Source organism: Ralstonia pickettii, assembly GCF_016466415.2.
Classification (GTDB): Bacteria; Pseudomonadota; Gammaproteobacteria; order Burkholderiales; family Burkholderiaceae; genus Ralstonia; species Ralstonia pickettii.
The window spans coordinates 509,933-567,091 of record NZ_CP066772.2 but is presented as its reverse complement, the minus strand read 5'-3'; the positions used below and the strand labels follow the sequence as shown (position 1 = coordinate 567,091).

51 protein-coding genes and 1 tRNA gene (2 of these 52 only partly in view) are annotated in these 57,159 nt (G+C 64.5%); 16 read left to right on the top strand and 36 right to left on the bottom strand.

Features of this window, described 5'->3' with window-relative positions; all coding sequences use genetic code 11:
• Nucleotides 1-289 carry the 5' portion of a methyl-accepting chemotaxis protein gene (locus RP6297_RS18785; protein ID WP_009240261.1) on the bottom strand. Its footprint begins 1,343 nt before the window's first position, so only the first 289 of its 1,632 coding nucleotides appear in the window; the start codon lies at nucleotides 287-289; its stop codon lies off the left edge, out of view.
• A 443-nt stretch (nucleotides 290-732) separates the two neighbouring features.
• Here RP6297_RS18785 and RP6297_RS18780 point away from each other — a divergent pair, with 443 nt between their 5' ends.
• The gene (locus RP6297_RS18780) at nucleotides 733-978 is read left to right on the top strand and encodes a hypothetical protein (RefSeq protein WP_009277035.1); all 246 of its coding nucleotides are present in this window, start codon (nucleotides 733-735) and stop codon (nucleotides 976-978) included.
• Between the two features lie 490 nt (nucleotides 979-1,468).
• Here RP6297_RS18780 and RP6297_RS18775 read toward each other — a convergent pair whose 3' ends face one another.
• Together RP6297_RS18775 and RP6297_RS18770 are read right to left on the bottom strand one after the other, a co-directional pair.
• Complete coding sequence (locus RP6297_RS18775; RefSeq protein WP_009277036.1) at nucleotides 1,469-2,260, bottom strand: phosphate/phosphite/phosphonate ABC transporter substrate-binding protein; 792 nt, start codon at nucleotides 2,258-2,260, stop codon at nucleotides 1,469-1,471.
• A 22-nt stretch (nucleotides 2,261-2,282) separates the two neighbouring features.
• A complete protein-coding gene (locus RP6297_RS18770) occupies nucleotides 2,283-3,290 on the bottom strand; it encodes a fatty acid desaturase (RefSeq protein WP_009240259.1) in 1,008 nt (335 codons plus the stop codon).
• A 579-nt stretch (nucleotides 3,291-3,869) separates the two neighbouring features.
• Between RP6297_RS18770 and RP6297_RS18765 the strand changes: the two genes are divergently transcribed.
• A complete protein-coding gene (locus tag RP6297_RS18765) occupies nucleotides 3,870-4,283 on the top strand; it encodes a hypothetical protein (RefSeq protein WP_009240258.1) in 414 nt (137 codons plus the stop codon).
• A gap of 203 nt (nucleotides 4,284-4,486) precedes the next feature.
• Entirely contained in the window at nucleotides 4,487-5,410 is a 924-nt protein-coding gene (locus tag RP6297_RS18760) for a cation diffusion facilitator family transporter (RefSeq protein WP_004632317.1), read from the top strand.
• Here the strand turns inward: RP6297_RS18760 and RP6297_RS18755 are convergent.
• Entirely contained in the window at nucleotides 5,407-7,014 is a 1,608-nt protein-coding gene (locus tag RP6297_RS18755) for a sensor histidine kinase (protein ID WP_009240257.1), read from the bottom strand. The genes RP6297_RS18760 and RP6297_RS18755 overlap by 4 nt on opposite strands.
• Before the next feature lie 76 nt (nucleotides 7,015-7,090).
• Between RP6297_RS18755 and RP6297_RS18750 the strand changes: the two genes are divergently transcribed.
• The gene (locus tag RP6297_RS18750) at nucleotides 7,091-7,696 is read left to right on the top strand and encodes a response regulator transcription factor (protein WP_009240256.1); all 606 of its coding nucleotides are present in this window, start codon (nucleotides 7,091-7,093) and stop codon (nucleotides 7,694-7,696) included.
• Between the two features lie 29 nt (nucleotides 7,697-7,725).
• Here RP6297_RS18750 and RP6297_RS18745 read toward each other — a convergent pair whose 3' ends face one another.
• Together RP6297_RS18745 and RP6297_RS18740 are read right to left on the bottom strand one after the other, a co-directional pair.
• The gene (locus tag RP6297_RS18745; RefSeq protein WP_004632322.1) at nucleotides 7,726-10,893 is read right to left on the bottom strand and encodes an efflux RND transporter permease subunit; all 3,168 of its coding nucleotides are present in this window, start codon (nucleotides 10,891-10,893) and stop codon (nucleotides 7,726-7,728) included.
• Between the two features lie 12 nt (nucleotides 10,894-10,905).
• A complete protein-coding gene (locus tag RP6297_RS18740) occupies nucleotides 10,906-12,138 on the bottom strand; it encodes an efflux RND transporter periplasmic adaptor subunit (protein WP_009240255.1) in 1,233 nt (410 codons plus the stop codon).
• Nucleotides 12,139-12,274: 136 nt separating this feature from the next.
• On the opposite strand from RP6297_RS18740, the gene RP6297_RS18735 reads away from it, so the two are divergent.
• Nucleotides 12,275-13,801, top strand: a complete 1,527-nt coding sequence (locus RP6297_RS18735) for an efflux transporter outer membrane subunit (RefSeq protein ID WP_009240254.1) — start codon at nucleotides 12,275-12,277, stop codon at nucleotides 13,799-13,801.
• A 220-nt stretch (nucleotides 13,802-14,021) separates the two neighbouring features.
• Here RP6297_RS18735 and RP6297_RS18730 read toward each other — a convergent pair whose 3' ends face one another.
• From RP6297_RS18730 to RP6297_RS18685, 10 genes are all read right to left on the bottom strand, one after another.
• Nucleotides 14,022-15,155 carry a hypothetical protein gene (locus RP6297_RS18730; protein WP_009240253.1) on the bottom strand — a complete coding sequence of 378 codons (1,134 nt, stop codon included), beginning with the start codon at nucleotides 15,153-15,155 and terminating at the stop codon, nucleotides 14,022-14,024.
• A gap of 626 nt (nucleotides 15,156-15,781) precedes the next feature.
• Nucleotides 15,782-16,174 (bottom strand): RidA family protein, encoded by a 393-nt coding sequence (locus RP6297_RS18725; protein ID WP_009240252.1) that lies wholly within the window; start codon nucleotides 16,172-16,174, stop codon nucleotides 15,782-15,784.
• 19 nt (nucleotides 16,175-16,193) lie between these two features.
• On the bottom strand, nucleotides 16,194-16,619 hold the full coding sequence (locus RP6297_RS18720) for an acyl-CoA thioesterase (RefSeq protein WP_009240251.1): 426 nt from the start codon (nucleotides 16,617-16,619) through the stop codon (nucleotides 16,194-16,196).
• On the bottom strand, nucleotides 16,616-18,232 hold the full coding sequence (locus RP6297_RS18715; protein ID WP_009240250.1) for an AMP-binding protein: 1,617 nt from the start codon (nucleotides 18,230-18,232) through the stop codon (nucleotides 16,616-16,618). The genes RP6297_RS18720 and RP6297_RS18715 overlap by 4 nt, the downstream gene beginning before the upstream one ends.
• 37 nt (nucleotides 18,233-18,269) lie before the next feature.
• On the bottom strand, nucleotides 18,270-19,445 hold the full coding sequence (locus tag RP6297_RS18710) for an acyl-CoA dehydrogenase family protein (protein ID WP_009240249.1): 1,176 nt from the start codon (nucleotides 19,443-19,445) through the stop codon (nucleotides 18,270-18,272).
• Between the two features lies 1 nt (nucleotide 19,446).
• Nucleotides 19,447-20,307: an enoyl-CoA hydratase family protein gene (locus RP6297_RS18705; protein ID WP_009240248.1), complete on the bottom strand. Its 861-nt coding sequence runs from the start codon at nucleotides 20,305-20,307 to the stop codon at nucleotides 19,447-19,449.
• 17 nt (nucleotides 20,308-20,324) lie between these two features.
• Nucleotides 20,325-20,909, bottom strand: coding sequence for a MarR family winged helix-turn-helix transcriptional regulator (locus RP6297_RS18700; protein WP_009240247.1), 585 nt, complete (start codon nucleotides 20,907-20,909; stop codon nucleotides 20,325-20,327).
• Nucleotides 20,906-21,688, bottom strand: a complete 783-nt coding sequence (locus RP6297_RS18695; RefSeq protein WP_009240246.1) for an SDR family NAD(P)-dependent oxidoreductase — start codon at nucleotides 21,686-21,688, stop codon at nucleotides 20,906-20,908. Before RP6297_RS18695 ends, RP6297_RS18700 begins: the two co-directional genes overlap by 4 nt.
• Nucleotide 21,689: 1 nt before the next feature.
• Nucleotides 21,690-24,053: a bifunctional salicylyl-CoA 5-hydroxylase/oxidoreductase gene (locus tag RP6297_RS18690; protein WP_009240245.1), complete on the bottom strand. Its 2,364-nt coding sequence runs from the start codon at nucleotides 24,051-24,053 to the stop codon at nucleotides 21,690-21,692.
• A 136-nt stretch (nucleotides 24,054-24,189) separates the two neighbouring features.
• On the bottom strand, nucleotides 24,190-25,002 hold the full coding sequence (locus RP6297_RS18685; RefSeq protein WP_009240244.1) for a dienelactone hydrolase family protein: 813 nt from the start codon (nucleotides 25,000-25,002) through the stop codon (nucleotides 24,190-24,192).
• A 97-nt stretch (nucleotides 25,003-25,099) separates the two neighbouring features.
• Between RP6297_RS18685 and RP6297_RS18680 the strand changes: the two genes are divergently transcribed.
• Nucleotides 25,100-26,071, top strand: coding sequence for a GlxA family transcriptional regulator (locus RP6297_RS18680; RefSeq protein WP_009240243.1), 972 nt, complete (start codon nucleotides 25,100-25,102; stop codon nucleotides 26,069-26,071).
• 116 nt (nucleotides 26,072-26,187) lie between these two features.
• A complete protein-coding gene (locus RP6297_RS18675) occupies nucleotides 26,188-26,880 on the top strand; it encodes a DUF2076 domain-containing protein (protein WP_009240242.1) in 693 nt (230 codons plus the stop codon).
• A 39-nt stretch (nucleotides 26,881-26,919) separates the two neighbouring features.
• Here the strand turns inward: RP6297_RS18675 and RP6297_RS18670 are convergent, their stop codons facing one another.
• Entirely contained in the window at nucleotides 26,920-27,825 is a 906-nt protein-coding gene (locus RP6297_RS18670; protein WP_009240241.1) for a LysR family transcriptional regulator, read from the bottom strand.
• 118 nt (nucleotides 27,826-27,943) lie between these two features.
• Between RP6297_RS18670 and RP6297_RS18665 the strand changes: the two genes are divergently transcribed.
• On the top strand, nucleotides 27,944-28,537 hold the full coding sequence (locus RP6297_RS18665; RefSeq protein WP_009240240.1) for a flavodoxin family protein: 594 nt from the start codon (nucleotides 27,944-27,946) through the stop codon (nucleotides 28,535-28,537).
• 128 nt (nucleotides 28,538-28,665) lie between these two features.
• Here the strand turns inward: RP6297_RS18665 and RP6297_RS22830 are convergent, their stop codons facing one another.
• The gene (locus RP6297_RS22830; RefSeq protein ID WP_080725258.1) at nucleotides 28,666-28,920 is read right to left on the bottom strand and encodes a hypothetical protein; all 255 of its coding nucleotides are present in this window, start codon (nucleotides 28,918-28,920) and stop codon (nucleotides 28,666-28,668) included.
• Nucleotides 28,921-29,414: 494 nt separating this feature from the next.
• The gene (locus RP6297_RS18660; protein WP_009240239.1) at nucleotides 29,415-31,802 is read right to left on the bottom strand and encodes a hybrid sensor histidine kinase/response regulator; all 2,388 of its coding nucleotides are present in this window, start codon (nucleotides 31,800-31,802) and stop codon (nucleotides 29,415-29,417) included.
• A gap of 265 nt (nucleotides 31,803-32,067) precedes the next feature.
• Between RP6297_RS18660 and RP6297_RS18655 the strand changes: the two genes are divergently transcribed.
• Nucleotides 32,068-33,189: a sensor histidine kinase gene (locus RP6297_RS18655; protein WP_009240238.1), complete on the top strand. Its 1,122-nt coding sequence runs from the start codon at nucleotides 32,068-32,070 to the stop codon at nucleotides 33,187-33,189.
• Nucleotides 33,190-33,271: 82 nt separating this feature from the next.
• Here the strand turns inward: RP6297_RS18655 and mctP are convergent, their stop codons facing one another.
• Nucleotides 33,272-34,780, bottom strand: a complete 1,509-nt coding sequence (gene mctP, locus RP6297_RS18650; protein WP_009240237.1) for a monocarboxylate uptake permease MctP — start codon at nucleotides 34,778-34,780, stop codon at nucleotides 33,272-33,274.
• A complete protein-coding gene (locus tag RP6297_RS18645) occupies nucleotides 34,780-34,959 on the bottom strand; it encodes a DUF3311 domain-containing protein (RefSeq protein WP_009240236.1) in 180 nt (59 codons plus the stop codon). The genes mctP and RP6297_RS18645 overlap by 1 nt, the downstream gene beginning before the upstream one ends.
• Nucleotides 34,960-35,280: 321 nt before the next feature.
• On the opposite strand from RP6297_RS18645, the gene RP6297_RS18640 reads away from it, so the two are divergent.
• Entirely contained in the window at nucleotides 35,281-35,760 is a 480-nt protein-coding gene (locus tag RP6297_RS18640; protein ID WP_139181123.1) for a hypothetical protein, read from the top strand.
• 180 nt (nucleotides 35,761-35,940) lie between these two features.
• A complete protein-coding gene (locus RP6297_RS18635) occupies nucleotides 35,941-36,189 on the top strand; it encodes an ArsR family transcriptional regulator (protein WP_223293316.1) in 249 nt (82 codons plus the stop codon).
• Between the two features lie 9 nt (nucleotides 36,190-36,198).
• Here RP6297_RS18635 and blaOXA read toward each other — a convergent pair whose 3' ends face one another.
• Nucleotides 36,199-37,026: an OXA-22 family class D beta-lactamase gene (blaOXA, locus tag RP6297_RS18630; RefSeq protein ID WP_009240234.1), complete on the bottom strand. Its 828-nt coding sequence runs from the start codon at nucleotides 37,024-37,026 to the stop codon at nucleotides 36,199-36,201.
• 170 nt (nucleotides 37,027-37,196) lie between these two features.
• On the opposite strand from blaOXA, the gene RP6297_RS18625 reads away from it, so the two are divergent.
• Nucleotides 37,197-37,281: transfer RNA gene (locus RP6297_RS18625), tRNA-Leu, on the top strand.
• Nucleotides 37,282-37,638: 357 nt separating this feature from the next.
• On the opposite strand, the gene RP6297_RS18620 is transcribed toward RP6297_RS18625, so the two are convergent.
• The 4 genes from RP6297_RS18620 to pip all read right to left on the bottom strand — a co-directional run bounded on the left by RP6297_RS18620 (nucleotide 37,639) and on the right by pip (nucleotide 41,432).
• Nucleotides 37,639-38,787: a DSD1 family PLP-dependent enzyme gene (locus RP6297_RS18620; protein WP_009240233.1), complete on the bottom strand. Its 1,149-nt coding sequence runs from the start codon at nucleotides 38,785-38,787 to the stop codon at nucleotides 37,639-37,641.
• 10 nt (nucleotides 38,788-38,797) lie between these two features.
• Nucleotides 38,798-39,466: an HAD-IA family hydrolase gene (locus tag RP6297_RS18615; RefSeq protein ID WP_009240232.1), complete on the bottom strand. Its 669-nt coding sequence runs from the start codon at nucleotides 39,464-39,466 to the stop codon at nucleotides 38,798-38,800.
• 103 nt (nucleotides 39,467-39,569) lie between these two features.
• A complete protein-coding gene (locus RP6297_RS18610) occupies nucleotides 39,570-40,475 on the bottom strand; it encodes a LysR family transcriptional regulator (RefSeq protein WP_009240231.1) in 906 nt (301 codons plus the stop codon).
• Nucleotides 40,476-40,478: 3 nt separating this feature from the next.
• The gene (pip, locus tag RP6297_RS18605) at nucleotides 40,479-41,432 is read right to left on the bottom strand and encodes a prolyl aminopeptidase (RefSeq protein ID WP_009240230.1); all 954 of its coding nucleotides are present in this window, start codon (nucleotides 41,430-41,432) and stop codon (nucleotides 40,479-40,481) included.
• Between the two features lie 119 nt (nucleotides 41,433-41,551).
• On the opposite strand from pip, the gene RP6297_RS18600 reads away from it, so the two are divergent.
• From RP6297_RS18600 to RP6297_RS18590, 3 genes are all read left to right on the top strand, one after another.
• On the top strand, nucleotides 41,552-42,181 hold the full coding sequence (locus RP6297_RS18600) for a TetR/AcrR family transcriptional regulator (RefSeq protein WP_009240229.1): 630 nt from the start codon (nucleotides 41,552-41,554) through the stop codon (nucleotides 42,179-42,181).
• Nucleotides 42,181-44,709, top strand: a complete 2,529-nt coding sequence (locus tag RP6297_RS18595; protein WP_009240228.1) for a PEP/pyruvate-binding domain-containing protein — start codon at nucleotides 42,181-42,183, stop codon at nucleotides 44,707-44,709. The genes RP6297_RS18600 and RP6297_RS18595 overlap by 1 nt, the downstream gene beginning before the upstream one ends.
• A gap of 123 nt (nucleotides 44,710-44,832) precedes the next feature.
• Entirely contained in the window at nucleotides 44,833-44,979 is a 147-nt protein-coding gene (locus RP6297_RS18590; protein WP_004632373.1) for a hypothetical protein, read from the top strand.
• A gap of 116 nt (nucleotides 44,980-45,095) precedes the next feature.
• Here the strand turns inward: RP6297_RS18590 and RP6297_RS18585 are convergent, their stop codons facing one another.
• From RP6297_RS18585 to RP6297_RS18575, 3 genes are all read right to left on the bottom strand, one after another.
• Nucleotides 45,096-46,499 (bottom strand): ClcB-like voltage-gated chloride channel protein, encoded by a 1,404-nt coding sequence (locus RP6297_RS18585; protein ID WP_009240227.1) that lies wholly within the window; start codon nucleotides 46,497-46,499, stop codon nucleotides 45,096-45,098.
• A 52-nt stretch (nucleotides 46,500-46,551) separates the two neighbouring features.
• Nucleotides 46,552-46,869: a YciI family protein gene (locus RP6297_RS18580; RefSeq protein WP_009240226.1), complete on the bottom strand. Its 318-nt coding sequence runs from the start codon at nucleotides 46,867-46,869 to the stop codon at nucleotides 46,552-46,554.
• A 127-nt stretch (nucleotides 46,870-46,996) separates the two neighbouring features.
• Nucleotides 46,997-47,995, bottom strand: coding sequence for a quinone oxidoreductase family protein (locus tag RP6297_RS18575; protein ID WP_009240225.1), 999 nt, complete (start codon nucleotides 47,993-47,995; stop codon nucleotides 46,997-46,999).
• 205 nt (nucleotides 47,996-48,200) lie between these two features.
• On the opposite strand from RP6297_RS18575, the gene RP6297_RS18570 reads away from it, so the two are divergent.
• Entirely contained in the window at nucleotides 48,201-49,073 is an 873-nt protein-coding gene (locus RP6297_RS18570; RefSeq protein WP_171924793.1) for a LysR family transcriptional regulator, read from the top strand.
• A 108-nt stretch (nucleotides 49,074-49,181) separates the two neighbouring features.
• On the opposite strand, the gene RP6297_RS18565 is transcribed toward RP6297_RS18570, so the two are convergent.
• The 7 genes from RP6297_RS18565 to RP6297_RS18535 form a co-directional block, all read right to left on the bottom strand.
• Complete coding sequence (locus RP6297_RS18565; RefSeq protein ID WP_009240223.1) at nucleotides 49,182-49,916, bottom strand: ABC transporter ATP-binding protein; 735 nt, start codon at nucleotides 49,914-49,916, stop codon at nucleotides 49,182-49,184.
• Nucleotides 49,913-50,710, bottom strand: coding sequence for an ABC transporter ATP-binding protein (locus RP6297_RS18560; RefSeq protein ID WP_009240222.1), 798 nt, complete (start codon nucleotides 50,708-50,710; stop codon nucleotides 49,913-49,915). The genes RP6297_RS18565 and RP6297_RS18560 overlap by 4 nt, the downstream gene beginning before the upstream one ends.
• A 7-nt stretch (nucleotides 50,711-50,717) precedes the next feature.
• Nucleotides 50,718-51,626 (bottom strand): branched-chain amino acid ABC transporter permease, encoded by a 909-nt coding sequence (locus RP6297_RS18555; RefSeq protein ID WP_009240221.1) that lies wholly within the window; start codon nucleotides 51,624-51,626, stop codon nucleotides 50,718-50,720.
• Between the two features lie 10 nt (nucleotides 51,627-51,636).
• Entirely contained in the window at nucleotides 51,637-52,518 is an 882-nt protein-coding gene (locus RP6297_RS18550; protein WP_009240220.1) for a branched-chain amino acid ABC transporter permease, read from the bottom strand.
• A gap of 130 nt (nucleotides 52,519-52,648) precedes the next feature.
• Entirely contained in the window at nucleotides 52,649-53,809 is a 1,161-nt protein-coding gene (locus RP6297_RS18545) for an ABC transporter substrate-binding protein (protein WP_009240219.1), read from the bottom strand.
• 446 nt (nucleotides 53,810-54,255) lie between these two features.
• Nucleotides 54,256-56,937, bottom strand: a complete 2,682-nt coding sequence (locus RP6297_RS18540) for a PAS domain-containing protein (RefSeq protein ID WP_009277043.1) — start codon at nucleotides 56,935-56,937, stop codon at nucleotides 54,256-54,258.
• A gap of 108 nt (nucleotides 56,938-57,045) precedes the next feature.
• A protein-coding gene (locus RP6297_RS18535; RefSeq protein WP_009240217.1) for a surface-adhesin E family protein crosses the window boundary here: on the bottom strand, nucleotides 57,046-57,159 show its final stretch. The gene runs 327 nt beyond the window's last position; the window shows 114 of its 441 coding nt (coding positions 328-441); its start codon lies off the right edge, out of view — the gene reads right to left on this strand; its stop codon occupies nucleotides 57,046-57,048.

Below are 57,159 nucleotides of genomic sequence, written 5' to 3'. Positions count from 1 at the left end.
GTCCGTTGGCCTGGCGGATGGCTGCGTAGTCGTTCATGTACTTCGCTTTCTGGTCGGCCGACGTGGCCAGCAGCAGATTGCTGAGAATGCCGTTGGCCTTGTAACCGTTGTTCTTGATCTGGTTGCTCAGCGCGATCAGCGAATAGCGCTCGCTGACGATCCGGCCCATCTTCGTGTTGTTGTCGTCCAGCCGTTGGATGCCCACCGCGGCAGTCCCGATCAGCAGCGCCACCACAAGCGCGAACGCTGCACCAAGGCGCACCCCGATCTTCATATCCGAGATTCTCATTTGCTTCATTCCTGTTTCAGCGGCGTCAGAGAGAGACGTCATGCCCTGGGCAACGCCATCGCCGTGGCCATCTGGCGATGCAATCAGGTGCATGCGTTGAAGCAGGAGCATCTTGAAGACATGTGCGGCTGTCGTTGACCGATCTTCAAAGCCGTCGCGCCGCAAGATTGCCCAGGCTGCTTTGATGGGAAATGACGGCACGGCAGGAGGAATCTTGAATGCGATGCCAGGGCAGCGGCGCGCTTCAAACCTGTGCTCTCGGCGGAAGGGGTCCGTGCTGATCGTGAGCTGCGTGACGCCAGTATTGGCTTGGCGGCACATCCGAGCAAAACCAAGAGGATGAACGCGCACCAAATCTGCGCTTTTGTGAATCGTGGCGGCGCAAAAACTTTCGATATGAAATTATTTTAATTCTCGTATGCGGATGGAAATCGAGTTACCCGGTGTGTGGTCACGCGCGCCGCCCGGCTGACGATGCACCACGCTGGCAACGCGCCGACATCATCGGACCGGCCTCAGGTGTCCTGCTGGCTGTGATGTCGGCTGCGTTGATGTTCTACCGGATCCGCATGCGCAAGGTTCAACCTGCCCTGGCCGCGATCTATTCCCAGGTCAACGAACACGGAAATCCGCTGACCGAGCGCGGCCCTCGCGCCAAGCGCGCCGGCAATGCTGGGGCGCGCGGGTAAATCCGTGCGATGTCATTCTTGAACAGTTAAGGAGATTGGAACGCCGATAGAGCGGCTGTGACGGCGGCTAACACGTCCCGCGTCTGCGGATCGACATCGCGGCCCCGAGCGATATCGAAACGTAGGCATCAATCGCATCCACCAATCGATCTCAAACATTCGATCTCGACAGTCTGAGAGCGACACGCCACCGTCAGACATTGGCGCATGGCCCTCAAACACTCGACGTTGGCCCGTTGAGGCTGACGTTCCACCGCCCGAGGCTTGAAGCCGGCAGTCAGAGGTCGAAATTTTCGAGCGTGGACTGTGGAGGGCGAGTGTTCGAGGCTCGCACTCCGGCCACAGAGGTTCGAACATGACTGTTGGAGGCCCACGTTCGGACCAGAAAGGCCCGTCATCGGCTGTTTCTGGCGCGCGCACGACTCTTCGATGCCGGTGCGCAATGCGCGACCGCTTTCCACCGGCTCGGCCTGGACACGTTCGGGAAATCTCAGCCCAGTTCCCCGTACCCGCGCATGCGCGCCTCGCGTGCCATCACGGCGATGGGCCGGTAGTGCGCCATCGTGGTCGGCACGATGTCTTCCAGGCGGAGCCTGGAGCGCAGGCCGGCGTCATCGTGCAAGGCTTCGCACATCGCCTTCCTCACTCGCTTTACCAGGGCGTCGTCTGCCCGGCGCGCGGCGATGAAGGGCAGGCCGGCCACATGCCGTGTCGAGCCGATCTGCCGTAGCCCCGCAACCAGGTCTGGCCTGTGCTCTGCGGCAAACGCCAGCGTCACGCAGTCGATGGCGGCAACGTCGGCCTCGTCGTCGGCAACCGCCGCCAGCGACCTGAGGTGCGACCCCGTATGCACGACCGCCCCGAAGAACCGCGCGCCGCGCACCAGTGGCGCGACGGCGTGCCGCAGTGCGTTCATGCCGCTGTGCGAGTCGGGGCTGTTGCAGGCCACCCGCGCGCCCCGGCATGCGGCCAGGGTGGTGGGGCCATCTTTCGCGCGGACTACGATCGCACTGCTATAGGCTTCCTGGTGGCAGCCGGGCGCAACAAAGCGTGGGGTGCCGATCAGCTGTACCCGCGATGCCAACCCGCGAATCAACGGGTAGCCGCAGGTTTGCGACAGCAACACATCGTCGCGCCGCCAGAAGGCGTGCAGCGCGTCGGGGCTCTCGCCCGGGTCCACGGGGTCCAGCATCACGGGCGACGTGCCACGGCCCAGCGCCTGGGCTGTCCGCTCGATCAGCGTGGCCCAGTCGTCCCGCAACGACGCAGAGACGTTGTACATCGGTAGAGCTGCCACCCAGCGCTCACGCTTCGCCATATTCGCGATATTCCCCATAGGAATGCGGCGCATACACGTGCCGATCGGAAGGACCATGGAACAGCGGATGCGCTACCGGCGCCGCCACACGCAGCGCGTAGCGGATCAGCCATTCCCGATAACCTCGCACATGGAAGCCGCCGTTGCGCACGAGGTAGTCCTCGGCGCGGCGCCGGTACACCCATGCCAATGCAAACCACGGTACGGAAGGCAGGTCGTGGTGCACCAGATGGTAGTTGTTGTTGAGAAACAGCAACCGCCACATCAAGCCGGCGTCGTTGATGACGCTGCGGGTGGCGTGGGAATCCGCCGGGCGATGCTCCTGGAAAGAGCGGATCGCCGCCAACGACAGCGCCGGATAAGCCACGCCCAGCAGCATGAGCCAGGCAGGCAGGCCACAGGCCGTCTGCAGCCAGACGAGAAGCACCACGACCGCAAGCAGGTGGGCCGCCCACATGGGCGCATCGCGCCAGTCGCCCGAGCGCAGCTTTGCGCAAGCATCCGCTGCAATGGTGAGAATCGAGGACGCGGGTTGCAGCAACATCCGCCCGGCCAGCGTATTGCGCGCGGCATACAGCTTGCGCATTGCCGGACTGGCCGCATGCCAATCGACGGCGTAGAGGAAGTAGCTCTCCGGATCGGTGTCCGGGTGCGTCAGTTCAGCCTCGTGGTGCCGCAGATGCAGGCGCCGGTACAGGCCATATGGCAGCCAGATGCCCAGCGGCGCGGCGCCGAGCAAGGCATTGAGCCACGGCAAGCGTGTCGGGTGACCATGCAGCAGCTCGTGCTGCAACGACAGGTACCACGTAGTGCATAACGTCAGCAGCACACACGCCAGCAGCAAACCGAGTTGCCGCACATGCGTGGCAACGCCAAACCAGGTTGCATAGACCGTGGCAATCAGCAGCCACGTCGGCAGCTCCGTGCGCCACAGCCAGTGACGGGCGGCCCGCGCCAGTTCCGTGCGCTGTCGGTCGTCAAGATAAATGGCCATGCGTGCATGCTTGCGTGGTGGAACGAAAGCACAGCATACGGGCCGACCCCGCACGACCGGAACGAAGGATTGCCGATAACGATATGTGGCAGCAATCGCCAGCGCACATGGCGTTTTAACGGCAGACAAAAAAGGCTGTACCAAAATCGTCGATAAAGCGTTGATTTGATTGAGCCGCTCCCACCTTGGCGGAAAGGAAAGTCTGTACCAAGGAGACTCGTCGACGGACAAACAAGAGACACAAATTCCGGCCAACCGCATGGCGCCTCGTTGGCCGGACTATTCAACGCAAATGCCACTATGGAATGGAAACCCCCATGCGCTGGAAGTTGCGCGCAGACCCATTGACTTGTCACGTGTGACAAGGTGAAGCCTTTCTCAGTGATGCATGCGCACTATCGCTCACTCGCGGAAGCGGCTGGACTTACGCGGCCCAGTCGCTTCATACCGGGGCTAAACGGCTCGGCGCCAACATTTCAGCGACCATCGCCCCGAGCCTCTATATAGGCCCAGGGGTTCGGCGCCTTGCCTGACGCAGGGTCTTGGTTGCGGCCGGCGGGCATTACGGCGGGTGTCAGCGTGGCCGTGCCGACAGGTAAGACGTCGAACAACTTGAGCTATGACCCGACGACGCGGCAGTTCAACACTGTAAGGACGGCCAATGTCACCACGGTGCACTGGAGATTCGCGCTGGAGTACAGCACGCTGTATTTGACGGATCGATTTGCGTCAGGCGTGCTCCCCAAGGAGGATCCCCTCCGCCAATGGATTCCCTTGATTGAGTTCGCGTTCGACTCACCACGGGGGCAACGCACGCGCGCCACCGTCAACCCAGGGATCCCCTATGTCAGCGATACGTGGCAGGTCGCCGCGGAACCGGGCCTTCCTACAACCCACGGTTCGACGCGAGGTGTCGGCGCAAATATTCAGGTGTTGTTCTTCCTGGATGATTTCCTGCCGTCACTATTCGGCAAGCCGATCCTGGCGCATTAGCGAATTGTCTTGATGCACATGCGAGCCCTGGCATTGCAGTTGTGCCAACCAATGCAACAGCGAATGCGAACGCCTCTCATGCGGATTCTTTTCTGCGGCTCCCGGTTATTTCCCACACGGCCCGCTCTCCCCCTATGATCGCGGACAAATTCAGGCGCTCGCCCTCAAGGTGATCTGTCCTCGTCCATCAGACAAACAAGACCATGCAACAGCCAACCGAGATTGATCTCGACAGCGAAACGCCCGCCATGAAGCGCGCGGCGAAACGCAGCACGCTCGTCAGCGTGGGTGTCAATTTGGCCCTAACGGCTGCGCAGCTGGTTGCCGGCGTTCTTGCCCATTCACAAGCGTTGATCGCCGACGCGATCCACTCGCTTTCCGACCTGGTTTCGGATTTCGTCGTTCTCTTTGCTGGACACCATAGCCAGAAGGAACCGGATGCGGAACATCACTATGGTCACCTTCGATTCGAGACAGCAGCATCCCTGGTATTGGGCTTGCTGCTACTCACCGTAGGCGTCGGAATGCTCTGGGGTGCGGTGACCAAGCTGGAGCATCCGGAGTCGATCTCACATGTGAAATTGGTCGGCTTGTGGGTCGCACTGGGCGCACTGGTGAGCAAAGAACTGTTGTTCCGGTACATGCTGGCCGTTGCGGAGCGCGTACGCTCCAGCATGCTGATAGCGAACGCATGGCACGCCCGCTCCGACGCAGCCTCCTCATTGGTGGTTGCACTCGGCATCGTCGGCAATTTGCTTGGATTCCACCTGCTCGATCCAGTGGCCGCATTCGTTGTCGGGTTAATGGTGGCGAGAATGGGCTGGCAGTTTGGCTCGAATGCCCTGCACGACCTCATGGACAGAGCCGTCGATCAAGAGACAGCCAGCGAAATTCGGGAAGTGATACTCGGCACGCCAGGCGTGCTTGGCGTTCATGACGTGCGGACACGCAAAATGGGCGACATGATCCTGGTTGACGCGCACTTGGAGATCGAAAGCACCGCAACCGTGAAGGTCGGTCACGACATCGCGCTCGAAGCGAGGCGACGCGTTATGCAAAGACGTGATGTTCTCAATGTCATGACCCACGTCGATCCCGTAAACGGGCTCCCAGCCGGTACAAGCTAGCCTTTGAGTCGCGGTAAGAACACGTTGAATGTTGAGCCTTTGCCTTCTTCGCTGGTCACGGTGATCGTCCCTCGGTGCAATTCCACGACCAGCTTCACCAAATAAAGCCCGACACCTGCCCCGACCGTCCCCGCAACGTTGCCCCCACGCACGTAGCGCTCGAACAAGCGCTCGATATCGCGCTCTGGTATGCCCAGGCCCCGGTCTTCCACTGTCACTGATACACCGTCGCCGTCGCTGCGCATACGCACGCTGACCGGTGCGCCTGGCGGCGAGTATTTAACGGCGTTGCCGACAAGATTGCTGAAGGCCTGGAACAGAAGCCGGGCATCGCCGAAGAATGTGTTCGGCTCATCAGTCTCTACGCACAACTCGATCCGTGCGCTCGGCGTGCCTTCCAAGTGCATTTCGCAAACCTCGGTCAGAAGCGCTGCAAGCGGGAAATCGGTGCGCCGCATCGCTGCGGGCGTCGTGGAATCCAGCCAGTGCGAAGAGTCGAGCAGGTGATCCATCAGGTGCGTCATGCGCTGCACGGCAGCCCGGATTTTCTCGCAGCGCTCTTCCAGCACCTCAGGCGGCAACGCGTCACGCATGCGGATCAGGCGCTGAGCCTGGCCGTCAATCACGCCCAGCGGCGTGCGGAATTCATGCGATGCCATTGAGACGAAATTGCGTTGCAACTCGGCCATGCGGCGCTCTTTGTCGAGCGTCTCCTGCAATACGGCGGCTTGGGCGATCAATGCATCCTTGCTGCGACCCAATTCGATTGTGTTTTCGCGAAAACGCGCCACGGCTTGCGCGATGTCACCAATCTCGTCGTGGCGGTCCACGCCTGGGATGTCGATCTGGGTATCGTTGTTGGCAACGCGGTGCATGCGATCCACCAGCGCGGCAATCGGGCGCGACACGGCGTAGACAAGATAAATCACGGCCAACACGACCAGGCACGCCGCCACCACGATCGCCCCAACTATGAGTTGCCGCGCATTGTGATAGGCCTGCGCCTCTCGCTCGGTTTCTGCCGTGGCGCCAGCGACACTGCGTTCGGTCATCACACCCAAGGTGTCGTTGGCCGAGTCGAAAGCATGCTTGGAGTCCGTGTGATAGAGCCGCGTAGCACCCGCTACGTCGCCTGCCTTGGCAGAAATCATCAGCCGTCGCGCAAGCTCGCGATACGTGTTCCATTGGGTGACAAACTGGCTGTAAAGCTCGCGCTCGGGGCTGTCGTGCTCGATCTTGTCGTAGCGGGCCTGGGACGTGGCAATCGCTTTGTCGAGCATGGCGACCTGTTCGTCTGCGGCTCGCAGATCGGCACGTGATGAAGCGATTAGAAAATCGCCTTCGGCCGCGCGATAATCCGAGATGTAGTTATTGAGGTCGCCCAGAATCCGGCTGTTTTGAAGCCAGCGCCCGCTGATCTGCGCAGATACGCTGTGGAAACTGGCCAATTGGTCGATACTGAAAGCGCCGACGCCGACCACCAGCAGCAAAAAGATCACGAACACCAGCGTCAACCGGACGCGGATGGGACGCAGGATCGAAGGAGATTCGATTCCAAAGCGCCGCCCGTCTGGCGCGGCTGGGGCCCTGTTTGGCGATTGCATAGGTAATGTCCTGCGCAGTTTCCCTGACAACGTCGTGAGCGGAGCATCAGTCACCATACCACCAGGCGGAATCCCCATGAAGCCAGCCAGCCCGAAGATCCTCTGCATTGAAGACGACGTTGAAACCGGCGAGCTGATCACCGAAGAACTGGCCGAACACGGTTACACCGTGATCACGGCGCATGATGGTGAGTCCGGGCTGGCGATGATCCTGCGCGAAGCCCCGGACCTGGTGCTGTGCGACGTAGGCATGCCGGGCATGACCGGATTCGAGTTGCTGGAGCAGTTGCGCACGCTCGCACCACGTTATGCCGAAATTCCGTTCGTCTTTCTGACGGCGATGGCGCAACGCGAGTCCGAACTGCGTGGGCGTCGCCTGGGTGCTGATGACTATGTGACCAAACCGGTCGACTTCGAAATCCTGATTAGCATTGTGCAAACACGGCTCGCCAGACGGCCGCGCACGCACACCGCGCATCCGCCCGTACAACTGAGCGAGCGCGAGGCCGAGGTGCTGGCATGGTCTGCGCGCGGCAAGACATCGGGTGAGATTGCCACGATTCTTGGGCTCTCCAAGCGCACGGTCGATTTCCATATGGACAATGCGCGCGAAAAGCTGGGCGTCGCCACGCGCATCGAAGCCGTGGTCAGGGCTTCCAGCTCGGGCATCATCAAACCGTAGGGGCCGCCGCACGAAGCGGCGGCCATCACTCAGACCGGCGCTTCCTCAAGGGTCGGCTCTTCAGGCGGCGGCTCCTTGCCGAGGAATACCATCCGCAGGGCCGGCACGATCACCAGCAGCATCAACGGGCCCACCAGCATGCCGCCCACAACCACGGTGGCCAGTGGCCGCTGCACCTGGCTGCCGATGCCCGTGGAAATAGCCGCCGGGAACAGGCCGATACACGCTGACAGCGCGGTCATCAGCATGGGCCGCATCCGCTGTTGCGCCGCATGGAACATGGCTTCCGTGGGCTGGAGGTCGCGCTCTCGGCGCAAGTCGTTGTAGTAGGTGATCATCAGAATGCCGTCCATCACGGACACCCCAAACAACGAGACAAAGCCGATTGCCGCCGAGACGCTGAAGTCCAACCCCGTCAGGAACAGGGCCGCGACCCCACCGGTAATCGCAAACGGAATACCGGCCAGCGCCATCAGGCTATCGCGCAGCGAATTGAACAACCCATAGAGCAGCACCAGAATCAACAGAATGCTGATCGGCACCATGACCGCGAGCCGCTGCTTGGCCTGTTCGAGTTCTTCAAACTCACCTGCCCACTCGATGCGGTAGCCCTGCGGCAACTTGACGTGCTGGGCGATGCGCTGCTGCGCTTCTTCGACCGTGCCGCCCAGGTCGCGCCCGCGCACGCTGAACTTGACCGGAATATAGCGGGCGTTCTTCTCGTGATAGATGTACGACGCCCCCGTATCCAGCGTGATGTCAGCCAGCGCCGAGAGTGGAATGTAGGCGTTGCCGCCGTTCGCGTTCGAGTAGGCGACGCGGATGTTGCGCACCGCATCGATCGTGGCGCGGTACTCCGGGGCCAGCCGCACCGTCAGTGCGAACTGCCGATCGCCTTCCAGGATGGTGGTGGCCTGGGAACCCGACAGCGCCGCTTGGACCACGGTATTCACATCCCCCGTGTTCAGTCCATAGCGCGCGGCCGCCTCACGGTTGATGCGCACGTTCAGGTTCGGTTGACCCAGCACACGGAAGATGCCCAGGTCGGTGATGCCTTTGACGCGGCTCATCTCGCTTTGCACCTGATCGGCCAGCCGCTCCAGCACCTGCAGATCCGGGCCGATGATCTTGACCGAATTCGCCCCCTTCACGCCAGACAATCCCTCTTCCACGTTGTCCTGGATGTACTGCGAGAAATTCAGGCCGACCCCGGTGAACTCACTGGTGAACTCTTTCTGCACCTGCGCGATCAGCTTCTCCTTGGTCATCCCCGCCGACCATTGGTCGAAAGGTTTAAGCGGCACGAAGAACTCGGCGTTGTAGAAGCCGGCGGCATCACTACCGTCGTCGGGGCGACCATGGGCCGACACCACCGTGCGCACCTCGGGGTGTTTGAGGAGGATTTGACGCATGCGCGAGACCGGTACCACGCCCGATTCCAGCGACGCCGTTTGCGGCATGGTGAGCCGAATCCACAGGTTGCCTTCTTCAAGCGCGGGCAGGAACTCCGTGCCCAGCAGCGGCATGAGCGCCGCGGTTGCCGCCAACACGACCGCGCCGATCGTCACGGCAATGCGCCGGTTGGATAGGGACCACTTCAGCGCAGGCTGGTAGAGCCTGTGCAGTGCGCGCACGAGCCAGGTTTCCTTCTCTTCAATCTTCTTGGGCAGCAGGTACGAGCACAGCGCCGGCGTGACCGTGAAAGTGGCGATGAGCGCGCCCGCCAACGCGTAGCCATAGGTACGCGCCATCGGCCCGAAGATCTGGCCCTCCACCCCCTGCATGGTGAACAGCGGAACGAACGCCGCGACGGTGATCAAGGCGGAGAAGAACACGGCGCGATCCACCTGCAGCGCACTGACGAAAATCATGCGCAAGCGCTCCGGCACACGGAGGCCGAGCACCTTCGCGTCGCGACTCATCAGCAGGCGCGTCTGCTCCGCCGCCGGCATCTGGAAGTTGCGGAAGATGTTCTCGACCAGGATGACGGAGGAATCGACGATGATCCCGAAGTCCACCGCGCCCACTGAGAGCAGGTTGGCCGATTCGCCGGTCAGCAAGAGGATCAGGATGCTGAAGAACAGCGCAAACGGAATGTTCGCGCTGACAATGATGGCGCTGCGCAAATCACCCAGAAAGATCCATTGGATGAAGAACACCAGCAGGCAGCCAAACAGCAGCGCATGCATGACCGTGTGCGTGGTGACGGAGACGAGCTCCGAGCGGTCGTAGTAACGCTCGACCTTCACGCCTGCCGGCAGCGTGCCATCGGTGTTGATCTTGTCCAGCTCTGCCTTGACGCGCGCCACCACGTCGTTGGTCTGCATGGTGCGGTTCATCACCACGATGGCGGTGACGACGTCGCTTTCGTTGTCACGGCCGGCAATGCCTAGACGGGGCGCGAAACCGATCTTCGTCTTCGCCACATCCTTGACCTGCACGGGCACTCCATTGGTCTGCGTAAGAACGATCTTGTCGATGTCCTTCACGTCTTGGATCAGACCCACGCCGCGGATGTTGACCGACTGCTGCCCAAAGTTGATCGTGCGTCCGCCGACGTTGATGTTGGCATTGCCGAGCGCCGTCATCATCTGCGGCAGGGTGACGCCATAGGCTTCCAGCTTCTTTGGGTCGACCTCGACGTCATACTCCTTGGTCGTGCCTCCCCAGCTGACGACCTGGGCCACACCCGGTACGGTCTTCAGGCGGCGCTGCAGCACCCAATCCTGCAGGGTGCGCAGGTTGGTCAAACCAAAGTGCGGCGGCCCCTTCAACTGATAGCGCACCACTTCGCCGACCAGGCTGGACGCCTGAATCTGCGGTTGCACGTTGTTGGGCAGGCTGACGTTCTGCTGGAGGGCAAGTGCGGCCTGCGTGTAAGCAAAGTAGTAGTCGATCCCATATTTGAAGGTCACGCGCACGAACGACAGACCGTAGAACGAGGTAGAACGAATGTTCTCCACGCCTGGCGTCGCCGCCAGGCCGATCTCCATCGGCACGGTGTAGTACCGCTCCATTTCTTCGGCCGACAGGCCGGGCGTCTGTGCCGTGATCTCAAGGATGACGGGTGCGGGGTTGGGGTACGCCTCGATGTTGAGCTTGGAATACGCAAACAGCCCTGCCGCCACGAATGCCAGCAGAAACAACAGGATCAGCGGCCGTCGCAGCAGCGATAGCTTGAGAATTGATTTGAGCACGGTGAACTCCCCTCAGTCGGCGCCGTTGAAATTGCCGGCAGCCGCCGTGCTCAGGTACAGCGCGCCTTCGTTGGCGGCCAGTTCGCCCGCGCTCAGGCCTTCGAGCACTTGCACAAAGCCATCCTGTTCCAGGCCAAGCTTGATCACGCGCCGCACAAAGCGCTTGCGGTCCGTCGTGACCCATGCGGTCATGGTGCCGTCGCCTTCACGCACCACGCCGTCCATCGCCAACGCTGGTGATTGGATGGGCGCGCCGGTGGTGATGTCGAATGACGTGAACATGCCGGGGCGCAGTTCGTGCTTCGGATCGTCGATTTCCGAACGCACCAGGATGCGGTGCGTGTTGGCGTCGACCGATGCGCCCACGGTGGTGATCTTGCCGTTGAAGATCCGGCCCGGAAATGCCATGACGTGAATTTTGACCGGCTGGCCAACGTGCAGCAGCGGCGCGTCGGCTTCCGGCACGAATGCCTGCATCCACATGGTGGACACGTCAGCCACCGTGAATGGCGCCGTGCCGTTGCCCGGCTGCAAGAGCAAGCCCGGCTGTGCGCTGCGCGCAGTCACCTGGCCCGAGATCGGGCTCACCACCGTCAGCAGCGAATCGGTCTTGCGCGTCTCCACGATCTGGTCCATCTGTGCGGGCGTCTTGCCGAACACGGTCAGGGCTTCACGCGCAGCTTTGTAGGCGGCCTCCGCAGCCTGCTGGTCGGAGATAGCCTGGTCCAGGTCTTTCTGCGCAAGGCCCTGAATCTCAAACAACTGACGTGCGCGGGCCAGCGCCGCTGTGGTCAACTTACGCGTGCCCGCAGTGGAGATCAACGTGGATTCCGCCTGCACCAGGTCGGGACTGTCGATGTCGAACAACGGCTTGCCCTTGGCCACCGTATCGCCCACCTTGGCGTAGGTGTTGCGAATCTTGCCCTGGTACGACGTGAAGACCTGGACGGCACGGTCCTGGTTGAAATCGATGTTGCCGACGGCTTCACGGCGGTTGGCAAAGTCGTGTAGTTCAACCGGCGCGACCTTGATGTACTGGAGCTGACTCTGGCTCAACGTGACGGCTTGGCCATCGCGCGACGCCGTTGCCGGCAAAGCCAGGGGCGCCACCCCATATGACGATGGTGACGACGGAGCGGGCGAGGCTTCGGACCGTTTCTGGCCTCCCAAGCCCCACATCAGGCAGCCAACGACCAGCGCGGCAACAGCGCCACCGATGGCGGCAGATTTGTAATCGACCTGCACGGCAATACCCCAGACGATAGAAATTGGCCCGCATGATGCGGGCCGCCTGCAGATCGGTCTACTGTGATGAATCACAGTTCGCAACAAATCGCCGCTCCCCTAGAATCGCCGCCATTCGTCCAGACTGGGTGCCTGCATGCCCTCCAAAACTGCCTTTGGCACGTCACCTTCTACCTCTGCCTCGCTGCGCCTGACCACCCTGGCGGTGGCCTGCCTGCTGGTCACCGCCTGTGCGGTCGGGCCCGATTTCAAGGTGCCGGACGCGCCCAAGGTGTCCGGCTATACGCCGCAGCCGTTGCCGGAGCAGACGTCTTCTGCCGCCACGCAGGGGGGTGAAGCACAGCGCTTTGTCTCGGGCATGAAGGTGTCCGACCAGTGGTGGAAGACGTTTCAGTCGGACAAGCTGAACAAGACCATTGAAAATGCCTTCGCCGCCAGCCCAACGTTGAGTGCAGCGCAAGCGGCGCTGCGCATAGCGCAACAGCAGACGAGTGCGCAGCAGGGCGCGTTCTTCCCGTTGGTGCAGGGCGCGTACCAGGGTGCCCGCAAGCGCGATGCGGTCGGCACGATCGCCCCGTCGCTCACCTCGAATGCCGAGATCTATAGCCTGCACACGGCACAGGTTACGGTCAGCTACGCACCTGACGTGTTCGGCTTGAACCGGCGTCAGGTTGAGTCGCTCAAGGCCGCAGAGGATGCGCAGTACTTCCAGTTGGAGGCCGCCCATCTAACGCTGGCCACCAACATCGTGGCGGCAGCGGTACAAGAGGCATCGCTGCGGGCGCAGATCGATGCGCAAAAGCGCATCGTGGCCATCAACACACAATTGGTCGGCAACCTGCGCAAGCAGTTCAGGCTGGGTGCCGTCACCGGTCTCGACGTGGCCGCCGCACAATCAGCGCTGGCGCAGGCCGAGCAGGCGCTGCCGAACTTGCAAAAGCAACTGGCCGTGCAGCGCGACTTGCTGGCCGCGCTGGCCGGCAAGCTGCCGGGCGACGGCATCGCGGACACTTTCACATTTGCAGATTTCACGCTGCCGCAAGAGTTGCCCTTGTCGCTACCGTCTGATCTGGTGCGGCAGCGCCCCGATGTTCGCGCTGCGGAAGAACAACTGCACGCCGCCACTGCGCAGGTAGGCGTGGCCATTGCGAACATGCTGCCCCAGCTCACTCTGTCTGCAACCCGGGGCGGAACAGCCTCTCAATTCAGCCAAATGTTCCAGCAGGGCAATGTGTTCTGGAGCCTGGTTGGCGGCGTGGCGCAGACCTTCTTCGACGGTGGCACGCTGCTGGCCAAGAAACGCGCCGCCGATGCGGGCGTCGACCAGGCCGAGGCCCAGTATCGTGGCACGGTCATCTCCGCCTTCCAGAACGTCGCCGATACCCTCCATGCGCTGGATGCTGATGCCGACGTGCTCAAGGCCGCGCTAAAGGCCGAGCAGGCCGCCCGCACCACGCTGGACATCACTGACAAGCAGCGCGCCATCGGTCAGGTCAACATCCTCGCCGTGCTAAGCGCCGAACAGGCCTACCAGACGGCCCTGCAAGCCACGATAGCGGCACGCGCCAACCGATTTTCCGATACGGCCGCGCTATTTCAGGCGCTCGGGGGCGGGTGGTGGAACCGGCCCCACGCTGATATCGCACAGGGCGGAAGTCAATGAGGCGCGAGGCTTCGCGCGAAGGGTCAGTGCCCCGACCTGACGGTCAACTCCGCGGGATTTCACAAATGTGCGCCTTCAACGGGTCAATGCAACTTATTGATGCCAACGTTCCGATGGCGTATCGACGTTTAGAGTTTTGCGCGGACGCTAATTGAGCCGTCTGGCGGCAGCATTGAGCTTAGCCTGCGCGTCAGGCCCTTCTTGAAAATGTGAGCAGTCCCTAGCGGGTGTGCGCAGCGGTAGTTGTCTTGCAACTGGCCTGCCTTGCAGCCAGGTCCGCTTCGGTGAATAGCCCTTGCGAGACCAGCGTTGCGTGTTCGCTGGCCGAGAACATCGCGCACGTGGCCACCGTTGCCAGCAGCATCTGGGTTTTGGGCTGCGCCGGCGTTTTCATCAGTCCGAAGTTGGACTCGGCAGCGTTTTTGCCGGATTCGTCATACAACTCGTAGAACTCGGCGCCCTCGATATTGGCGTCGTTCTGGTTCAGCAAGTAGCCGATGTGCGTTTTCAGGCTGACCAGGGCCTTCGCGTCGTCATACGGTTGGCCCCGCAGCGGGGCGTAGATTTCGGCGGCGTTCAACTCGTTGATGATGACGGGCTTACCGATCTTTTTCATCTCGGCAAAGACGTCGATCGTTCCCCCTGGAACACTGACCCGGTATGGGCTGGTGCCGCCACCGTAGTAATAGTGGTACGCCAGTTTGTCGACCCGCGCGCCTTGCGCTTCCAGGAATGGAATCAGGCCGAAGTCTGCGTAGACCGTGTCGACCACCGTGCGTAGCGGCCGGCCAGTACGGGTGCCGACATCATGCACGGCGCGCGACATGCCGCGCAGCACGGTTGCCCATTGATGCGCCAGCGGCGTCGCGTAGTCGCTGGCGGTGGTGCCCGTCCCGCTCTTGAAGCCCTGTCGCAGGCTCAACTCGTTCTGCAGCTCCCAGTCGCGAATGTCAGCAGCGAACCGCAGGACGATCGGCGCCACGCGATCGTAGCCCTGCGCTTCGAGCCCGGCGTCTGAGTCGGGATACCGGCCGTTGTCGGTCGCATCGCCCCAAGTGAAGGGCACGTACAGGATCGGGTGCAGCGTGATGTGGTGCGCATGGGACAGCGGCACCAGCGCCTGCAGCAATTGCGTGGCGGCCGAGCCATCCCTCGTGAGCGGCACGTCGAAGCGATAGCTCTTCAAGCCGCGCTGCTCCAGCGTAGCGAACTGTGTGGCGTAGTCGCTCCAGAGTGCCTGGCTCGGGCTTGGATGCCCACAGACGCCCCAGGTGAAGGTCTGGGCGGCCGCAGCGCTCGTCAGCCACGTTGCGGCCAGGACAAGAAGGACAGTACGGATGCACCGAGTTTTCATGGTGGGGGCGGACAAGTGAACGATGGTTGTTCTTGGGCCTCGGTGTTGCCACCGCAATGGTATCCGTATGGCGGAGGGGCATGCCTGTCAGGATACGACTCATGCCGTTCCTCGAACCTTTTCAGAGATTCGTTTTCGTGCGGGCAACTCGTCGATCTGACTGAGCCCGAAGCGGTAGCCTGCACAGTGACGTCATGGGTTGGCTCGCGGCCAAGATCGACCTCTTCGATGCTGTTCGGATACCCTCGGTGCCGGTGACGCGGTGCCCCTGCCACGAGCAGCCTCATTGAACGCATAGGGCGACGCAAATTGAAGAGATGTAAATCCGCGGCCAGGGAACGTGTATGCGGAGCGGATACAGTGGGCGTTGCGGAGCTCCTTACGCCATTTTTTCTTGTGGCGCGTAGATGCCAACTCTAGACTCCGGCTAACTCGCCCGGCCAAGTGGCCATTGATTCGCCTGAACGGCAGAGGCCGGATTCAGTCACCGTCCTCTGCCTGGTGAAACAGGGGTGTCGGGGTTGGTTGAGCGGACTGGCGTCAACAGTCTCCAAACCCCCGCGGTTGCCACAGACATTTTTGTACAGGTACGGACGCTTTTGTGTCCCATCAGTTCGCGGATCGCCCTAATCCGGCACCACCGCCGTCACCTCGATCTCCACCTTCGCGCGGTCTTCGACCAGCGCTCCCACCTCCACCGCCGTCATCGCAATGCTGAAGCTGCCGATCAGCTCGCGGAACGCCTTGCCGATCTCGGGGTAGGCCGCCACGTAGGCTTTCTTGTCGGTCACGTACCACGTCATGCGCACGATGTGCTCGGGCTTGGCGTCGCCGGCGGCCAACACCTCGACGATGTTCTGCAGTGCCTGGCGCACTTGGCCGGCCAGGTCGTCCGTGTGGAACACACCCTGCGCATCCCAGCCGATCATGCCGGCCACGAACACCATGCGCCCGCGCGCGGATACACCGTTGGCATAGCCCTTGGGGCGCGGCCAGTTAGGCGGGAGGAGTACTTCCATGATGCGATTCCTTCTACTTTTATCGGGACTGTTGAACGCTCGCCTCGATCGCCTGCCGCACATCGGGCGGCATCGGCATCGCGCGATGCGTGTTGAGATCGGTAAATACCAGCACCTGCTGGGAGCGCACGCGCAGTTCGTCGCCGGACCAGCAATCCAGGCCCAACGTAAGCGACGCATTGCCCAGCCGCTCCAGCTTCAGCTTGAACTGCACGTCGTCGCCCATGCGGCTGATGGCGCTGAACTCGCAATGCAGCTTGACGATGGGCAGGCCGATGCGGCGCGGGCCCAGCATCTGCGCATACGAAACGCCCAGGCCGTCGGTAAACCAGTCTTCGACCAGGCCATTGAACAGCACGAGGTATTGCGGAAAGTAGACGATGCCGGCCGGGTCGCAGTGTGCAAAGCGGATGCGCGCGGCGCGCTCGAAGTGGTAGTCACTCATGATTTGTCGTGTTCGCGCAGGCGGTAGCGCAGCAGCTTACCGACTTCACTGCGCGGCAGGCTCGCGCGAAATTCGATGGCACGCGGATACTTGTACGGGGCCACGGTCTGCTTCACGAAGTCCTGCAGCGTCTTGACCATCTCCGGCCCCGCCGAATGGCCCGGATGCAATACAACGAACGCCTTGACGATCTGCCCGCGCTCTTCATCGGGCTCGCCGATCACGCCGCACTCGGCTACGGCCGGATGCTGCATCAGCGCGTCTTCCACCTCGGGCGCGGCAATGTTGTAGCCCGACGAGATGATCATGTCGTCAGTGCGCGAGTGGTAGTGAAAGTAACCTTCCTCGTCCATGACGTATGCATCGCCCGTGAGGTTCCAGCCGTTGCGCACGTAGGCGCGCTGACGGTCGTCGGACAGGTAGCGACAGCCGGTCGGGCCCTGGACTGCCAGGCGGCCCACGGTGCCCGGCGGCACGGGGTTGCCGGCGTCGTCCACAACCTGTGCGACATATCCGGGGACGGCCTTGCCGGTGGCGCCGGGGCGCACGTCGGCGTCGGCGGCGGAGATGAAGATATGGAGCATCTCGGTCGCGCCAATGCCGTCGATCAGCTCGATGCCGGTGGCGTTCTTCCACAGCGTGCGCGTGGCCACCGGCAGCGCTTCGCCCGCCGACACGCAGCGGCGCAGCGGCGTGGCGCGCAACTCGTCTCCGCGCGCCGCGATGTTGCGGTACGTGGTAGGCGCCGTGAACAGCACCGTCGCGCCAAACGTGCGGATGCCATCGACCAGATCGTTCGGCGATGCCTTCTCCAGCAGCACCGTCGATGCACCCACGCTCATCGGAAACAGCAGCAGGCCGCCAAGCCCGAACGTAAATGCCATCGGCGGGCTGCCGATGAAGATGTCGTCCGCGCGCGGCTGCAGCACGTGCGGCGGCCAACACGCGCAAATGGCGAGGATGTCGCGATGAAAATGCATCGTGGCTTTCGGTACGCCTGTCGTGCCCGACGTAAAGGCAAGCAGGCACGTGTCATCCGCCGCCGTATCGACGTTGGCGAAGGCGGCCGGCTGGCGTGCCATGGCGGCCTCCAGCCCTTCCGGCGTGTCATCGTGAAAACACAGCATCTGCACCGGCTTGGCCGCTTGCGCCACGGCATCGCGCAACTCGTCGACGAGCCGCGCGTCGCACAGCGCGAAACCGATCTCGCCCTTGCCCAGGATCTGACCCAGCTCTTTGGCGCGCAGCAGCGGCATGGTCGTCACCGCAATGGCGCCCACCTTCATCACGGCAAACCAGCAGGCGGCCAGCATCGGGCTGTTGGGCGAGCGCAGCAGCACGCGGTTGCCCGGCACCACGCCCATCTCGTTGACCAGCACATTGGCGATGCGGTTGGCGTGCTCCTGGAGATCGGCGTATGTCCAACGGATGCCGGGCGCCTGGATGCAAAGGCGGCCGCCCTCGCCTGCTTCAACGCGGCGGTCGAGCAATTCGGTCGCGCAGTTTAGCTGCGGCGGAAACTGCAGCGCCGGCAGGTCGAAGCGATACACCGGTTGCAGCTCCGCCGGGGGCAGCCGGTCGCGGGCGAAGGTGTCGATATGGGCGCTGGGCATGGCGAGCTCTCCGTCTCTGGGCTGGGCAATGTCAGAGTCAGTGCGCTGACGGCGTGGCCGCGCGCAGCAGTTCGCGCGCGATGATGAGTTGCTGCACTTCCGTCGCGCCTTCGTAGATCCGAAGCGAGCGGATCTCGCGGTACAGGCGCTCCACCGGCTGCTCGCTCACCACGCCCAGGCCGCCCCACATCTGCACGGCGGCGTCGATCACCTGCTGCGCGTTTTCGGTGGCGGTCAACTTGGCCATGGCAGCCTCGCGCGTCACGTTGCGGCCCTGGTCGCGCTGCCACGCGGCGCGGTACGTCAGCAGCGCCGCGCTGTCGATGGCGGTGGCCATTTGCGCGAGCTTGGCCTGCGTGAGCTGGAAATCGGCAAGTACGCCGCTGAACATCTTGCGGGTGGTGGCGCGCGCCAGCGCTTCGTCCAGCGCGCGGCGCGCAAAACCCAGCGCGGCTGCAGCCACCGACGTGCGGAACACATCCAGCGTGCGCATCGCCACTTTGAAGCCCTCGCCTGCCGCGCCCACGCGCTGGCTGGCCGGAATGCGGCAATTGGTAAAGCGCAGGCGCGCGAGCGGGTGCGGCGCAATCACGTTGATGCGCTCTGCAATCTCAAAGCCTGGCGTACCGGCCTCGACAATGAACGCGCTGATGCCGCGCGAGCCCGGCGCCTCGCCGGAGCGGGCAAACACGATGTAGAAGTCGGCGATGCCGCCGTTGGAAATCCATGTCTTCTCGCCGTCGAGCACGTAATCCGTGCCGTCTTCACGCGCGGCGCACGCCATGGCGGCTACATCGGAGCCGGCCTCCGGTTCGGACAATGCAAATGCAGCGATGGCCTCGCCGCGCGCGACCTTCGTGAGATAGCGTTCGCGCTGCTCGGGCGTACCGTGCAACGAGATGGCGCCCGAGCCCAGCCCCTGCATCGCAAAGGCAAAGTCGGCCAGGCCGAAATGGCGTGCCAGCGTCTCACGGATCAGGCAGATGGCGCGCGTGTCGATGGTCTCCGCCGCGCCGCCGTGCGCCGTGCCGCCAACGGCGTGACGCAGCCAGCCGGCTTGCCCGAGCGACTTGACCAGCGCGCGGCATTCGGCATCCACATCGGGGCCGTGGTCGTGCGCGATATGCTTCGTGGCCCAGGCATCGAGTTCGGTTTCGAGCTGGCGGTGCTTGTCGTCAAAGAACGGCCACTGCAAATAATCTTTGTCGCTCATCTCAGTTGCCCTCGAATACCGGTTTCTGTTTGGCGACGAACGCGTGATACGCCCGCGAGAAATCTTCGGTCAGCATGCAGATGGCCTGCGCCTGCGCCTCGGCCTCGATCGCCTGCTCGATCGTCATCGTCCATTCCTGGTGCAGCATCGTCTTGGTGATGCCGTTGGCGAATGTCGGGCCGGCGGCCAGGTCGGCGGCCAGGGCATGCGCTTGGCTCAGCACCTCGGCCGGTTCGCACAGGCGGTTGAAAAAGCCCCAGCGCTCGCCCTCTTCACCGCTCATCGAGCGGCCGGTGTAGAGCAACTCGCTCGCGCGGCCCTGGCCGATGATGCGCGGCAGGATCGCGCAGGCGCCCATGTCGCAGCCGGCCAGGCCAACGCGATTGAAAAGGAACGCCGTCTTGCTGCGCGCGGTGCCCAGACGCAGGTCGGAAGCCATCGCCAGGATGGCGCCCGCGCCGGCACACACGCCGTCAATTGCAGCGACGATCGGCTGCGGGCACGCGCGCATCGTCTTCACCAGCTCGCCCGTCATGCGCGTGAACATCAGCAGTTCGGGCGCCTTCAGTTGCACGAGCGGACCGATGATCTCGTGCACATCACCGCCGGAGCAGAAGTTGTCGCCCGCACCGGCCAGCACGATGGCTTTGACGTCATCCGCCCACTTGAGCTGATGGAACAGGTCGCGCAGCTCGGCATACGAATCGAACGTGAGCGGGTTCTTGCGCTCCGGCCGGTTGAGCGTGATGGTGGCAACACCGCCTTCCACGCTCCACAGGAAATGCTTGGCTTGATAACCCGCCAGCGGGCGGCGGTTGCCGGCCAGCAGGGCCGGGTCCACAGGGTGATTCGGGTCGGTCATGGTTGGGTCGGGTTCGTTCAGGGTTGATCTTCGCGGGCGTCCAGCTCTTGCTCGCGCTGCGCGAGGTGGACGCGCAGGTGGCCGAGCTGCGCATACAGCGCGTCTTTGTTGGCGACGCCAAGGCCGTCGAACATCTCGATCAGCCAGCGTTCGTGCTCGGCGGCCATCTCGGCAAAGTGGCGGCGGCCGGCGTCGGTCAGCAGCACGCGAAAGGACCGGCGATCGTCCGGATCCGCCTCGCGTCTGACAAGCCCTTCCTTCTCCAACTGGTCAGTCAGGCCGGTAACGTTGCCGCCTGTCACCATCAGGTAGCGCGACAGCACGTTCATGCGCAGCCCGTCCGGATGGCGATCGAGTTGTGCCAGATAGTCGAAGCGCGGCAGCGTGGTGTTGAAGCGCGTGCGCAGGCGCTGGCGGATCTGCTGCTCGATCTGCGTGCTGCAGGCCAGCAGGCGCAGCCATATCTTGACGTCCATGTGGTCGTCCACATGCGCGCGCGCTTCCAGGCCGATATGTTCGTCGCCCAGCGCCTGCACGACGGCGTGATGGCCGGAGGCGCGCGTGGCGAGTGCGGTTTTGCGCCGGGTGCGTTCGGTGTTCACATTACCTCCCCGCCGGATACCGAGATGGCCTGACCCGTGACCGACGACGCGCCATCGGAGCACAGCCACACCACAGCGTTCGCCACTTCGTCGGGCGTGATGAGCCGGCCTTGCGGGTTGCCCTTCACCAGCTCGGCCAGCGCCTCTTCTGCGCTGCGGCCGGTGCGGGCGACGATGCGGTCGATGCTCTCGCGCACGATGTCCGTTTCCGTGTAGCCCGGGCACACCGCGTTGACGGTGACGCCGCGCGCCGCAAGCTCCAGCGCCAGCGAGCGCGTGAGCCCGATCACGCCATGCTTGGCCGCCACATATGCCGACACATACGCATAACCGCGCTGCCCGGCCGTGCTGGCAATGTTGACGATGCGACCGCGGCCCGACGCCTGCACATCGGCCAACGCCGCCTGCGTGCACAGGAACGTGCCCGTCAAGTTGACGGACAGCATGCGCTGCCATTGATCGAGCGTGGTCTTGGCAAACGGCGCACTCTCGGCCTGGCCCGCGTTGTTGACCAGGATGGAGATAGGGCCGAGCCCCGCGCGTGCGGATTCGAATGCCGCTGCCACACTCGCCTCGTCGGTCACGTCACACGTCACGACCTGCGCGCGGGCGCTGTCGGACAACGTCTTGGCGGTGGCTTGCAGCACGTTGACGTCGCGGCCCATCAGCGTGAGCGTGGCGCCCTGCGCTGCGAGTTGCGCGGCAATCGCCGCGCCGATCCCGCGCCCAGCGCCGGTAACGACAGCGTGGTGCCCGCTGAGCATTGCAGGTGTCGCCATCTCAAACCCCCTGCATGCGGTTGGCCTGCTCCAGCGGTGACAAACCCGCCGCCTGCGCCGCCATCGCGCGTTCGCGCTCCAGGTTGCGCTCCAGCTGCAGCTTGCCTGCGCGGTATTGCTTGGGCCACGGCATGTCGAGATAACCGATGCGGGCGGCTTCGTTCAGCGTCCAGGCCGGATTGGCCAAGTGCGGGCGGGCCACGGCGCACAGGTCAGCACGGCGGGCGGCAATGATGCTGTTGACGTGGTCGGCCTCGGAGATGGCGCCCACAGCGATGGTGGCGATGCCCGCCTCGTTGCGCACGCGGTCGGCAAACGGCGTCTGGAACATGCGGCCGTACACCGGCTGCTCCTTCTTGCTGACCTGGCCCGACGAGCAATCGATCATGTCTGCGCCCGCGGCCTTGAACACGCGCGCAATTTCCACCGCATCGTCCGGCGTGATGCCACCCTCCACCCAGTCGTGCGCGGAAATGCGCACCGACATCGGCTTGTTGCTCGGCCACACCTCACGCACCGCGTGGAAGACTTCGAGCGGAAAACGCAGCCGGTTCTCCAGTGAGCCGCCGTATTCGTCGTTGCGCTGGTTCGTCAGCGGCGAGATGAACGACGACAGCAGATAGCCGTGCGCGCAGTGCAGCTCCAGCCAGTCGAAGCCGGCTTCCGCCGCGAGCCGCGCCGAATGGACGAAGTCGTCACGCACGCGGTCCATGTCGTCGCGCGTCATGGCCCGCGACCACTGGCTCACGCCATCCAGATACTGCTGGGGCGATGCGGAAATCAGCGGCCAGTTCTGCCCGTCTTCCAGTGGCAGATCGATGCCTTCCCACGCCACGCGCGTCGAGCCCTTGGCGCCGGCATGGCCGAGCTGGATGCCCAGCTTCGCATCGCTGTTGGCGTGCACGAACTGCACGATGCGCGCCCAGCCGTCGCGCTGATCGGTGTTCCACAAACCCGGGCAGCCCGGGGTGATGCGGGCATCGGGCGACACACAGGTCATCTCGGCCATCACCAGGCCGGCACCGCCCATGGCGCGCGCGCCCAGGTGCACAAGGTGGTAATCCGCCGGCTGGCCGTCTTCGCACGAGTACTGCGCCATGGGCGACACCACCACGCGGTTCTTGAGCGTGACGCCACGCACCGTGAACGGCGTGAACATCGGCGGCACCGGGCCGTGTTGCGGGCCGCGCTGGGCGCCGGCCTGCTCGGCAATCCAGTCTTCAAACTGTTCGAGATAGCGCTTGTCGCGCTGGCGCAGGTTTTCGTGGCTGATGCGCTGGCTGCGCGTGAGCAGCGAATACGCAAACTGCTCGGTCGGCAGGTTGGCGTAACGAGCGACGTTTTCAAACCACTCCGTCGAATTGCGCGCCGCGTTCTGAATGCGCAGCACTTCCACGCTGCGCACCGCCTCGTAGTGCTCAAGCGCGGCACGCAAATCGCCCGGGTGCTGGCCGATGCTGCGCGCGAGTTCGATCGAATCTTCCAGCGCCAGCTTGGTGCCGGAGCCAATCGAGAAGTGCGCCGTGTGTGCGGCGTCGCCCATGAGCACCACCGGCGTGCCGTGCGCGTTGGTATGCACCCAATGTCGGCAGACCACGCGCGGAAACCGAATCCACTGCGCAGAGCCCCGCAGGTGCGTGGCATTGGAAATCAGCTTGTTGCCGTCGAGGTACTTTGCGAAGAGGCGCTCGCAATAGGCGATGGCGTCTTCCTTCTCCATGGTCTCCAGCCCGGCGGCGCGCCACACCTCTTCGGGCGCCTCGACAATGAAGGTGGAGGTTTCGTCATCAAAGCGGTACGCATGCGCCTGGAACCAGCCGTGCTCGGTTTCTTCAAACGCAAACGTGAACGCCTCGAACAGCTTGTGCGTGCCGAGCCAGACAAAGCGGCAGCGGCGGGTGTCGATATCGGGTTGATACGTGGCAGCGTACTTGGTGCGGATGCGGCTGTTCAGGCCGTCGCTGGCGATGATGAGGTCGGCATCGGCGTAAACCGTGTCATCCTGGACGTCGGTTTCGAAGACGAGCTTGACGCCTTCTTCCTCACAGCGCGCCTGCAGGATGTTCAGCAGGCGCTTGCGCCCGATGCCGCAGAAGCCGTGGCCGCCCGAGCGCACGACCTGCCCTCGGATGTGGACTTCAATGTCGTCCCAGTGGTTGAAGGCGTCGAGGATCTGCGCGGCGCTCTTGGCGTCGGCGCGCTGCAGGTTGCCCAACGTCTGGTCGGAGAACACCACGCCCCAGCCGAACGTGTCATACGGGCGGTTGCGCTCCACCACCGTGATGTCGTGCGACGGGTCCTGCAGCTTCATCAGCAGGGCAAAGTACAGGCCGGCCGGCCCACCACCAATACAGACAATCTTCATGACAACGGCTCCGCGTTTGATGCGGTATTACCTTAGTCATGAATAGTTTAGTTGTAAAGTAATTTGCTGAGCCGGCGCCCCGGGGTTTACACCGAACCGGGCGGCGCCAGGCTCACACCCGCATGTGAGTCCCCACTCAGCCCAGGCGCTGCCGGAAGAACGCCAGGATCTCGTCGCGGGCCGCCAACGTCGGCTCGCCAGTCGCGTCGATCAGGTGGGCCGTCACCACGCTGTGCGGACAAGGCACATGCCGGGCAAAGAACGGGGGCGGGTTCGGGTGCGCAGCGCTGTCGGGCAGCACGCGCGACACAAAGCGACTGCCCAGCGCATACGCATACGCAGCGAAGCGCTCGGCGCGGCAGAAGCGGTCGCCTTCAAACCGGTAGGCCAGCACGGTCAGGTCTTCCTGCTCCAGCCGCTGGCGCACGGCAGCGACGTCCTCCGGCGCGATCTCGATCCCACCTGGCGCGTTCAGCGGCAAGGACGGCTGGCACAGCACGGGCGCCAGCATGGCCGGCTCCAGCATCATCGTCAGCGCGAAATTGCCGGTGAAACACATGCCGATGGCACCCACCCCGGGGCCACCGCACTCCGCATGGGCCAGCCGCGCCAAGCAGCGCAGCCACTGCGTGACCGGGCTCGACTGGTTGGCCGCAAAGGCGCGGAACTCCGCGCTCACGCACGCATGGCGGAACACCTCCGCGCCGGCATCCGCCTCGGGCACCGCGCCATCGCGCCCGAACAACGACGGCATGTAGACCGTCAACCCCGCATCGCGCACCCAGCGTGCGAACCGCGCCACGTGCGGGCTGATGCCCGGCATCTCGGCCATGACGATCACCCCCGGCCCCGTGCCGGCCACATACACGGTCTTTGTGATGCCATCCAGGGTGATCTGGCGGCGCGTGAAGTCTTCCAGGCGGTCGTCTTGCGGGATGGGGGGCGTCATGCGGTCGGCCTTGCGCGGAATGGAGATGCCCCCATTGAACGCCTCGGGCCGCTAGACTGGCAGTGTCGATTTCGACATCTTTCGGGCAACTTCGGTCATGGCGGATTTCACCATCCTCGTACTCTCCGGCGCTTACGCCACCAGCGTGGCGGCAACACTGGACATCCTGCAGGCCGCGTCGACACTCGCCCCGCGTGTGAAGGCCCCGCGTCCAACCTGGCGCGTACTCTCAGCCGACGCGCCCAGCGCGCAACTGAGCAACGGTATGCAAGTGGAGGCCACCGCCCTGCCAAAGCGCCCCCGCCCCGATGGGGGCACCTGGATCGTGCCGGGCCTGGGCCTGGACCATGCGGGCGTGATTGCCACGCGCCTGGCGCAGGATGATGCCCAGCGAGCAGCGCGCGCCCTGGCCGCGCAGGTCGCAGCGGGCGGGCAGGTGGCCGCATCGTGCTCGGCGGTGTTTCTGTTGCAGGCGGGCGGCTTGCTGCACGGGCGCTGCGTCACCACGTCATGGTGGCTGGCCCCGACGCTGCAGCAATGGGAACCCGCGTGCACGGTCGATGCAGACCGGATGGTGTGCACCGACGGCCCGATCGCCACCGCCGGCGCCGCCTTCGCGCAGACCGACCTGATGCTGCATCTGCTGCGCACGCGCTTTGGCGTGGCGCTGGCCGATGCCGTGGGGCGTGTGCTGCTGATCGATGGCCGTCACGCGCAAGCGCCGTTTGTGCTGCCCGCCATGCTGGCCAACGGCAACGCGCTGATTGCCCGGCTGGTGGCACGCATCGAGGCCGCCCTGCCCAACCCGCCCAGCGTTCAGGCGCTGGCCGACGAGCTGGCCATGTCGCAACGCACGCTGTCTCGGCACGTGCGGGAAGCGACCGGCAGAAGCACGCTCGCCCTGGTGCAGAGCGTGCGCCTGAACCGCGCCCGCATGCTGATCGAATCGAGCCGCATGACCATCGACAGCGTGGCCGAAGCCGTAGGCTACGAAGACGCCACCGCGCTGCGGCGCCTGATGCGCAAGGTGTCGGGCACCAACCCGAGCCAATACCGGCCGGCCGCCTAGGGACCGGGGTCCAGGGTTACAGGCCGTTACACAAGAAGCCGCAGCACTTTAATTTTCGTTTAAGACTTGACGCCTAACTTGGTCACGTCGGACCCACCCAGACAGGAACCCAAACCATGTCACCGCAAGAACAGCAAGCGCTAGAGAACTTCCTGGCCCAACTGACGCAAGCCCGCGTCGGGGCCAAGGACCCGCAGGCCGAAGCCCGCATCCTCGACGCCGTGGCGCGCCAGCCGGACGCTGCCTATCTGCTCGTGCAGCGCGCCATGCTGCTCGACCAGGCGCTGGCATCGGCGCAGGCCCAGATCGCCACGCTGCAGAACCAGTTGCAGGCGGCGCAGGCCGGCCGCAGTACGTCGTTCATGGATTCGGCCAACAACTGGGGCAGCCACGCCAGCAGCCCTGCGCCCAACCCCGCCTACGCCCCGCAGCAAGCCGCCCCAGTACAGATGCCGCCACAGCCCCAGCCGGCCCCGGCGCAACCCGCGCGCTCGGGCTTCTTTAGCGGCGGCCTGGGCAGCACACTCGGCAGCGTCGCCACCACCGCAGCCGGCGTGGCCGGCGGCGCGCTGCTGTTTCAGGGCATCGAGAACATGTTCCACCACAACAGCGGCGGTGGCGGCTTCTTCGGCCAGCAGCCGGTGATGGGCGGCACCACGGAAACCGTCATCAACAACTACTACGACAGCGACAGCAACGGCAACAGCGGCACGACCAACACGACGTCACGCGATGACAGCCTTGGGCTGATCGACGACAGCGACCTCGGCGGTAGTGACTATTCGGATGACGATTCGATGTTGAGCTAGTCGTGCAAGGGAAGGATGATGGCGCCGCCCCAGCGGCGCTCAATCAAGATAGGGCTTCAACAGCCCTTCGATCCAGGCCATGAAGACCCGGACGCGCGGCGACAGATTGCGCCGATGGGTCACCACGAACGACGCAGGCAGCGGCTCAGGGCGCAGGTGGGGCAGCACCTCCACCAGCGCGCCGCTCTGGATGTGTGGCGCGAGCGCGGTGTATCCCGCCTGGATCAGCCCAATGCCCGCGAGCCCGGCGGCGTGGTACGTCTGCACGCTGTTGACCTGCATGGCGCTGGGCAGCGGAAGCCACGCATAGCCGTCGCCGTCGGGGTATTGCCACCCGGCGTGCCTGGCGCCGAGCGTGAGCGTGTAATGCACCATCTGATGCCCCTGGCTGAGCAGGTCTTCCAGCGTATGCGGGACGCCATACCTTTCCAGATACGCGGGGCTTGCCGCATTCGTCATGCGCAGCTTGCCGAGCGGCCGCGCAATCATCGTTTCATCGGTGATCGGCCCGAACCGGATCACGCAGTCGAAGCCTTCCTGGACGAGATCGACGCGCCGGTCCGTGCTGGAAAGCTCCAGTTGCAGCTCCGGGTGCGCCGCCATCAGCTGCGGCAACGCTGGAACCACGACACTGCGCGCCAACTCGGTCGGCAGATCGACGCGCAGCCGGCCGCGTAACGGCCCGCCGTTCGCCAGGAACATCGATTGCAATTCCTGCGCTTCGGCCAGCAGGTCGCGGGCGCGCGCATAGAATTCGCGGCCGTCTTCAGTCAGCTGCACACTGCGCGTGGTCCGATGCAGGAGCGCGACACCCACATCCCGTTCGAGCGTGCGGATCACCGTTGAGACGCGTCCCTTCTGGATGCCGAGGCTTTCCGCCGCGCGCGTAAAGCTCGTCATTTCGGCCACACGGGCAAAGATCAACAGCGCGTCGAGGTTTTGCATTGTTCACCCGGGGAAGAACAGAACGTTCAAATTGGCGTCATTTATCACGCCGTCGCTGCTCGCTAAAGTGGCCTCCCATGTCGTCCACAGCGGACCACGTTCACGACAGGAAGCCACCATGACTGAAATCACCACCCAAGCAAAAACGGCCGTCGTCTATCACTCCGGCTACGGGCACACCGCCCGCATGGCAAGCGCTGTTGCCGAAGGCGCCGGCGCAGCCCTCGTCGCCATCGACGCCGAGGGCAATATCGCCGAAGACGCCTGGGCTACGCTTGCCCGAGCCGACGCCATCCTGTTCGGCTCGCCCACCTACATGGGCGGACCCAGCTGGCAATTCAAGAAGTTTGCAGACGCATCGTCAAAGCCCTGGTTTGAAGGCGCGTGGCAGAACAAGGTCTTCGGCGGCTTTACCAACAGCGCCAGCATCAATGGCGACAAGCTCAACACGCTCGAATACTTCGTTCTGCTCACGGGGCAGCACGGCGGCATCTGGGTCAACATGGATATCAAGCCTGCGAACGTAAAGGCCTCCAAGCGCGACGACCTGAACCGCATGGGATCGTACATCGCGCCGATGGCCCAGACGCCCGCCGATGCGTCGCCGGAAGAAATGTCGGCGGGCGACCTTGAAACGGCACGCCGCTACGGCGCACGGGTGGCGATGGTTGCGGCGCAGCTACGCGCGGGGCGCACAGGCGCGCTGAAGTGATGCAGGGGCGCCCGGGCCGATCACGTTAGGGCGGCGGGCCGACAGCGGAGGTGGAAAACTGGCACCCAAGGAAGCCAGCCAGCCCGAAAGCCGCTCCGCCGGGCCCGCCATAAATCAGCGCATCGCTACTATTTGCTATAGCCGCGCCGCTCAATAGCAGCGAGCACATCCCAGGCTTGCGGATCGACGTGACGGCTCCCAAGCGACATCGATACGTACATTGCGGTGCGCGTGCGCTTCAGATAAGCCTGTCCAGCAAGCGCGCCGAGGGAGGCCTGCCAACTCGTTACCACACGGGTGGCGGGCCTGACGGCGGGGGTAGCAAACCGGCTCTCTGGAGCACCGGCAGACCCGAAGGTCTCCCCGCCCGGCCCGCCCTTGATGCCGCGCGTGCCTGCCGACACACTGCCCTTGGCGCGGCAGCGGCGGGATTATAGCGATGGGGCCGGCGGCGCAGGTCTGATTTGCGGGGCGTCTCGCCAATGCTCCACGTCCCATCCCCCAACCCTCGCGCCCCACTCCCAGACACCCAAGCGCCAAGCCCAAGGCCCCAGGCTCGACCCTCCAACACTCGATCCCGACCCTCCCAGCGTCGAGCATCACGGTCAGACACCCGCACGCCACAGTCTGAGCCTCGCACTCGACTCTTCGAGCTTCAAATTTTCGACCTCGGAGAGCCGCGTTCCAGCCTCGGACAGTCGAGCGCCACGGTCGGAGGGTCACGGTCGACAGTTTGACCCTGACGCACGGCTCTCGGAGGTCGAAAATTTCGAGCCAAAACAGCGACGTTCCACAGCTCGAGGAGCGTGCGTGGACCTCGCACAGCAGAACACGAGTCCTTGAGGCCCGAACGCGGCGCTACAGCCTTCACCCTCGGCTATGTGCCGGTGGTCACCCGCTCCCGCACCATCATCGATTGCAGAGCGTGCTGTAGCTGATCGAGCGTGTAAGGCTTGCGAAGCGCCGTCCACCTAAACGCAAAGCTATCGTGGTTGGGAATGGGATTGCCGGAGGCGAAGACGACCCGCAGTTCCGGATGCAGGGCGAACGCGTGCTGCGCGAGTTCAATGCCCGACATGTCGGGCATGATCACGTCCGTAAATAGAACGTCGAACGCTTCTGCCCGCAGGGCTTCGAGCGCCTGCGCACCGCTGGCGGCCTGCTGGGGCGTGATCCCGATCAGCATCAACAGCTCGCACACCGCGCCGCGCAATGACGCGTCGTCTTCGACCACGAGGATGCGCAGGCGCGCCGGCTCCCACACTGCGCCCGTGTCGAGATCGGGCGGCGTGTCGCCTTCCTCGGGTCCGTTCGCTTGCACCGCGTCGCTTGCGAGCACCTGGCGAATCTTGAATGCCAGTTGCTGCCGGCTGTAGGGCTTGCTCAGCAATTCGACGCCCGGATCGAGCCGGCCGCCATGCACGATGGCGTTCTGCGTGTAGCCGGAGGTGTAGAGCACCTTCAGCGCGGGCAGCGTCTGCACGGCTCTCTGCACCATCTCCGTACTGCGCAGGGCACCCGGCATGACGACATCGGTGAAGGGCAGGTCGATATGCACACCGCTCTCGACCACGGCCAGCGCCTGCTCCGCATTGTTGGCCTTGAGCACGGCATAGCCCAGGCCGCTCAGCAGATCGACGACGGTCTCGCGAACCTTTGCGTCGTCTTCCACAACGAGGATCGTCTCGTTGCCGTGCTTGAGCGCTCCAGCCTTGACGCGTGCGGGCTCGACCGCCGTACCGGTGGAGCGGGGCAGATAGACGCGCACCGTCGTGCCCTCTCCGACCTCGCTGTAGAGGCGAATATGGCCGCCGCTCTGTTTGACGAAACCGTAGGCCATGCTGAGCCCCAGGCCCGTGCCCTCGCCTTCGCGCTTGGTGCTGAAGAACGGATCGAAGGCGCGCTCCATGACTTCCGGGCTCATGCCCGTGCCCGTGTCCGTCACGGCCAGCATGACGTACTGCCCGGCCGGCACATCGGGCAGCGCCATCACGTAGTCGTCGTCGAGCGTGGCGTTGGAGAGTTCGAGCGTGAGCTTGCCGCCGTCCGGCATCGCATCCCGCGCGTTGATCGCCAGATTCAGGATGACGTTTTCGAACTGATGCGGATCGACCGCGGTATTCCACAGTCCGCCCGCGACCACCGATTCGATCTCGATCGCCTCGCCCAGCGCGCGCCGCAGCAGATCGTCCATGGCGCGCAGTTGATGTGCAGGGTTGATCACGACGGGTGCAAGCGGCTGCTTGCGGCCGAAGGCCAGCAACTGGGCGGCAAGCTTTGCACCCCGGTCGACGGCATCGATGGCGTTATTCAGCCGCTCGGCGCTCCAGGCATCGCGCCCATGCCGGCTTTCGAGCAGTTCGAGGTTGCCCCGCAGCACCTGCAACACGTTGTTGAAATCATGCGCAACGCCGCCCGTGAGCTTGCCCAGTGCTTCCATCTTCTGAGCCTGGAACAGCGCTCTTTGCGTCTGCTCAAGCTGCTCGCCTGCGCGTCGTCGTTCCGTGATGTCGCGCGTGACCTTTGCAAAGCCGACCAGTTCGCCGTCTTCGTAGATGGCATCGATGATGACGTGCGCGAAGAAGCGGCTTCCGTCGCACCGAACGCGCCAGCCTTCGGCTTCGAATCGCCCGTCGCGCCGGGCCGTCTCCAGGCCCCGGAACGGCACGCCGGCCGCAACATCCTCGGGCGTATAGAAACGCGAAAAATGCGAACCGATGATCTCGGCCTCGGTATAGCCCTTGATGCGCCGTGCCCCGGCATTCCAGCTCGTGATGTGCCCGTCGGTCGACAGCATGAAGATGGCGTAGTCCGTCACGCCCTGAACCAGCAGCCGAAAATTCCGCTCGCTTTTGAGCACAGCGTCGTGAGCGGCCTTCTTGTCGCTCATGTCGCTGATCACGGTACCGAACCCGATCAACGCATTGTTGCCGTCGCGCAGCGCCGTCATGGCGACGTTCGCCCAGAAGGGCGTGCCGTCCTTGCGGATGCGCCATCCCTCCTCGACGTGCCGCCCTGTCTGGGCGGCAGCATGCAGCGCGGCTTCGGGCGCACCCAAGGCCCGGCTCTCCGGCGGATACAAAAGGGCGAGTGGCTGACCAATAATCTCGTCCGGCCGATAGCCCTGCATCCGTTCGCCGCCAGGGTTCCACGTGGCGACAACGCCGGGGCGCGATAGCGCGAAGATGGAGAAATCCGAGGTGGATTCGGCCCACAACCGCAGCCACGCAAAACCGGACTCAGAAGACAAGAGATCGTGATTCATTGAATTGGCAGATCAGCGCGCAACCGCAGGCGTGTCGGGAGCGCATAGCAATGAGTGGACCGCGCCCGCATCTTTACCGAAACCGGCGCGATGGGCGACTGAAACGCCACTCCATCGAACCGGTCTGTCTGGCCAGAGGAACGCAGTTTGCATACCTTGTAGCCACAAGCGCAGCATTGGCCGTTCCCGCAACAATCGGGATGACAGCGGCGCGGCGCACGAGACGGCTCCCCGACCATGGCTTTCGCCACCACCAAGGAAACCCATGAACCTATCCGACTTCATCGAGGCAAACCTCCCGGGCCTCATCGACGACTGGACGGAATACGCGCGCAAGCTCGATGGCGGCCGCACCCGTCTCTCCGATCAACAGCTGCGCAACTCGGCGCGCGACCTTCTCCGGCGGATTGCTGCCGATATGCGCGAGGGGCAGACGTCTGCACAACAGCACGCCAAATCGTGGGGCGACCGCGCACCTTCGGAATCGGGCTTCAATGAAGCCGCCCACGAGCATGCCGACGACCGCCTCTCGCACGGGTTCGACATCAATGATCTGGTGGCGGAATACCGCGCGTTGCGCGCCAGCGTACTGCGCCGGTGGCAGCAGGATCCACAGGCCCACGCGCTGGCGCTGCAAGAGATGATCCGGTTCAACGAGGCCATCGACCAGATGCTTGCAGAATCGGTGCGCCAGCATGCCAAGCAAACCGAACGCATGCGCGACCTGTTTGCCGGCGTGCTTGCCCATGACTTGCGTTCGCCCCTCGGCGCGATCCTGGCGTCTACAGAAACGCTGCTGCACGACGATGGCCTGTCTTCGCGCAGCGTTCGGGCGGTCGCATTCATCCAGCGCGGTGCGATGCGCGTGCAGCAGATGATCGACGACCTGCTTGTCTTCACACGCACGCGCCTGGGCGATTTCCTGCCCACGAGTTTCAGCACGCAGGATATGGGGCGACTGTGCACCGATGCCATCGACGAAGTGTGCGCGTCGTACCCCGACGCGACGATCGACCTGCGCCTGACGGGCGAACTGCGTGGCAAGTGGGACGGCAGCCAGATCGGCCAGTTGCTGGTCAATCTATTAGCCAACGCGGTGCGCTACGGGTCGGGGCGGGTCGCCATCGAAGCCGCCGGGCGCGACGGGCAGATGACGATTGCCGTTTCGAACGAGGGCAACCCCATACCGCCCTCCGCTTTCCCCACCCTGTTCGATCCGCTCACCCGCGCGACACGGCCCGACCAGAGCGGGAGCGCCGCCGGCATCGGGCTTGGCCTGTATATCTGCCGCTGCATTGTGGAGGCGCATCGCGGGACGATCGATGTGCAATCGTCGGAACACGGCACGACCTTCACTGTGCGGATTCCCTTTTCGGTGGCTGCTTGACCTTGTCGGTCGCCGTGCAAAAAAAAAGCCGGCACCCTGAGGTACCGGCCGTTTCTCTTCCTTGGGCGAATCGCAGCGTCGATCAGCCCGCCTGGCGCAGCGCAGCGGCTTCCTCCCCACGCTTGCCCATCAGCAATTGCACCACCACCGCCACGATGATGTTGAAGGCCAGTGCTGCCAGGCCCGTGTAGATGGTGTACTTGTCGCCGCCAATCACAAAGGTGTGCACGGGCTTGATGCCGTCGGAGAAGGCCAGCCAGCTGCCGGCAATCATGCCTGCCGCCCAGCCGGCCAGCAGCGCCGGTGCACGGAAGCGGTTCGAGATGTTGAACAGCCCGAACACCACCGACGGGAACGTCTGCACGATCCACACGCCGCCCAGCAGCTGCAGGTCCAGCGCGAACTTGGTCGGCAGGAACAGGATGAACACCAGCGCGCCGGCCTTGACGATCAGCGAGATCACCTTGGCAACCTTTTCCTCGCCGGCGTGCGAGAGGTCCGGCGCCACGTAGGGCTTCCAGAAGTTGCGGGTGAACAGGTTCGCTGCACCAATCGACATGACGGCCGCCGGCACCAGCGCACCAATGGCGATGGCCGAGAACGCAAAGCCCGTGAACCAGCTCGGGAACAGCGCGTTGAACAGCGCGGGCACGACGTCGTTGTTATTGGTGACCTTGATGCCTGCCGCATAAGCCATGAAGCCCAGCAGCGCAATCAGGCCCAGCAGCACCGTGTAGGCCGGCAGGAAGACGGCGTTCTTGCGGATCGTGTCTGCACTGCGCGCGGCAAAGATGCCCGTGAGCGTATGCGGATACATGAACGCCGCCAGCGCCGAGCCAATCGCCAGCGTGGCGAACGGCAGGAACTGCGCAGGCTTGAGCGTCAGGCCCGTGGCGCCGCCCTTGATGGCAAACGCGTCATGCGCATTGGCGAACACCGCACCGTAGCCGCCCAGCTTGGCCGGCACCAGCACCACCGCCACCAGCACCACGATGTAGATCATGATGTCTTTGACGAAGGCGATGAGCGCAGGCGCCCGCAGGCCAGCGGAGTACGTGTACAGCGCCAGGATGACGAAGGCGGCCGCCAGCGGCAGCTCGCCCGTCAAGCCCAGCGCCTTGATCACGACTTCCATGCCGATGAGCTGCAGGGCGATGTAGGGCATCGTCGCCACCACGCCCGTGAGCGCCACCGCAAACTCAAGCGAGCGCGAGCCGTAACGGCCGTACACGGCATCGGCCGCCGTGACGTGGCCGTTGGCATGTGCCACCTTCCACAACTTCGGCATGATCAGGAAGACGATCGGGTACACCAGGATCGTGTACGGCAGCGCGAAGAAGCCATACGCGCCCACGGCATACACGAGTGCCGGCACGGCGATGACGGTGTAGGCGGTATAGAAATCGCCGCCCACCAGGAACCACGTGATCCAGGTGCCGAAGTTGCGGCCGCCCAGGCCCCACTCTTCAATGTGGGCGCCCTTGTCGGAGTTGCCGCGCTGCCAGCGCGAGGCGATGAAACCCAGCACCGTGACCAGCGCGAAGAAAAAGATGAAGACCGCCAGTGCAGTCCAGTTGATATGTCCGTCCATCATTCTTCTCCTTTGCTCTGACCGTTCTTGAAGACGATCCAGATCAGCAGCGAGGTGATCGGAACCCACAGGAACTGGTACCAGTAGAAGAACGGAAAGCCGAAGAGCGTGGGCGTTTCCTGGTTGTAGAACGGCACCCACAGCAGGCCGATGAAAGGCAGTGCGAGCAAGAACTTCATGGGTTGTCTCCTGGTTCGGGGACTTCGGATGTTGTTTTGAACAGGTGCGGTGCCACGCCCGATGCGTGACCAGACGGATGTCTGACGGATTGCTTTCCGCCTATGTTGTTATCCGGCGCACTGTGATCGCGCGCCTTCTGGAAGACCATCCGCACCTGTACGCAGCAGCCACACGTAGTACTACGTAGTAAGCGTAGACTTTTCGCGTGAAATAACCAATCGCTAAGGTGGGCGCGGGTTTCCTAGGGTTTTCACGAATTCCTGTCATGACAGACAGCCGCCGAATGCGTGAGCAAGACTCGCAGCCCACTACGGTGCCGCATGGCACCAAGCACAACGGGGAGCCGCAGTGGCTCGCCGTTGCTTGTTGTGACGCAGCATAGGCCCTGGTGTGCACAGGGTTTTTGCACGGTGCAGCGCTGCCGTGGGCTCACCGCTTGCGGCGCATGCCGGCGTGCCATCGCCGCGCAGGCCGCCATCCCCGCGCATCCAATTGCCTGCTCGTGCAGGGATATGCGTGCTGGCGGACGCTTGGCAACCCACCTATCCGCCGGATCGGCAATTAAAAAAGAATTGATTGCCGCAATCCTCCCAATTCATTTAAAAGAACATTCCCCTTTCTTTTTGGTTTTCAGCTCATTTTTTAGCCGCTACGCCATCGACATTGAAATTATTTTTTCAAGGGGAAATCGTTTGCCACCCAGCCGCAAATGGCGCAGCCATGAGGAAAAACCCGCACAAGACTCAGATTCAAGCACCCGTTTCTTTAGAGCAAACATTCAAAATCGCGTGTTGTTTTGAGTTTGTTTTCAATCTGACAAAAGAAATACTTGTAAGGTGGCTCTGTCGTACGAATTTTCATCCCACTTAGCCCGGCAATCCCCTCGCCGGGTATTTTTTTGGCTGTGCATCGCCGATGCCAGACAAGCAGTACGAAGTCGCGCCCGCCGCATCCTCTGGTTTGGCAACGTGGGGCTCGATGTGCGCGCCATTCGCCCCATGCGGCGCGGGCTGGCGCGGCAATGCCTGGACTGGACCGAGCGCACGCATCACCTCGCAGGGCCGCCCGGGGTGCAGTTCCTGCGTCGCCTGTGCGATGCGGGATGGATGCTGCGCGCACGCGATTCACGCGCGGTGCTGGTCATGCCCAAGGGCTGGCAGGAGTTGCATCAGCGCCTGGGCGTGGATGAGGCAACGGTGCGCAGCGAGGCCGAACACCGTCATGCCTAGGGCCGTCGCTCATTGCCCGGCAAAGGCAAGCACTTCGGGCAGGCGGGCAAGCAGCGCATCGCGCGAGCGGATGCCGCCCGACGTCGGCTCAACCTTGTCGTCCTGGATCAGGTTGGCAAACACGTACGTCTTGTCGCCCTTCCTGGCCCAGCCGACAAACCAGCCGTAAGCGTGCGCCTGGTCCCACGTGCCATCGGGCGACGTGTTGCCCGGCGCAGGGCCGGCAGTGCCCGTCTTGCCCTGCACCGCCCAGCCGCCTGGCACCTGCCAGGTCTGCACGGTACGGTCGACCATCTCGTAGGTGCGCGCAGACACCGACAACTGCCGGTTGACGATCCTGCGCATCAAGCCGACTTGCTCTTCCGGCGAAATCTTCAGCGACGAGGTGATCCACGAGCGGTCCATGCCGTTGTTCTTGCCCGGATCGCCGCTCACATCCATGTTGCCGTAGCCAAGCTTGCGCACGTAGGCCTGGAAGGTCTGCGCGCCCATCGCATGCGTAACGCGCTGCGAATACCAGACCACCGAATACTTGAGCCACAGCGCCGGGTCGATGGGCTGGTGCCAGGCGTCGCCGCCCCAGTCGGGGTCTCCGCGCTTGAAGTGCTCAACCGGGGTGTGCTCGTCTTTGAGGAAGCCGTGGTCGAAGCCCATGACGGCCAGCGCGAGCTTGAAGGTGGAAGCGGGGGTCACGCGCTCGTCGCACTTGCCTTCGTGCAAGACGGCCTTGCCCGTGGCGGCATCGGCCACGATCGTGCAGATCGGGTGCTCGGCGTGGGCAAAGGTGGCAAGCGCGGCAAGCAGGGCGCCGATGGCGGCGTGGCGGCGTTTCATCATCGATCAACCTCATGTTGGGGGAATGCAGAGAACTGCGCGGCAGCGTAGCAGCGAGGTCGCCGTCCTGCAGACCGCCACACGCGTAACGGCTGTAACGCGGGCGCAACTGCCAACCAGAAAAGAGGGGCTTGCAAATTTTTCGGCGGTCGGTAAAATGCGCCGCTCACCTAGCCCAGGTGGCGGAATTGGTAGACGCACTAGTTTCAGGTACTAGCGGGTAACTCCGTGGAGGTTCGAGTCCTCTCCTGGGCACCAGACACAGTCCCAAGCAGTTCAGGGGCGACAAAAACCCGCGTGGCGATGAGCCTCGCGGGTTTTTTGTTGTGCGGACGGATTCAGCGGGACGAAGCGGTTGCGCGCCGCATCAGCGAATCGCCAGCAAAGCCATGGCACCGCTCCCGCCAATGTATCGACAGGTTTGCGCGATCAGGCCCCGCTCCGATTCAGCAGCGCCGCTCAGAACGCCGCCACCGACAGCGAGACAACGACCCCCGCGTCCACGATTGCGTGGGGTGTCGTCACCAAACGCCGAATACATCAAGCCTTCCTGGCCGTGCCAACCTGACGCCGTAATGGGCGCTGCTTGCGTTATTGACACACCGTGCGGACCACTCACCAGCCGTGGAACCGCGCCCACGTCTGCACCACACCCCGCGACGACACCGCCTGGTACTCCGGGAACTGCGCCCCCGTGGCGCACGCATGGTTCGGCAGCACACGCAACTTCGCGCCGACAGGAAAGCGTGCCAAGAGGTCTGCACGCGCCGAGCCGTCGCTGGCCGCCAGAATGCCGTGCTCCTGGTTCGCGCCGATCAGCGTGAGCCCTTCGAGCGGCGTACCGTCGAGCGTGCACGGCTGCCCATAGCCAAAGTCATGCGACTGCTTGGCGGTACCGCGGTCTCGGCTCATCGCCATCCATCCCGCATCGACAATCACCCAGCCTTTGTCGGGCTGATGGCCGATCACGGTGGTCAGCACGCTCAGTGCGATCTCGTCCATCGCGCACACGCCCACGTTGTGCATGACCAGATCGAAGAACACATAGACGCCGGCGCGCACCTCCGTCACACCTTCGAGGTGCTCGGTGGCCAACGCCGTTGGGGTGGAACCCACGCTTACCGCTGCGCAGGGCACTCCGGCTTCGCGCAAGCGCTGCGCCGCGCGCACGCAACCGGCGCGCTCCTGCTCGGCCAGTGCGGCCAGCGCGGCGCGGTCGTTCAGATCGTAGCTGGAGCCGGCGTGCGTCATCACGCCGCTCACGTCGATGCCCCCGTTTTTCAGGATGCGGCCGACTTCCAGGAGCGCGTCCTGCTCGGGCGTGATGCCGGAGCGGTGCCCATCGGTGTCGACTTCGATCCACACTTCGCAGCGCTCGCCGTGTGCGCGGGCGTAGTCGACGACCGCATGCGCGGCCTCGGCGTTGTCGACCACGAGCTTGAGATCGCAGCCTCGCTTGCGCAGCGCCATCGCGCGCGGCAGCTTGGTGGCGACAATGCCCACGGCGTACAGGATGTCCTTGATACCGGCGGCAAAGAAGGCCTCGGCCTCCTTCAACGTCGATACGGTGATGCCCTGCGCGCCCGCCGCCACCTGCGCGCGCACGACGTCGAGGCACTTGGTGGTCTTCACATGCGGGCGGAATTTCACGCCCAGCGCGTTCATGCGGTGCTGCATGCGGGCGATGTTGTGCTGCATGCGCGGCAGGTCAATCAACGCTGCGGGCGTGTCGATGGTGTCAATCACGTGGGTGTCGGTGGTCATGGTTGCATCCTCATGCTGCAAAACGGCGGGCCCAAGGCAGCAGGTCGTCCAGTGTGGGCGAGGTGATCTCCGGCAACTGGGCGCCCTCCACGGGCGTCAGGCCGATCCGGTTGTGCCAATACGTGCGCAGGCCGACGGTCGCCGTGCCGAACATGTCGTAGCTGGAGCCCGCCACAAACGCCGCGTCGGCCGCGTCTACGCCAAGCTGCTCGAGGGCCATGCGATACGGCTTCGGGTCAGGCTTGTACACACCGGCCTGCTCGGCCGTGATGACAACATCCCACGTGATCGGCAACAGCGCGGCGGCTTGCCGGCCCAGCCGTTCCGAGCAGTTGGTGACCACGGCCAGCTTGCAGTGCGGCTGGAGCTGGGCCAGCGCTTGCGCAGCGCCACTCCACGGTGCGAGCTGCAACCAGTTCGCTTCCAGCGCTGCGGGCGCGGAGGCCGGCAAGCCGACGTTCTGCGCGGCCTGCCGCACCATCGCTTCATAAGGAACGTACGTGCCACAGCCGTACGTGAGCCGCAGATACTCGGCGCGCCACGTGCGGCCTGCCTGTTCGGAGCCTGCAGCGCGGTTCCAGAGCGACCACGAATCGAGCAACGCGGTCAGCAGATCGAACAGGATGGCCTTGGGATAGCCGTTGTCGGGAGAAACGGTGGAGGCGGTGGAAACGTTCACGCTGGTCACCTGCAATTCGGTAGGGATCGATGCAGCCGATGGTAGGTACCCCGCACCGGCTTTTGGTAAAGCTGGCTTGAATCTAAGATTCAGTATCGCTACATCAGGCGCGCCAGGGCGGCTGCGGCTTGAAAGGGCTTTGCAGCGCCTGCATGAAGTGACGCGTGCGTTGCGGCAACCCCGCGCGGTTGTGCGTGAGGGCGATCACGTTGGCGTCCGGCGCCTTCCAGCCGGGCAGCAATCGCACGAGTCGGCCTGCGCGCAGGTCGTCGGCGACATCCCATTCCGAGCGCAGGATCACGCCGCGCCCCTCGCACGCCCACTGGCGGATGACATCGCCGTCGTTGCAGATGAGCGGCCTGGGCACGCGCACGCTGCGGCTCGTTCGGCCCTTGCTGAAGTGCCAGAGCGACACATCTTCCTTGTTCTCGCGCAGAACGATGCAAGGCAGCGCGGCAAGGTCATCGGGCGTTTCCGGCAAACCGAAGCGCTTCACGAACGCAGGCGACGCGCAGACAAAGCGCGCATTCGGCGCAATCGCATGGCCGACCAGGTTCGATACCTGCAATGCGCCGATATGCACCACCACATCAAAGCGGTCCGCCGCCTCGACAAGCGGCGCATCGGACAGCGCCAGTTCGATGTCGACATCGGGATGCTGCTGCTGGAAATCCGCAATGACGGGCGCCACGTAACGTCGCCCAAACCCCAGCGGCGCATTCACCTTGAGTGTGCCCACCAGGCCGCCCCGGCGCGTGTGCAAATCCTCCGCCAGTGCATCGAGCTGGCGGATCAGCTCTGCCCCGCGCTCGCACAGCAGCGCGCCCTCTTGCGTAAAGCGCAGGCTGCGCGCCGTGCGATCGACCAGCCGTGTGCCCAGCTTCTTCTCCAGCTGCTGCAGGCGCTGCGACACGGCCGATGGCGTCAAGTCCAACGCGCGCGCCGTCGCCACCAGGCTGCCGTTGTCCTGGATGGTGAGCAGGAAGCGCAGGTCGGCGGAATCCGTCATGGGTTACTTGCCGGCAAAGCGGTCCGTTGCGGCCAGCAACTGATCGAGGATGCCCGGCTCGGACCACGCATGACCGGCACCTTCGATCAGGTGGAAGTCCGAATCCGGCCACGCCTGATGCAGCGCATACGCATAGCGCGCGGGGCACGGCATGTCGTAGCGCCCATGCACGATCACGCCGGGAATGTCCGCCAGCCTGTGCGCCTCGCGCAACAGCTGGCCCTCTTCCAGCCAGCACTGATGCGTGAAGTAGTGGTTTTCCAGCCGCGCGAAGGCCAGGGCGAAATGGTCGTCGGCGTGCTTCGCGCTGTTGGCGGGGTCGGGCAGCAGCGTGATGGTCTCGCCTTCCCACACGCTCCACGCGCGGGCGGCCTCGATCTGCCTGGCGGTGTCGTTGCCGGTCAGCACCTTGCGATAGGCCGCAATAATGTCGCCGCGCTCGGCCTCCGGAATCGGTGCCTGAAAGCGTGCCCATTTCTCGGGGAACATCTCGGACACGCCGTACTGGTAATACCAGCGCAGCTCGGCCTGCGTGACGGTGTAGATGCCCCGCAGCACGAGTTCGCTCACATGCTGCGGATACTTCTGCGCGTAAGCGAGCGCCAACGTCGAGCCCCACGAGCCGCCGAAGACAAGCCAACGGTCCGCACCGGCGATGGCGCGCAGTCGTTCGATATCGGCCACAAGGTGCCAAGTGGTGTTCGCCTCCAGGCCCCCGTGCGGCGTTGACCGCCCGCAGCCGCGCTGGTCGAACAGCATCACGTCGTAGCGTGCCGGATCGAACACGCGGCGGTGGTCTGCCGAAACCCCGCCGCCCGGCCCGCCGTGCAGGAACACCGCCGGCTTGGCGCCGGGCGTGCCGACGCGCTCGTAGTAGATCGTGTGGCCATCGCCCACGTCGAGCATGCCGGTTTCATACGGTTCGATGGGCGGATACAGCGTGCGCAGTGCAGACATGGTCGGTCCTGTCGAGAGGTTGCCGTGGGAATGGGCTGATTCTACAGACGGGTTCCCGCTTGCACATATTTCTGAACGACGTATAAAATTGCACCTCGTTTAATAATAGCGAGCCCACCATGTCGTCCAGTCCGTCCCCCATCGAAGCCGGCCGCCGCGAACGCAAGCGCATCCAGACGCTGGACCACCTGGCGGCCACGGCCTTTTCCCTGTTCGAGCAGCACGGTTACGACGCCGTGACGATGGAGCAGATTGCCGCGCAGGCCGATGTGTCCAAGGGCACGCTGTACAACCACTTTCCAGTCAAGGAAGCCCTGCTGGCGCACCAGTTCCACGCCGAGCTGGCGGCAGGCGGCGCGCAATTGCGTGCGCAGATCGAGGCGCAGCCGGATTTCGCCTCGCGCTTGGCGGTGCTGCTGTCCGCCTCGGCCGACTGGTGCAACGTGCGCCGGCCCTATCTGGCCGCGTATTTCCGCTACCGCTTTGCCAGCGCCGACCTGGCCGCCCGCAACCGTGACGCAGACAAGCGCAGCGGGCTTGAATCGGTGTTCATGATGCTCATCGACACCGCGCAGCGCTCGGGCGAACTCGACACGCGGCTCGATGCGGAGCACCTCGCTGGGCTCTTCGAGTATTTGTACCTCGGCGCGCTGATGCGCTGGCTTGCGCGTCCGGACACCGACCTGCACGCGGGCTTCTCCGCGGTCATCGACCTGTTCCTGCACGGCATGGCCCGCAAGGAGGCGTGATGAACCCGCGCGTGCTCGATTGGCCGGCTGCCGCGGCGGCCGGCGCCGCAGTGGCGGGCGGCAAGGGCTGGCAGCTTGGACGCATGGCGATGCTCGGCGTGCCGGTGCCCGATGGTTTCGTGCTGGCCGCAGATGCCAGCCGCGAGCGTAGTCGCGGAGATGGCGTGCCCGACGCCGTGCTGGCTGCCATCACCGAAGCGCTGACGGCGCGCGGCTGGCAGAACACGCCGCTGGCAGTGCGTTCGTCCGCGCCGCAGGAGGATTCCGCGCAACGCTCGTTCGCGGGCATTCATGAGACACGCCTGAACGTCGTCGGTGCGCAGGCGCTGGGGGACGCGGTGCGCGCCGTGTGGGACTCCGCGCACGCACCGCAAGCGCTGGCATATCGCGAGCGCTTTGGCATCGACACCACCGACCTGGCGATGGCCGTGGTCATCATGCCGATGCTGCCGGCGGTGGCCGCAGGCATCGCGTTCACGGGCGACCCCCTGACCGGCCGCGATGACCACATCGTCATCAACGCGCACTGGGGCCTGGGCGAAGCGCTGGTGAGCGGCCAGGCCGATGGCGACGTCGACCGGCTGGAAGTCGCGCCGCAGGACGACACGCTGCGCGTGGTCGAACGCCAGATCGGCACCAAGCGCCGCGTGACGCGCGCGCTGGCCGAAGGCGGCACGGAACTCGCCGACACCGCGACAGAAGACGCCCGCTGCGCCGTGCTGGACGACGCGCAGCTCATCGCCCTGGCCACGGTTGCACGCGACACGGCCCGCGCGCTCGACTTTGCACTGCCTCGCTATGACATGGAATGGGTCTGGGACGGGCAGCGCTTCTGGATCGTGCAGGCGCGCCCGATCACCACGGCCGCCCGCTCCACCTACCCCGCCCTGCAAACGCAACCGACGTTCTGGACGCGCGGCAACACGCGCGAGGTGTTCCCTTCGCCGCTGTCGCCCATCGACTGGGCGCTCTATGGCCACGCGGCCAACCGGATGCTGACGCTGGCGTACTCGCTTGCGGGCTACTCGCTACTGCCGGGCCTGGAGCGCGCCAGGCTCTTCGGCGGCCACGTGTATCTCGATGTTTCGTTGATGCCGTGGGAGGCGTTTGACGCGTTCGGCATTGCGCCTGACGCCATCAACCGCATGCTGGGCGGCACGCAGCCCGAGATTGCGCTGCCCCGCACCACGTGGCCGCAGCGGCTGGCGCGAGGCGCACGGCTCGTGCGATATCTATTGAGAGCAGGCGCTGCGCGCCGCCATGCGCAAAGTGATCTGAACCGGGCCCGCAAGCAAGCCGCGCAATGGCGTGAAGACGCGTGGCCGGAAGCGACCGCCGAGCTGGCCACCTGCCTGCGCGAGCGCTTCAACATTGTGCGCCGCGCAGACAGCCTGTTCTTCCTGCAGGGCTCGGCGGGCGGCGCCGTTTCGGGGCTGGTCGACGTGATCGAAAAACAGTGCCCCGGCGAGGGCCACGCGCTGGCCGCCGCGCTCATGGCCGGCGCAGAACCCAGCGTCACCGCGCAGCAGAGCCATGACCTCATGGCGCTGGCGCACACGGCCGCCGCCGATACCGAAGCGCTCGCCTGGCTTCGCGGCGACAGACGCATCGGCACGCAGTGGACGCAGCAACTGCCGGCGCACAGCCCGTTCCGCCTGCACTTCAGTACGTTCGTGGAGCGCTACGGCCACCGCGCCATTGAAGAGAGCTACTTCCGCCACCCGCGCTGGCGCGAGCAACCGGACTACTTGCTAGACCTCGTGGTCGGACTGATCGGCACCGATGCCGGGGCGGGGCGGCAAAGGCAGCAGACGGCGTCTGAGCGAGCGTGGGAACGTCTGCCGTGCTGGGTGCGGCCGATCGTGCGGGGCATGCTCAAGGGTGCCGTGCGTGACAGCAATCAGCGGGAGGCCGCGCGCAGCGCGCTCGTGGCATATCTGGAAGCGCTGCGCATCGGCCTGCTGAAGCTGGCGGACAGGTTGGTCGGCAAGGATGGACTCGATGCGCAGGAAGACATCTTCAACCTGACACTGGACGAATGCGTGGCCGCAGGCACCGGCGCACTGCCGCGGCGCTTTGCGGCCCAGCGTGCGCGTGAACGCCGCCGGCAATTGAACGATTGGGCTGCTGCGCAGGAGCCGGACATCATCACCGAACATGGGGAGGTGCCGGTCGCGGCCACTGTGCCGATCGCCCTGGCCGCAGACGCCTGGAGCGGCACAGCCGTCGGCGCAGGCTCGGCACAGGGGCTGGCACGGCTGGTCGACCACGCTGCCGCCGGTACAGCGCTGCAAGCCGGCGACATCCTGGTCGCGCCCAGTACCGACCCCGCGTGGACGCCGCTCTTCTTGAAGGCCGGCGCCGTGGTCATGGAGACCGGCGGCTACCTGTCGCATGGTGCCATCGTGGCGCGCGAGTTCGGGATTCCGGCGGTGGTGAACGTGCCCGGCATCCGGGCCCAGTTGAAAGACGGCGAGACGATCCGCGTGGATGGCAACACCGGCACGGTCAGCAGAGTGGCGGGTTAGCCACCCCGATGTGGTGATGAGGCGACACTGGCGAATGCGAATTGCTGCGGCGCAATCTTCGGACTAACATTCGGGTATTCCCTAGTAGGGTTATCCCTAAATCAGTCTTCAGAAGGAATCGCCATGAACACCGTCGCTCTCAAAGCCGCCCCCGCCTCGCGTTTCGCCCGTTTCTGGCAGATCGTGCGCCGTGAAGCCAGCCGCGCCGTCGCGCTGCACGTGGAAAGCTGCGGCATGATGGCCGAGTTGTATCGCCGTTCGGGCCGCTAAGCCGAACCGACGGTTCCGGCATTTGTTGCGTCGCACCGTCTCCGGTGTGGCGCTGACACGGCAAGCTTGCCATCCCGAAAGATTTCGAGCGCGCAGCCCCAACCGGCAAAGCGTACCTATTTCTGCGTGTCGTCTGATGGCACTCGAAGGTGCTGGGCGTCGTCGCCTGCGTCCTGACGATTGCGCGCCAGCGCGCGCGCATACACCGACGGCGCACCCGCTGCATGTGCCGTCACATAGCCGGTAATGCAGGCCAACATGAGCGGCAGCACCACCTGATACGACAGCGTCATCTCGAAGATCATCAGGATCGACATGAGTGGCGCATGCGTGGTGGCGGCCAGCAGCGCGCCCATGCCGACCACGGCGTAGCTGACCGGCACGGGCGCCGCATCCGGCAGCAGCGCGTGCATGCCTGTTCCATACAGCAAACCCAACGCGGCGCCGCAGAACAGCGTGGGCGTAAAGACACCGCCCACTGCGCCCGACCCTGCGCTTGACGCCGTCGCCACCACCTTGCAGATCAGCACCAGCGCCACCGTCTGCCACAGCCACGGCTCGTGCAGGAACGCATTGACCACGCTGTAGCCGTTACCCCAGACCTCGGGCACGCCTGTGGACAGCGCACCGACAATCAACCCGCCGGCAGCCAGGCGCAACGTGAGCGGCAGCTTGGTCTGTGCAAACGCATCGCGCGCGCGGTCGATCAAACCGAGCAGCAACGGCCCCGCCATCCCCGCGGCCAGACCCAGGCCGAGATACGTCAGCACTTCCCAGCCGGAAACGAAATCGAAGTGCGGCATCTCGTAGACCGCCCCGTAGCCGAAGAATTGGCGCACCACGATGTCAGCAGTGACCGCCGCCACCAGCAGCGGCCCGAGCGTCGCCGTGGTGATGACACCAAACACGATTTCGCAGACGAACACGGCGCCCGAGATGGGCGCGTTGTAGGCAGACGTGATCCCGGCCGCCGCACCGCACGCGACCAGCAGTCGCAATTGCTCGACCGGCACGGGCGTCCAGTGCCGCAGCACGCGGCCGACCAGCGAGCCGCACATTGCCGCCAGCTGCACCATCGGCCCTTCGCGCCCGATCGATGCGCCGCTGGCCACCGAGCACAACGACGACGCACTGCGTACCAGGCTCTGCCGTGCGCTCAACACGCCATCGCCCACGGCAATGGCTTCCATATAGTCTTCCGAGCCTTTTCGGGGGATCCACTTCAGGCCCACCTGCAAGGTGATGCCTGCCAGCAGTCCACCCACCGTCGGCACCAGCAGGCGCGCCCACCATGGCAGCGCCCGCGCCGTGGCCACCAATCCTTGGTCCGTACCCGAGAGCCACCATTGCAGATGACGCAAGCACTCGCGAAACAGGATCGTCGACAAAGCGCCCGCGCAGCCGATCACGCCGGCAATCACGAACACCAGATGCTCGCGACCGAAGGGCAGTCGGGCAATCGCGCGCCGCCACCATGGCTGGCGCGGCATATCCGGTTGAGGCGGCTGCGTGTCGGTCATGTCGATTCACATCAGGACAGGTCGACATGATAGCGACGACGCCGCACCGGTTTTAAGTCGATGTCGCGACCACGGCGTCTGGCAACCACGCCTGCGGTACGTCTGCGCTGCGACGATTCGGGCCCCAGGCAATGACGCGCGCCTGCGCGAGGTTTTCGATCACAAAAGGATCGCGCGCGACGATGGCGTCGATCTCTTCGCGGGATTCGGCACGCGCCAGGATCCCGCCGCCTTCACGCGGCAAAAACGGCCCGGACATCAGGAAGTGGCCGCTCGCATAGTGGGCATCGAGATGCGCGCGGTGCGCAGGCAGCACACGATCGAGTGCTTCGAGCGGTGCGGTGTAGTTGAAAAGAATCAGGTACAGCATGCGATGGCTCCTTATCGGATGAGGTGACACCTTCGAAACACGAGACCCGGCAACGTGAAACAACAACGCCGAGCGTCCCGCAGAAATGGGTACGCTTTGCATGGAAACCCTGCGCCGCGCAGGGATCTCAAGGGCGTAGGAGCAACGCACCCGAGGTCTGCCCGGCCTCCAGCGCGGTGTGCGCGGCGGCCGCATCTTCGAGTGCATAGGTACCGCCCACCGGCACGCGCACGCCATCGAGCATGCGCTGCAATGCTGCCTGTGCCCCCGTCCGGTAGTTCGACAGATCAGCCATGTAACGGAACACGCCTGGCCGCGCTAGCGCAATGGAGCGCGCGGGCCCAAGCGCCGCGAGATCGACGACGTTCGTTTGCGCGTTGCCGACATCGCCCGCCTGACCGATGCTAGCCACCATCCCGAACGGCCGCGTCACCGCCAACGAGGCCGGCAGCATCGCGCTGCCAACGCCGTCGATCACGTAGTCGACGCCTTCTCCACCAGTGAGTTGCAGCACGGCGTCGCGCACATCTTGCTGGCGATACAGCACGACGTGGTCCGCACCGTGCCCAATGGCGACGGCGGCTTTGGCTTCGCTGCCAACCGTGCCGATCACGTGCGCACCCTGGCGCTTGGCCCACTGCACCAGCAATACGCCCAGACCGCCGGCTGCCGCGTGCACAAGCACCGTATCGCCGGCGCTCACCTGCCGTACCCGCGTCAGCAGCATGTGTGCGGTGATGCCGCGCACCAACGTGGCGGCCACGGTTTCGTCATCCAGCGCATCGGGTAAGGCAATCGCGCGTTCGGCCGGGATGTTGCGGTAGCTGGTGTAGCCGCCGGGCGCGCCATCCATCAGGCCGGCCCAGGCCACGCGCTGGCCAACCACAAAGCCGCGTACATCCGTACCCACGGCTTCCACCACGCCAACGCCCTCAACACCGAGCACCGCCGGAAATGCCGGCACCGGATACAACCCGGCACGGTGATACACATCGACAAAGTTCACGCCGATGGCGGTGTGCCGCACCGTCAACGCGTTTGGTGCGGGCGGCGGCAACATCAGGCTGGCGGGCCGCAAACCCAATGCCGGTCCAGGTTCACGGAGTTGAATCACTTTGGCTTGCATGGCAAAAATCCTCGCAGAAATGGGTACGCTTTTCGGTTTTGGTGATGACGGATACTGCGGTCGTCACGTTGTGAAACAAGCGTAATCCGTTCAGAATCACCCGGGAATTCACAAAAGCTGACCACCTTCTGTGCAAAAAAGCTCAGATTGGCCAAAAAACGTGCGTGCCCTGGCGCGTGCGGCGGCGGTCGAACCTTCTTCTTCCTTGCAGTGGGATGACGTGCGCTACTTTCTCGTGCTGGCGCGCGAGGGCAGCTTGTCGGCCGCTGCCCGACGTCTGGCGGTGGAACACACCACGGTCGCGCGGCGTGCAGATGCGTTGGAGCAATCGTTGGGCGTGCGCTTGTTCGACCGCCTGCCGCGCGGCTGGCGCCTGACTGCGGAGGGCAACGCGCTGGCTGAACGCGCTGAACGCATGGAGCAAGAAGCCGCTGGCTTTGCACGTGCGGCAGCAGGCGCGGGCAGCTTGCGTGGGACGGTGCGTATCTCTGCGCCACCCACGGTGGCCAGCCACATCATCGCGCCCAACCTGGCGACGCTGCGCCGGCAATGGCCGGGCATCGACCTCGTGCTGCTCGGTGAAAAACGCAACGCCAACCTGATGGCGCACGAGGCCGACCTGGCGGTGCGCCTGTCGCGTCCAACGTCGTCTGCCCTGGCGACACGGCCATTGGGCGACCTCGGCTATGGTCTGTACGCCACCGCAGAAGTGCTCGCACGCCCCGAATCCGAATGGGAATTCATCGGCTACGACGAAAACCTGCGCCACGTGCCGCAACAGCGCTGGCTGGACAACTACGCTGGCGAACGTCGCGTGGTCTTACGTTGCAGCGATCTGGCAGCAATGCATCAGGCAGCGTTGGCCGGACTGGGTGTCGCCGCGCTGCCGCACCTGCTCGGCGCGCCCGCAGAAACGGGTACGCTTTTGCGTCGATTGCCCGTCGACGACCCTGCGTTGCATCGAGAAATCTGGTTGGTGATCCACCCCGACGTTCGACGATCACCGCGCGTGCGGGCTGTGGCCGACGCGTTGATCGCCTTGTTCGAGGCACAGCGACACGTCTTGGCGGGGTTTTGAACGTACGCAGAAACGGGTACGCTTTTGGGTGAAAAAGAACCGCAAACCCAATGGATATGCGGTTCTTACGCCTCGGCAATATTGCATGCCGAGGCGCGTTCGGAACAATCAGCCGCCCAGGTAGGCTTCGAGCACGCGCGGATTGCCCAGCAGGTTTTTGCCGCTGTCGGCCAACACGATCTCGCCGGTTTCCAATACGTAGCCGTGTTGCGCAATTTTCAGCGCCTGGCGCACGTTCTGCTCGACCAGGAAAATCGTCAGACCCTCGGCATTGATGGTGCGCAGGATGCGGAAGATCTCCTGCACGATGATCGGCGCGAGGCCCATCGACGGCTCATCCAGCAGCAGCACGCGCGGGCGAGCCATCAGCGCCCGGCCGATGGCGAGCATCTGCTGCTCGCCGCCCGAGAGGTTGCCCGCCAGGCCGTCGATGCGCTCCTTCAGGCGCGGGAACAGGTGGAATACGCGCTCCAGGTCGGAGGCGATCTGGCCGCGGTCCTTGCGCGCGTTTCTTGTATAGGCGCCCAGCTCCAGGTTTTCGCGCACGGTCATGGTGGTGAGCGTGGCCCGCCCTTCTGCCACCTGCACGATGCCGCGCTCCACACGCTTGTGGGCCGACCACTGCGTGACGTCTTCGCCTTCGAACAGGATCTGGCCGCGCACGTTGCCCTGCGACTTCGGGATCAGGCCCGAAAGCGCCAGCAGCGTGGTCGATTTGCCCGCACCGTTTGCGCCCACCAGCGAGGTGATCTCGCCGGCCTTGAGCGCAAAGTCGATGCCCTTGACGGCTGCGATGTGCCCGTACGACACGTCCAGCCCTTTGACTTCCAGCAACGTGGTCATGCCGTCTCCTTCTGCGGGGCATCGCCGTTCGCGTCATCGTCGTCATCGCGGCCCAGGTACGCCTCGATGACTTGCGGGTCGTTGCGGATCGCCTCTGGCGGCCCCTCTGCGATGATGCGGCCGAAGTTCAGCACCGCAATGCGCTCGCACAGGCCCATCACGAAACGCATGTCGTGCTCGATCATGAAGATCGTGTAGCCGCGCGCCTTGATGTTTTCGATCTCGGCCATCAGGTCGACCTTCTCGCCGGTGTTCATGCCGGCGACGGGCTCGTCGAGCAGCAGCAGCTTGGGCTCGGTGGCCAAGGCCCGCGCGAGTTCAAGCTTGCGCTGGTCGCCGTACGAGAGGTTGTCGGCAATGTCATGCGCCTTGTGGTCGAGCTTGACCCAGGAGAGCAGTTCCAGCGCACGGTCGCGCGCGCGGCGCTCGGCAGCGCGGTACTTCGGCAGCGACAGCAGCAGGCCCGGCGCGCCGTAGTCGAGATGCCGGTGCATGCCGACCACCACGTTTTCCAGCAGCGTCATCTCCTTGAAGATGCGGATGTTCTGGAACGTGCGCGCGATGCCCATCTGGGTGATCTGGTGCGGCTTCTTGCCGACCAGGTTATCGCCGTTGAACGTGAGCGAGCCACCGGTGGGTGCCAGCAGGCCCGTGATCAGATTGAACACCGTCGTCTTGCCGGCGCCGTTCGGACCGATCAAGCCGAAGATGCTGCCTTGCGGCACTTCAATGTTGACGTCCTGCAAGACCGACAGGCCGCCAAAGCGCTTGGAAATGGAGGTGAGTTTCAGCATGGCGGCCTCAGTGCGATTCATTGGAAGCAGCCGGGGTGGCGCCCGTGCCAGGCATGGTGCCGCCGCGCTTGATGCCGAACCAGCGCGCGAAACGCGCCGGATCCCAAATGCCCTTGGGCAGGAACAGGACGATCACCATCAGGATCACGCCATTGACGACCAGGCGGAAATCCTTGAACGCACGCAGCAGCTCGGGCAGCAATGACAGGATCAGGCTGCCGAGCACCGGGCCGGTCAGGCCGTTCGTGCCGCCCAAAATCGTCATCGTCAAAATTTCGACGCCGCGATCGAAGCCGAATTCGTTCGGGCCGATGAAGAACGTGAGGTGCGCATTCAGTGCACCGGCCAACCCGGCGATGGCCGCACCCAGCGTGAAGGCCAGCAGCTTGGTGCCGGCCACGTTGATGCCCATAAGCCCTGCAGCGGTTTCGTCTTCCTTGATGGCCTCGAATGCGCGGCCCACCTTCGAGCGACGCATGCGCGCCAGCACGAACAGCGTCGCCAGCACGGCCACCGCCACATGCCACCACTCGGTCAATTGCGGAATGCCGTTCAGGCCCAGCGCGCCGCCGGTCCAGTTCTCGGTGTTCAGGATCAGCACGCGCACGACCTCACCGAAACCCAGCGTCGCCATGGCCAGATACACGCCCGAAAGACGCAGGGTCGGCCGCCCGATGACCACGGCCACCACGGCCGGCGCCGCCATGCCGCCCAGCAGCGCGACGGAAAACGGCATCTCGGCGTTCATCGTCAGCAGCGCCGCCGTGTAGGCGCCAATGCCCATGAAGGCCGCATTCGCCATCGCCAGCAAGCCGCACGACAGCGTCAGGTAAATGGACAGCGCCAGCAATGCATTGATGCCCAGCGTCAGCACCAGGTTGCTGTAGACCGACCAGAAGTTGTCGAACCATTCCATGTCGGTCTCCTTATGCCTTGCGTTCCAGCACCTTGCCGAACAGCCCTTGCGGCCGCACCAGCAGGATCAGGAACAGCAGACCGAACGCCACGGCGTCGCGCATGGTCGAGCCGATGTAGGCCACCGACAGCACCTCGGCAAACCCGAGGAACAACCCGCCCAGCATCGCGCCGCGAATATCGCCCAGGCCGCCGAGGATGATGACCGCGATGCCCTTGTGCAGCATCGGCTGACCCATCAACGGGAATACCGCGTTGGAGTACAAGCCGATCAGCACACCCGACAACCCGCCCAGCGCAGCCGCTGCAAACGAGGTCAGCAGGAACAGGCCTTCGACATTGATGCCCAGCAGCGCGGCGGCTTTCGGCGACTCCGCAATCGCGCGCAGCGCGCGGCCGAGTTGCGTGCGCTTGAGCAGCAGCATGAGCGCGGCCATCAGTGCGAACGACAGCACGATGATGCTCAGCTCCAGCGGGGTGAGGTGGATGCCGCCCAGATCCAGCGAGGCATCCGACACGAGCCCGGCCGGGAAGCGCAGGTTTTCCGCCCCGAACACGCCCTGCATGGCGTTGTTGATGGCGATGCCCGCGCCGATGGTGGCGATCATCGGAATCAGGTGCGGCGCGTTGCGGCGGCGCAGTGGGCGCAGCAGCAGCACGTCGATGATGAGTCCGGCCACCCCGCTCACGACAAAGCCGACGGCCAGCGCCGCCCACAGCGGCAGTTCGAAGTGGAGAACGACCTGCAGCGCCGCATAGGCACCGAGCATGAAGACCGCGCCGTGCGACAGGTTGATCACGCCCAGGATGCCGAAAACCAGCGTGAACCCCAGGGCGAACAACGCATACACGCACCCGAGCGACAGCGCATTGACGAGTTGCTGTTCCAGCATGATGAATCAGAGTGAGGTGCGGCCGAACGTGACCAAGGCAGTCACCGGGCAGCCACAAAAAAAGCGATGGGGCGTAGGTTTAGCTACGCCCCGCCTGTCTCGTCCAAAGGGTTTCAACGAGAACCGAAGATTACTTCTCGATCGTGTACTTGCCGTTCTTGGTCACGCTCACGATCGGCGTCTGCACGGCGTCGTAGCCGGCCGGCTTGCCACGCGCGGTGACCTGGCGGAAGGCAAACGCGCCCGTCGCGCCGGTGTGCTTGACTGCCGGCAGTGCATCGCGGATCGCCTTGCGGTCGGCTTCGAGGTTGCCGCTGAACTTGACCGTCTTCAGCGCCTTGCTCGCGATGTACATGGCGTCATACGCCTGCGCCGCAAACTGGTCCGGCGCTGCCTTGTACTTGGTGGTGTAGGCGGTGATGAACTTGCTGTTCTCGGGCGTGTGGTTCTCGATCGACCACGGGCTGCCCACCCACAGGTTGTCGGATTTGTCCTTGGCCAGGTCGAACACCTTGACCGAGTTCATGCCGTTGCCGCCGATGACCGGCACGTTCAGGCCAAGCTGGCGCGCCTGCACCATGATCGGACCACCCTCCGCAATCAGCGCGGACAGCACGATTGCATCCGGGTTCGTCGCCTTGATTTTGGTGAGCTGCGCCTTGAAATCGACATCGCCCTTGGCGAACGTTTCGGTGGTCGTCACCGGAATCTTCAGGTCTTCAAGCGCCTTCTTGAAGTTGTCGTAGCCGCTCTTGGTGAAGACGTCGTCGTTGCCGTAGAGCACGGCCACCTTCTTCACGCCGGCCTTCTTCACAACGGTCTGGATGGTGGCCGGCAGCACATCGGCTTCGGTCACGGAATTGCGGAAGACGAAATCGCCGATGCTGGTGATGCCGTCTGCGGTGTTGGAGGTACCAAAGGCCACCGTCTTGGACGCCTGCGCGATCGGATCGGCCGCCTGTGCCGAGTTGGACAGCGTGGGGCCGAACACCATCGCCACCTTGTCCTGGAAGATCAGCTTCTTGAAGACGTTGATGGCCTCTTCCTTCTTGCCCTGCTCGTCTTCGATCACCAGCGCGATCTTGCTGCCGTTGATGCCGCCTGCAGCGTTGATCTCATCAGCCGCCAGCTGGAAGCCGTTGCGGATGGCCACGCCGTATTGGGCTGCACCGCCCGACAGCGCTTCGGCCACACCGATCTTGATGTCCTGGGCCGCGAATGTCGTGCCCGTTGCGATTGCCGCCCCCGCAGCCACTGCCGTCAACAGCAGCCGTTTGATCATTTTTTGCATGCGAACCTGCTCCTTGTTTGTCCGTCGCGATTGCTTGAATGCGATGCGTCTCGAAGATGCGCTGGCCCAACACCGTCGCTCCCCCGCATGCGCCCTGCATCGCGTCCGGACGCTCGCCTGTCGGGTTTCGCGCCACGCATGACAACGTTGGCGAAACGGCGGAAGACCAGCCGGGCGAGCGATGCCGGATCAGGCATGCGCGCACCGAAAGTGCGTCGGAGTGTGAAGCGAAGGCGCCATGGGTGCAGCGCTCTTGTGCGACGCGCCGGGGTGGCCGGCGCGTGCAGTCAGTCGCGGGACTTTACCGGAAAGCGCACGACCGTGCGATAGGGGATTGTCCGCCGCCAGGCCTGGGGGGCCGATGTTGCGACGCAATATCGCCTGCGCAACACCGTCGGATCGGCGCCGAGCGTACCCGTTTCTGCGTGCCGTGCGGCGCTGCGAAATCAGCCCGCCGACAGCTCGTCGGCGCTGACAAACAATCCCTTGCCGCGCGATTTGGCTTCATACAGCGCCTCATCGGCGGCTTCGAAAACGACGCTCTGCGCCAGCGTGCGCGCGTCGAAAGTCGCGATACCGATGCTCGCGCCCACCTGCACCATCGCCTCACGCCAGCGAAACGGCTTGTTGCATGCGGAGAGGATATTGGCCGCAACCGTCTTGGCGTCGTCCGGGTGCGACAGGTGCTCGAGGATGACGGCGAACTCGTCGCCGCCAAAGCGCGCCACGCCGTCATACGGGCGCACCGCCCGTGCCAAGCGCTGCGCGAAGGTCCGCAGCAGCGCATCGCCCACGGCATGTCCGTGCGTGTCGTTGACGACCTTGAAGCCGTCGAGGTCGACCAGCAGCAGCGCGCCGGTGGATCCGGTCACACGCGCCTGGTCGAGCGCCGCCAGCAAACGCTCTTCAAAGCCGGCGCGGTTGGCCAGGCCAGTGAGGTGGTCGGTGGTCGTCAGCGCGCGCAGGCGCAGCTCCTGTTTCTTGCGCTCCGTGATGTCGAGCGTGACGGAATGCACGCCGGCCACGCGGCCTTGCGCGTCGAACTGCGGAAGGTAGCTGACCTCTTCGCAGCGGTACAGATCGCGGCCGCGGAGTTCGCGCTCGAAGACCATCGTCTCGCCGCCCAGCGCGCGCCGCAACGCATCACGAAGGAGGCTGTAGGCGTCGTCACCCACGACTTCACGCAGCGTCTGTCCGAGCATGCTCGCGGCTGAGCGTCCGTACGCTTTCTCGTAGGCGGCATTCAGGAAGCGGAAGCGTTCGTCGGTGTCGATGAAGGCCACCAGCGCGGGCAGCGCATCCGTCACGGTCTGCAGCGTTTCGCGGCTGCGCTGCAGCGCTTCCTTGGCGGCCTTGTCCTGCGTGATGTCACGCATGACAGACGAGAAATACTCCATGCGCCCAGCGGGATCGCGGTGCGCGATGATCATGTGGTTGATCGGTACGACCTGGCCCTCGGCACCTCGCGCGGTCGTTTCGCCAATCCAGACGCCATCGCGCGCCGCCGCAGGCACGGCCACCTCGCGCAGCCAGCCCATCGTCTCGGGTGGGTAGAAATCCGCAACGGTCAGGCCTTGGAGATTGGCATCCAGCGCAATGCCGGCAAAGCGGCGGCCGGCCGGATTCATGTAGGTGACGTTGCCCTGTATGTCGCTCTGCGCAACAAAGTCGGTGGTGGAGTCGAGGATCTTGGTCAACACGCGCGACGCCTGTTGCGCCCGTGCCCGGACGGTGATGTCTTCCATGGCCCCAACGTGGCCCACGACCTCGCCGTCCACCCGCACCGGTGCGGTCGTAACGACGAGCAACCGCTCGCCAAGGCCCGGCACGATCACGCGCTGCTCGGCGTGGTAGCCGGCCCCCCGCGCGAGCGCATCGCGCCAGCCGGCCATGATGGCATCGCGGTCGTCCGGATGCAGGCGCGCAAGCCACACGTCGGCCAGTGCCTCTTCGTGCGTGGCACCGAGCAGGCGGCGATACGCCTCGTTGGTATAAACAGTCCGGCCGTCCACATCCGAGCGAAACAACCCGAGTGGCGAGGCATCGTTCACGGCTTCCAGTTCGGCGCGCTGGCGAACGACCTCGCCCATCAGCTTGTGAAACGCCGTCGACACCGCGTCGATTTCCGCTGAAGCACCGAGCCGCTCAAGCGGCGGCGCATTGCGCAAGTCCGTGGCAGAGAGCTGCGTCATGGCGGCATGCAGCCGGCCAAGCGGGCGCAGCAGCCACAGCATCGCCGCCCAGACTGACACGCCGATCAGCGCCGCCAGCACCAGCAGCGACCAGCGAAAACGCTGCCGCATGAGGAAGAGCTGCCGGTTGGCTTCGGCGCCGGGCAACACGGCAGCGAGGGTCCAGCCGGCCGCGATGATGTCTTGCCTGGTGGCCACGTCGCCGCCACGCTCAGGCAGCGCATCCGGGTCCGCGCGGAAGGCCGCGGCTGCCGTCGGATCGGCATCGAGCGGCGCGAGCGTCTTGTCGGCCTCGGGGTGCACGATATAGACGGGGTTGTCACCTTGCGTCGCCAGGTAGACATGGCCGGTCTGCCCCACGCGCATGTCGCGCAGGTCGCCCAGAAAGTTCGGCTTGAGCAGGTACAGCGACGCGCCGATCAGCCCGACGAGATTGCCGTCCTGATCATGCACGGGCGCGGCCAGGATGACGATGGGCTCGCTGCCCACGCGGTTGCGCAGCGGCGCGGAGATTGTCGGCTGGTCAACCACCATGACCTGCCTGAAATAATCCCGATCGGAAATGTCGATGCCGACCACGCTCGCGCGGCGCACCGTCGCGGCTGTCACCTTGCCCTCAGCCGAGGCCAGGAACACGCCGTCGAACAGGCCGCTGGCCGGCTGGATGGATTGGTAGAACGCCGCTTCCTGCGCGGGCGTGTCGAACCGCACGGAGCGCATCTGCTGCGCGGTGCGTTCGAGCACGCCCAGGTACGTGTCCAGGCGCTTCTGGAGGTCTTCCGCCGACTCCTTGACCAAGGCCGTCTGCTGCACCTTGATCTGCGCCATCACCTCGCGGCGGATCGGCTCGCGTTGCGACCAGCCGAACAGGCTCACCACCGTCACGCTGATGACGGTCGCCATGATGGCCGCCTGCGACTTCAGGGTCAGTTTCATCGGACGGTCGGCTGGCACCGGCGCCCCTCGCGGCCGGCGTCTTGTTGTAGTGGGAGGGCAGACACCATAGTGCGCTGCCCGCCGGTCATTGTCGAGCCGCCGTGGCGTCTAGCGGCGGCCGCAGACGTAAGCGGCCGAACGCGCCGCCAGCGTCCCGGGGCGGATGCGCATCCAATGCGCGCCGGCTGCGGTATCGGTATCGAGCGTGGCGCCGTCGGGACC

Bases quoted from the DNA above. Each gene is read 5' to 3' on its own strand.
- RP6297_RS18775 (WP_009277036.1), bottom strand. From the start codon at position 2,260: ATGTACAACGTCTCTGCGTCGTTGCGGGACGACTGGGCCACGCTGATC.
- RP6297_RS18690 (WP_009240245.1), bottom strand. From the start codon at position 24,053: ATGAAGATTGTCTGTATTGGTGGTGGGCCGGCCGGCCTGTACTTTGCC.
- RP6297_RS18585 (WP_009240227.1), bottom strand. From the start codon at position 46,499: ATGACCGACACGCAGCCGCCTCAACCGGATATGCCGCGCCAGCCATGG.
- blaOXA (WP_009240234.1), bottom strand. From the start codon at position 37,026: ATGATGAAACGCCGCCACGCCGCCATCGGCGCCCTGCTTGCCGCGCTT.
- RP6297_RS18755 (WP_009240257.1), bottom strand. From the start codon at position 7,014: ATGCAATCGCCAAACAGGGCCCCAGCCGCGCCAGACGGGCGGCGCTTT.
- RP6297_RS18540 (WP_009277043.1), bottom strand. From the start codon at position 56,937: ATGAAACTGACCCTGAAGTCGCAGGCGGCCATCATGGCGACCGTCATC.
- RP6297_RS18595 (WP_009240228.1), top strand. From the start codon at position 42,181: ATGAACCCGCGCGTGCTCGATTGGCCGGCTGCCGCGGCGGCCGGCGCC.
- RP6297_RS18710 (WP_009240249.1), bottom strand. From the start codon at position 19,445: ATGAGCGACAAAGATTATTTGCAGTGGCCGTTCTTTGACGACAAGCAC.
- RP6297_RS18705 (WP_009240248.1), bottom strand. From the start codon at position 20,307: ATGACCGACCCGAATCACCCTGTGGACCCGGCCCTGCTGGCCGGCAAC.
- RP6297_RS18680 (WP_009240243.1), top strand. From the start codon at position 25,100: ATGGCGGATTTCACCATCCTCGTACTCTCCGGCGCTTACGCCACCAGC.
- RP6297_RS18685 (WP_009240244.1), bottom strand. From the start codon at position 25,002: ATGACGCCCCCCATCCCGCAAGACGACCGCCTGGAAGACTTCACGCGC.
- RP6297_RS18725 (WP_009240252.1), bottom strand. From the start codon at position 16,174: ATGGAAGTACTCCTCCCGCCTAACTGGCCGCGCCCCAAGGGCTATGCC.
- RP6297_RS18600 (WP_009240229.1), top strand. From the start codon at position 41,552: ATGTCGTCCAGTCCGTCCCCCATCGAAGCCGGCCGCCGCGAACGCAAG.
- RP6297_RS18720 (WP_009240251.1), bottom strand. From the start codon at position 16,619: ATGAGTGACTACCACTTCGAGCGCGCCGCGCGCATCCGCTTTGCACAC.
- RP6297_RS18580 (WP_009240226.1), bottom strand. From the start codon at position 46,869: ATGCTGTACCTGATTCTTTTCAACTACACCGCACCGCTCGAAGCACTC.
- RP6297_RS18590 (WP_004632373.1), top strand. From the start codon at position 44,833: ATGAACACCGTCGCTCTCAAAGCCGCCCCCGCCTCGCGTTTCGCCCGT.
- RP6297_RS18620 (WP_009240233.1), bottom strand. From the start codon at position 38,787: ATGACCACCGACACCCACGTGATTGACACCATCGACACGCCCGCAGCG.
- RP6297_RS18560 (WP_009240222.1), bottom strand. From the start codon at position 50,710: ATGCTGAAACTCACCTCCATTTCCAAGCGCTTTGGCGGCCTGTCGGTC.
- RP6297_RS18555 (WP_009240221.1), bottom strand. From the start codon at position 51,626: ATGGAATGGTTCGACAACTTCTGGTCGGTCTACAGCAACCTGGTGCTG.
- RP6297_RS18730 (WP_009240253.1), bottom strand. From the start codon at position 15,155: ATGAAAACTCGGTGCATCCGTACTGTCCTTCTTGTCCTGGCCGCAACG.
- RP6297_RS18670 (WP_009240241.1), bottom strand. From the start codon at position 27,825: ATGCAAAACCTCGACGCGCTGTTGATCTTTGCCCGTGTGGCCGAAATG.
- RP6297_RS18550 (WP_009240220.1), bottom strand. From the start codon at position 52,518: ATGCTGGAACAGCAACTCGTCAATGCGCTGTCGCTCGGGTGCGTGTAT.
- RP6297_RS18760 (WP_004632317.1), top strand. From the start codon at position 4,487: ATGCAACAGCCAACCGAGATTGATCTCGACAGCGAAACGCCCGCCATG.
- RP6297_RS18645 (WP_009240236.1), bottom strand. From the start codon at position 34,959: ATGAAGTTCTTGCTCGCACTGCCTTTCATCGGCCTGCTGTGGGTGCCG.
- RP6297_RS18575 (WP_009240225.1), bottom strand. From the start codon at position 47,995: ATGCAAGCCAAAGTGATTCAACTCCGTGAACCTGGACCGGCATTGGGT.
- RP6297_RS18610 (WP_009240231.1), bottom strand. From the start codon at position 40,475: ATGACGGATTCCGCCGACCTGCGCTTCCTGCTCACCATCCAGGACAAC.
- RP6297_RS18770 (WP_009240259.1), bottom strand. From the start codon at position 3,290: ATGGCCATTTATCTTGACGACCGACAGCGCACGGAACTGGCGCGGGCC.
- RP6297_RS18735 (WP_009240254.1), top strand. From the start codon at position 12,275: ATGCCCTCCAAAACTGCCTTTGGCACGTCACCTTCTACCTCTGCCTCG.
- RP6297_RS18545 (WP_009240219.1), bottom strand. From the start codon at position 53,809: ATGCAAAAAATGATCAAACGGCTGCTGTTGACGGCAGTGGCTGCGGGG.
- RP6297_RS18695 (WP_009240246.1), bottom strand. From the start codon at position 21,688: ATGGCGACACCTGCAATGCTCAGCGGGCACCACGCTGTCGTTACCGGC.
- RP6297_RS18665 (WP_009240240.1), top strand. From the start codon at position 27,944: ATGACTGAAATCACCACCCAAGCAAAAACGGCCGTCGTCTATCACTCC.
- mctP (WP_009240237.1), bottom strand. From the start codon at position 34,780: ATGGACGGACATATCAACTGGACTGCACTGGCGGTCTTCATCTTTTTC.
- RP6297_RS18565 (WP_009240223.1), bottom strand. From the start codon at position 49,916: ATGACCACGTTGCTGGAAGTCAAAGGGCTGGACGTGTCGTACGGGCAC.
- RP6297_RS18675 (WP_009240242.1), top strand. From the start codon at position 26,188: ATGTCACCGCAAGAACAGCAAGCGCTAGAGAACTTCCTGGCCCAACTG.
- RP6297_RS18640 (WP_139181123.1), top strand. From the start codon at position 35,281: ATGGCACCAAGCACAACGGGGAGCCGCAGTGGCTCGCCGTTGCTTGTT.
- RP6297_RS18715 (WP_009240250.1), bottom strand. From the start codon at position 18,232: ATGCCCAGCGCCCATATCGACACCTTCGCCCGCGACCGGCTGCCCCCG.
- pip (WP_009240230.1), bottom strand. From the start codon at position 41,432: ATGTCTGCACTGCGCACGCTGTATCCGCCCATCGAACCGTATGAAACC.
- RP6297_RS18750 (WP_009240256.1), top strand. From the start codon at position 7,091: ATGAAGCCAGCCAGCCCGAAGATCCTCTGCATTGAAGACGACGTTGAA.
- RP6297_RS18660 (WP_009240239.1), bottom strand. From the start codon at position 31,802: ATGAATCACGATCTCTTGTCTTCTGAGTCCGGTTTTGCGTGGCTGCGG.
- RP6297_RS18655 (WP_009240238.1), top strand. From the start codon at position 32,068: ATGAACCTATCCGACTTCATCGAGGCAAACCTCCCGGGCCTCATCGAC.